Raw genomic sequence first — 57,671 nt, forward strand, 5'->3', positions numbered from 1 at the left:
GACCAAACTCACGATCGCAAGAAGAATAAGCGTCGAGCGGATAGGCACTGAACCAAAGGCATAGTTGAATCCCATTTTCAGTTCCTGAAAAACATTTTGCTGCGATCTTGCCGCCGAGCGGGGTGCTAACTTCATGGCTAAAAGCGCCGCGATCACCGCCAAGGAACTGACCGCGTTCAGAGTAAAGCAAAGACCCTCGCCCACCGCCGCGATGATCACACCCGCGATAGAAGGGCCGATCAGGCGCGCGCTATTGAACATCGCGGAATTAAGCGCGATAGCGTTGCCCAGATCCTTTTTATCTTCGACCATTTCCACGATGAACGACTGCCGCGCCGGAATATCGAAGGCGTTCACCAGCGCGAGCACGGCCGTCAGGGCCACGACCCACCAAACCGTGATCGTGTTCGTGAAGATCAGAGCCGCGAGCACCACTGCCTGAAGCATCGCCAAAACCTGGGCGATAACCATGATCTTATGGCGATCGAATTTATCCGCCATGACGCCGGCGAACGGCGCCAGCACGAATGTCGGGAACTGGCTGAAGAAACCGGCTAGCCCGAGCATGGCCGGCGATTGCGTCAACCGGTACACGAGCCAGCCGATCGCGATCCTCTGCATCCACGTCCCGATCAGCGATATGCCCTGGCCGCCGAAGAAAAGCCGGTAATTACGGTAGCGGAAAGCCCGGAACATCAGGCGCCATGGACGCTGCTCGGTGGACAAGGCCATTATTGCACCCTGGTCTTTTCTGTGTCGTTTTCAGGTGCATTCTGGTGCACGGTGCCGCGCGACAAGGACGCAAAGATGCCGGCAAAGCATAGCGCGGCAAAAATGCCGAACAGAATCCTGAAACTGCTCATGAACTGCTGGTAATATGGTGGCGTGATCTCGACGCGTCCGATGACCAGGGAAAATACGAGCATGGCGAATCCCATGCTCATCATCTGCCCGACGAGCCGCATCGTACCGAGCGTTCCCGATGCAACGCCGTAAAACCTTTTATCCACCGAGCTCATTACGGCGTTCGTGTTAGGTGATGAAAAGCACGCGAACCCCAATCCCATGAACAGCAAGCAGGCGAGCACAAAACCAAAAGGCGTACCGGTCCTTAGCATAGCCAGGGCAGCCAAGCCCAAAGTGCATATCGCCATGCCCAGCGACGATACGATGCGAGGCTCGATCCGGTCAGACAACCGGCCGGCCAACGGAGAAAATGCCGTCATGACCAGGGGCTGGGCAATAAGTATCAGCCCGGCGTTCTGCGGGCTAAGGTTCTTGATGAATTGCAGGTAAAGGCTTAAGAGAAAACTCACCGCGGACGTGGCGCTGTAATTTATCAGCGCCGCGATGTTGGAAAAAGCATAGACCCGGTTATTCTTGAACAAGTTTATATCGATCAGTGGAAAATCCGCGCGAGTCTCCCAGAACGCAAATAGAACGATGGCGGCAATTCCCGCTATGATCAGAACAATCCCCCCTGCCCCGGGCAATTTTGAAAGGCCGAACATGGTCGCGAACAGCGCCGCGCCGTAGATCATGGCGCCGGCGATATCCATTTTTTCACCACCGGCTCCTGTCCATTCGCCTTTCATCTTCCAGACAATGCCTGCAATGATGAAAAGGCACAACGGGACATTGAACCAATAGACGCTGCGCCATCCCAGGTACTGCGTCAAAAAGCCGCCTAGTACCGGCCCCATTGAAAGACCAAGGTAAACTCCAGAGACATTGATCCCCAGCGCCTTCCCCCGCTCAGCCGGAGGAAATACTGTTGTCAGGATCGCTACGCCCGTACCAAAGATCATGGCGCCACCGATCCCTTCGATGATCCGAAACCCGATAAGCATTGCGCCTGAAACCGACAGGGCGCACAATACCGACGCCGCCAGGTAGACCGCGATACCAGCAAGGAAAATCCTTTTTCTGCCCCAGATATCAGCGATGCGGCCGATCGGCACCAAAAATATCGCTGCTGCCAGCATGTACGCAGCGGGCACCCAGCCCAGAAGGACCGCGTTCATCCCGAATTCTTTGCCGATCGTGGGCAGCGCGATATTAACGGCCGACCCCATGAAAGGCGTCAGAAAAGACGCGATAGTCGTTATCGTCAATACTAAGTTCCGGGGAATTTGCTTGGACATCTCAGACCACATTGTAGCAAATTATCGAGGACTGTCAATCACGGGGTCAACCCCGCACTATTTTCTATGACACGAGGGTCAAGCGCGGCGTTTTTTCAGTAGTAAAATCGCATTTTCGCATGATCGTAAGCTTTCGACCGATAATAGCGCGGGGTTGACATAGGCTACTTTTTTGATATAATAAACACATGCGACTAACTACCAAAACACGGTACGCGGTGCGTGCTATCTGCGAGTTGGCTGAACAGTCGGCAGATACTCCAATTTCGCTGAAAAAGATCGCTAATAAGCAGGGCATAAAACTAAAATATCTGGAACAGATCTTCATAAATCTGCACAAAGCCGGACTGGTCAAGAGCCGTAAGGGACCCCATGGCGGATACGTGCTGGGGAAGAAACCGGCGAAGATCAAGCTGCTCGAGATCATGCAGGCGGTGGGCGAGACGACCGATCCGGTCTTCTGCGCCGACGAAAATACGCGCAAGTTCTGCCCCAGGATGAACACCTGCTCGGCCCGGCCATTTTGGCGCCGGATGAAGATAATGATCGACAAATTCCTTTCGTCACATTCGATCCGGGACCTTTGCGGGTGTCAGGGTCTGGAAGGACAAGAATAACCATGATCAAATTGCCTGATATCGGGAAGATCTCACCCGAGGTCTTCAATGAACTGATCTTTCCCCGGCTGGGCGCTAAGTCCAAAAGCATTCTGGTGGGACCGCAGCATGGCGTGGACGTTGGCATCGTGAATATTAACGGCAAGGCGGTCGCCATGACAAGCGATCCGGTCTTCATCGTTCCCGAATACGGATTCAAGCGCGCTGCCTGGTTCGCCACGCATATCCTGGCGTCCGATATTGTAACCTCGGGTTTGCCGCCGATGTATCTGACCATTGACCTGAACCTGCCGCTGAGCATGACCGAAGCCCAGTTGACCGAAGTCTGGCAGACGATCCATGAAGAATCCACGAAGATGGGGATGGCGATAATCGGCGGGCATACGGCGCGTTATGACAACTGCAACTATCCAATGGTCGGTGGAGCCACGGTCATCGCGGTCGGCGACCTTGATCAGTACGTATCTCCCCGCTTTGCCCGGCCCGGTGACGTCATCATCATCACCAAAGGACCGGCGATCGAAGCAAGCGGGATATTCGCCACCATGTTCCCCCGCTTCCTGGCGCGGAAATTCGGCAATGCGTTTAGCCGGGCGGCTCAAAAGATATTTTACAAAATGTCAGTGGTTGACGACGCCATGACCGCGGTCAAGGTCGGGGTACGCGACCGAGGCGTCACGTCAATGCACGATGCCACCGAATGCGGAATCTGGGGCGGAATATACGAAGTCGCTCAGGCCGCCGGTGTCGGTGCAAGAGTTGAAAAGGAAAAGATCGTCATGGAAGCAGGCGTGGAACGCATCTGCGAACTTTTCAACATCGATCCTTTCTCGTCGATCAGTGAGGGTACGCTGATCATAACCTGCCGCGAACGATATGCGGCTGCGGTCGTCGCCAAGTTGGCGGCCAGGAAGATCAAATCCTCGATCGTCGGTGAACTCACACCCAAAAAGTCAGGCCTGATCCTGGCTGAGAACGGACGCGAGAAAAAATTGGTGCATCCGATCGTCGATCCGTTCTGGAGCGCGTTCTATAACGCTCTGCAGCAATACCGCAACCTGGAAACCGTCTAGATCAGCCGGTTTTACTTACCAGTTGATATACCAGTTAAGACCGACCGTCGTCATTTCCACGCCGATGCCCTGGTTTGAGCTTAGATAACGGTAATTGCAGTCGATCGAGATCGCCTTTCCGAGGTATAAAGAGACGCCGGCGAAACCCGATCCGAAAGTGCGGGCGGTTGCCGTTTCAATGTATTCGATCATCCGGTTTGATTGCAGCGCAGTATTGACATCCAGGTCGTCGTTATATAGAACGAGCATGCCTTCCACGCCAAAAAAGGGCGCCAGAAAGAATCGTCCAATGCGCGGCTGGATGTTCAATCTCAGTCCCATGCCAATTCCCGGACCAGCATACTGCGGATTATTCAGACAAACCACAGCGGGCTCAATATAGCAATGCGGCAGTGCCTCGGCCTGAATGTGAAATTCGCCACCATAATAAATACCGGGCAGCTGCGCTATGGTCAATGTCTGGTAATCGCAGGACTGCTGTCCCGAAACACTAGCCCCGATGCCTAGTCTTCCGGCAAAAGCAACGGAGGCGATGACACCGACTACTATTATTATTTGTCTCATGATGATCTCCTGTCCTAATAATATGCAATTTCTATGCCTATATCTGCACACTTAAGTCTCGTAATAACATGGATAATCTGACCGCTTTATTTAATCGTATTGTACAAAAGTATAACATATGCTCTTTGTTAATAACAAATTTTGATTTAATTTCAGTGTTACTTTTCTATTGTTAGGGTATTTACATAATTTTGGATGTCATTATAAATTTTTCTTATTCTAATTTAATGACCTTTGCAATACTTCTTTTACCATTGCTGAATATTGTAATAAAATAGACTCCGCCTGGCAACTGTTTGCCAGTACCATCATCTCCGAGCCAAACAATGCTTTTATTACTTGGCTCAATTCTGAAATTCTTCACTTCTTTTCCCGTAATATCAAAAATTGCGATTTTGATGATTTCACCACCAGGTAAGGAATGCCAGTCAATCTTCAATTGCCGCGTAAATGGGTTAGGAATAGCAGAGATCCAAAACCTTTTTATTGCGCCCGGAATAATTTGTTCCTCAATCTTAGTCTCATTCTCGCCGCGTTTGTAAAAGATATCTTCAGCTCCAACCCGCTGGTCCATCCAGTCCAAATGCAGGCGGTTGCTCATGTCAGCCGCAATCCGCGGCTCAGCGGGATACAGCGCAGGAGGTTGGTATACAATGGGCATAGGCGGTATCACATAATTACCATTGGTATCAAGCTTAGTATACACAATACCCCAAGGATCCATTTGCCGAGTCCAAACCACATGCAAATATTGTAATGAATCCATTGCCATCCGGACGCCGATATTCCCCTGAAAAGGATTGAGGGTCAGCGGTCCCACTAAGATATTCCCATATTGGTCAAGTTTTAAATACTCGATCGTGATCCCCGGCTCGGTCGGATTACGGTAAACCATATGGATATTCTGGCTGTGATCCGCAATCATCGTAGGGCGACCCCCGTAACCAAAAAATTTATTGTCGATCAACACGTTACCAAACCAATCTAGCTTTGTATAGGCCAACCGGTCTGCCGGACCGCTGTCCGCACGATAAGCCAGATGAACATTGGCAAAACTGTCCACCCCGATACCAGGCCAGTAAGAAAAAACGTTCGCCGGCGACACCCGCATCCTGGCAATGATCGGATTACCCATTGAATCCAGCTTTGTGTAGCTTATTTGGTCGTAACCAGCCACATTATCGTTCCACGCCACATTGATCTCGTTGTAACGGTTCAAGACGATTTCAATGGGATAACCGCCGTTATTGCCGCTCACAGCCAGATGCGAAGGAACGATCACCGAACCGTCATGGGCCAGCCTTGCGTGCCATAGACCCCAGCCTAGTGGCGTATCATTAAGCCAGACAATCTGCAGATTATTGGATGCATCTACGGCGACGCGTGGGCCAAGCGAATACGAAGCATTGTTGGATACTGAAGTTTCCGCGAACAGGCATGCACCCAGGCTGTCACGCTTTGAAAACAATGCCTCACCGGTACCATTTACCCAGGTGGCGCTGTCCCAAACCGCCCAGACATAATGATGACCATCCACCGTAATATCCGGGTCTCCTCGATTCTTTACGTCCTCTGGTGTCAACAATATATCATCGGACCACCCGGCAGGATAAGCTGTCAATAGCATAATACTGCAAAATACCGCTAACAAACAAGAAATCATAGCATGTCGCATGAAAGCAACTCCTTTTTTTCTATGTCTATAAAGCACTTATAGGCTCCTTATATTCATAATTGTACTTAACCCATAAATAACCGGACATTTCTTGCTTAGATAATAACCTAAATGATATCATCGATACTTGATTAACCTGTTTACCACTAGACCGACTAACTGCTGCGGAATACGCGAAATTCGCATTGATGAATAATCGGGAAATGCTGATTATTAAAAAAGATCTTGTCTTGTAATTGTCTGAAATTATTTTAAGCATATAATGATTTATATACATAGTTTTATTATAATATTTTGTCGTTGTTTGTCAAGAGTCGGTGTGAATGAACTATTTCGCCCTGTTTAATCATAATAATTACGATGGAGGCTGTGCTCGTATGTCGTCTTTTTAACAAATATCCGTACAACTACAGACTTTGCATACATTAATATACTTGTTGACTTCTGTATTATTTTATATATAATTAACGTCTATGTTGACAAAAAAAAGGCTACAAATTGGTTAAATGGCAACTGGTTAAACGGTTAAAATATTTTATATATTAAACAGGAGATAAATGGATCCAATAGCTAATATGCTGACCATAATAAGAAATGGCTGCCGCACGAGCAAGATGGAAGTGACTGTCCCCTACTCGCGGATAAAGGCCGAGATCTTGAGGATCTTGCTGGAAGAGGGTTTTATTAATAATTTCAGCCTGGATTCCGAGAAGAAGCCGAAAAAAATATCGATCATGCTCAAGTATTCAAAAGACGGCGAGTCGGTCATCCGGAACTTGACCAGGATATCTAAGTGTTCCCGGCGAGTCTACGTGCCAAAGAATGAAGTTCCAAAAGTCCTTGGCGGGCTCGGCATCGCTATCCTGACGACGCCTAAAGGCATCCTCAGCGACCGCGAAGCACGCCAGCAGAAGGTCGGCGGCGAAGTGCTCGCTTACATATATTGACCGTACAGGAGGATAAATGGCAAAAAAACGTATGCGACCGATCATCGTTCCCAAGGACATAAAGGTCGCACGCTCAGGATCATCGCTTAAGATCACCGGCCCCCTTGGCACCAACGAAGTCATTATCAGTGCCAAGACCGAGGTCGAGATCAAAGATAACCAGATCATGGTCAAGAACGTCGACGAGAGCACGGAAGCCGCGGCACAGCAGGGTACAATCAGAACGCTCATCCTCAACGCGATCGACGGCGTTACCAAGGGATTCATGAAAACGCTTATTGTCCAGGGAACTGGATACCGCGCGCAGCTTGGCAGTGGCGGCGTGCAGCTTTTTCTCGGTTACACCAAGCCGGTGACGATCGTATTCCCGAAGGAAATCAAATGCGAACTGAGCACCGTGAAAAGCGCGGATAAAGGCGATCTGACTTATATTACGATCAAAGGCAGTAACAAACAACAGATCGGTGACCTGGCGGCAGAGATCAGGGCTACCCGCGTTCCCGACCCCTACAAGCACAAAGGCGTGAGGTATGCCGACGAAGTATTGAGGAAAAAAGTCGGTAAACGGGCCGTCGTGCAGGCATAACATGGGAACCGGACAAGGAGTAAAAGCATTATGAAGCTGATGGGCAGGTATAAAAGGCACAAACGGATCCGCAAATCGGTGATCGGCACTACCAAACGGCCGCGGCTTTGCGTTTTCCGAAGCAACCGCCATATATACGCGCAGATCGTGGATGACACCAGCGGCAAGGTGCTGTTTGGTTATTCTACCCAGAACGACAAGAATATAATAAAAATGAAAAAAATGGCCGCCGCGCTGGAGGTTGGCAAGGGTCTTGCCAAACTGGCGCTGGAAAAAGGCATCACTGATATCGCCTTTGACCGCGGCGGTTATAAATACCACGGCCGCGTGAAGGCGCTGGCCGATGGCGCCCGTAAAGCGGGTTTGAAATTCTAACTTCCCATGAGATCGCAAGGAGGTAAATTGCCAGACATCATGTCCGAATTTATTGAAAAACTTGTCGAATTGAAAAGGGTCTCGAAAGTCGTAAAAGGCGGTAAGCGGATGAAACTGTACGCCTGCGTTGTGGCGGGCGACGGCAACGGAAGCGTGGGTATCGGTCATGCTAAATCGGCAGAAGTGGCGCCGGCGATCAAAAGAGCGACGGAAATAGCCAAGAAGAGCATGGTCAAGGTCGCTGTCCACGAGGGAACTATCCTGCATCAGGTGCTGGGAAAATTCTCAGCCAGCAAAGTGATCTTGAAACCGGCATTGCCGGGCAGCGGGATCATCGCTTCGAATGCGGTCCGTGCGGTCTGCGAAGCTGCCGGCATAAGAAATATCCTGTCCAAGGCGCTGGGTTCCAGGAACTCGACCAATCTTGCGATGGCCACGATCATGGGATTGAAGTCGATAAGGACCGCTGCGGCCGTGGCGGAAATGCGAAACAAACCATTGGAATATTTTATCAGGAAAAGACATGAAAAAGATCAAAGTGACACTGAAAAAAAGCCCGATTGACAAGATCTTAAGGCATAAATTGACGCTCAAAGCCCTGGGATTGACACGGATCGGCAAGAGTCGTGTTTACACGGACAGCCCGGCGCTGCGCGGGATGCTTAACCAGGTAAGCTACATGCTGCTCATCGAAGAAAACGCGGATACGACACCTGAGGCCAAACCAAAAGCGCGCAAGGAGAAAGGCGACCATGAAGCTAAATGAAATTAAACCGCGAAAGGGTACGACGCATAAGAACAAACGCGTGGGATGCGGTCCGGGTTCTGGCCATGGAAAAACATCGACCCACGGACATAAGGGACACAAAGCCAGATCAGGTTACCGGGTGAAAATGGGATTTGAGGGCGGCCAGACGCCGTTGATCAGAAGACTCCCCAAACGGGGCTTTTTCAATATCTCAAAGATTGTTTATGAGGTCGTGAATCTATCCCGGCTCAACGGTTTTGACGCGAATGCCGAGGTCACGCCGGAAACCCTCAAACAAAAGGGCATTATCAAGGGTAAATCAAAGCTAAAGATATTGAGCCAGGGCGAGCTCTCCAAACCCCTTATCATCAAAGCTCACAGTTTCTCCAAGAAAGCGCTCGAGAAGATTGCCGGCGCGGGCGGACGGACCGAGAAAATCGCATGAACCAGGCGATCTCATCTTTCCAAAACATCTTCCGCGTTCCCGATCTCAAAAAGAAACTGGGATTCACGTTCCTGGCGGTCGCCATATACCGTCTGGGCGCACACCTCCCCCTGCCGGGCATTAATGCCCAGGCCCTGGGCATGCTGATGCAGCAGCTCAAACAGCAGGGTTCGGCTTTTGGCATGATGGATATCTTCGTGGGCGGCGCCCTGTCACGGGCAGCGATCCTGTTCCTCGGAGTCATGCCGTATATCTCGGCGTCCATTATTTTCCAGCTGCTCGGTTCGGTATTCCCCCAGGTTGAAAAATTACAGCGGGACCAGGCTGGACGCCGGAAAATAACCCAGTATACGCGGTACCTCACCGTCGCGCTCGCGCTGTTCCAGGCGTACGGCATTTCCTTTTATCTTGAAAGCCAGAAATTCACCGGCGCAGCCGGCATCATCCAGATCGTCTACACTCCGGGTTGGGCCTTCCGTTTAACCGCCATGCTCACGCTGACCTGCGGCGCCATCTTTGCCATGTGGATCGGCGAGCAGATCACGGAGAAAGGCATTGGCAATGGTATTTCGTTCATCATCTTCATCGGGTGTCTCGAGGAGTACCCGAGTTATTTCTTCAGGACCATTCAGATGGTCCTGACCCAGGGGCTGTCGATCATCAACCTAATACTGGTGCTCGTCATAATGGTATTTATCGTCGCCGCGGTCATTGTCATGACCCAGGCGGTGCGAAAGATCCCGGTCCAGTACCCAAAGCGCATTGTCGGCCGGCGCATGTATGGGGGCCAATCCACCTTCCTGCCGATACGCGTCAATACTGCTGGTGTGATCCCCATTATTTTCGCGCAATCGCTGGTCGTTTTTCCCAGTACTGTTGCCGCCTATGTTCCCGCCCTGAAACAGCTCACCACGTCGTTCCGGCCCGGATTCTGGGGTTATGACATCATATTCTTCGCCCTGATCGTGTTCTTTACGTACTTTTACACATCGATCGTTTTCAACCCTGTGGAACTGGCGGACAATATGAAGCGTTACGGCGGTTTCATCCCCGGCATCAGACCTGGGCCCAAGACTGCGGAATATGTCGACACCGTGCTCTCGCGGGTCACGATGCCCGGAGCCCTGTTCCTCGGTTTTATCGCCCTGGTGCCCTGGTATCTCATCAATTTCCTTAACATCCCGTTCTATTTCGGCGGCACCACCCTGCTGATCATCGTCGGCGTCGCCCTGGACACGCTGCAGCAGATCGAATCGCAGCTGATGATGTACCATTACGAAGGATTCATGAAGAAAGGAAAGATCCGGGGCCGTAGATGATGTTCGTGCTGTTCGGTCCCCCGGGTGTCGGTAAAGGAACCCAGGCCGACCTGCTGACCAAGAACTTCAATCTGATCCGTTTCTCCATGGGTGACACGCTGCGCGATGAAGTAAGCCTTAACACATCGATCGGTTCCCGCGTGAAACGCTATCTCGACCAGGGTACTCTCGCGCCCGACGACCTAATATTCGAGATCGTCGAGGACTTTCTGCGCGAACACCGCAACGAAGGCGTCCTGTTCGATGGTTATCCCCGAAATTTGAACCAAGCGCAGAACCTTGAGAAATCGCTGGCCCAGCTTGAACTGTCCATTACCGCCGCCATCGAACTGTCGCTCAATAACGACGAGATCATCAAGCGCATGACCAGTCGCCGCTTCTGCACGAACTGTGGTCGCATCTATAACCTGCTCACCAACCCACCCGCCCGGGAAGGAGTCTGTGATATCTGCCATGGCCAGCTCGTAAAAAGATCGGACGATGAAGTCGATATCATAAACCGGCGGTTCCAGATCTATGAAGAACAAACCAAACCCCTTGTTGACTACTATAAAACTTTAAGCGTGTACAAGCGCATCGAGGCCTCCGGGTCACCGCAGGACGTCAACGCCAAGATAGCAGCGGTCATCAATGCCGGTATTAAATGACACGGCGATCAAAAATATTACCGTTGCCGGTAGTATCATCTATGAGATCTTTTCGATCGTTGACGGTATGAACCTTAAGGGCACAACGACATTGGCCTTGAATGACCGTATTGACGAGATCATCCGCGAGCATAACGCCATTCCGACCTTTCTGAACTACCGCGGGTTCCCAAAAAGCTGCTGCATTTCCTTGAACAACGAGGTCGTGCACGGGATCCCGGATGAGCGGACGATCCGGGATGGCGACCTGGTAAAGGTCGATATCGGCGTCACCTACAAAGGGTACATCGCCGATGCAGCCAGGACTTTCCCCGTGGGTAAGGTGGATCCGGCAGCGCTCGCACTTATTCGGGTAACAAGACAAGCGCTCGCAAACGGCATCGCCTCGGCTCAGGCCGGTCACCGGATCGCGGACATATCACGGGCGGTCCAGAAGACGGCTGAGGCCGGCGGTTTCAGCGTGGTCCGTGAATTGACCGGGCATGGGGTCGGAGAAAATCTCCACGAGGAACCCATGATCCCTAACTATTTATGCGAGGGTTCTAGCCCGCCCATAAAAAAGGGAATGGCGCTGGCGATCGAACCAATGATAAATGCAGGCGGATACGATGTGGTTACGGCGGCGAACGGCTGGACGATCATCACGAAGGATAATTCTTTGTCCTGTCACTATGAAGATACCATCGTTGTTCTTGAGCACGGCAATCTCAACGTGACGCGGGTATTGGAGAACTAGCAATGGCAAGAAAAGACCTGATCCAGACGGAAGGCACGATTATCGAAACATTGCCCAATGCCATGTTCCGGGTCGAGCTTGATAATGGGCACAAAGTTCTGGCACACGTTTCCGGCAAGATGAGGATGAGCTACATCAAGATCTTACCCGGTGACCGCGTGCTCCTAGAATTGTCTCCCTATGACCTGTCACGTGGCAGGATCGTCTGGCGCTATAAATAGTATTATATTGGGCATGCAGAAAGGTCTTGATTTTTCGGTAATATTATGTATAATAAGTGTTTAAGGAGAAAAAGTGAAAGTTAAAGCTTCGATAAAAAAAAGATGCTCCGCATGTCGGATCATTAAAAGAAAAGGTGTCGTGATGGTCATCTGCAAGAACCCGCGGCACAAGCAGCGTCAGGGATAAAGGAGGTCTATGCCCAGGATTGCAGGTGTTGATCTGCCGATGAACAAACGCATTGAGCATGGTTTGACCGCGATTTATGGCATCGGTTTGCCGACGGCCAAGAAAATAGTCACCAATTGCGGTCTCGATCCTTTAAAGAAAATAAAGGACTTGACCGAAGAAGAAGTTACCAAGATCAGGAAGCTGATCGAATCCGATTACAAGGTTGAGGGAGCACGGCGAGCCGATATCGCCGCTGATATCAAAAGGCTTATCGATATTGGTTCTTACCGTGGTCACAGACATAAGATTGGATTGCCGGTTAGAGGACAGCGTACACGCACGAACGCCCGGACCAGGAAAGGCAAACGTAAGACTGTGGCTGTGATCAAGGCGACAACAACGGAGAAAAAATGATAAAAAAGAAGATCGTTAGACATAAGAAAGGCGTACGCGCCGAACAAATGGGGATCGCTAATATCTTCGCCAGTTTCAATAATACGATCGTGTCGCTCTGCGATTTTAAAGGGAACGTCCTGTGCTGGTCCAGCGCCGGCCGTCTGGGGTTCAAAGGTACGAAAAAAGGCACCGCGTATGCGGCACAGCAGTCAGCTACGACCGTGGGCAAAGAAGCGCTCGCGATGGGTGTCAAGAAGATCGAGGTCCGGGTTAAGGGTCCCGGTCCTGGTCGCGAGGCCGCGATCAGGACGCTTCAGACCGTCGGGTTGACGATAACGACGATCAAAGACGTCACGCCGCTACCTCACAATGGCTGCCGCCCACCCCGTCGAAGGAGAGTCTAACCGTGGCCCGCTACATTGGTCCTAAATGCAAGATCTGCCGCCGTGAGAGCGAGAAACTTTTTCTGCGCGGCAGCCGGTGTTATACGGATAAGTGTGCTTTTACGCGCCGTGGTTATCCTCCGGGCACTCATGGCAAGGTCGGCCGGAGAAAACTTACTTCCTATGCGATCCAGTTGCGGGAGAAACAAAAAGTGAAATCAATGTACGGTCTGCTGGAAGCCCAGTTCCGCAAGACGTTCGCGGAGGCGGTAAAACAGGCCGGTTCGCCGGGCGAGAACCTTCTGGTCGCCCTTGAGCGGAGGATCGACAATACGATCTACCAGGTCGGGATCGCATCGTCAAGGACCCAGGCACGCCAGCTTGTCAGGCATGGTCACATATTAGTCGATGGCAAGAAAACAAGCATTCCGTCGTACCAGGTGAAAGTGAACCAGACGATCTCGGTATCGGAGCCGCTGAAGAAAAATCCGTTCGTCAAAAGGTCCCTTGAGGAACGCGATCCGGAAAAGATCGTGGGCTGGCTGAAACTGAACAAAGAGAATATCACCGCGACCGTTGTACGATTGCCAAAACGCGAGGATATCACTTTCCCTATTCAGGAAAATTTGATCGTGGAGCTGTTCTCTAAGTAAGGAGCACTATGACACTCAAACCGCTGGTGATGCCAAAAGGCATAGAGATTGATAAAGAAGCAACTGTCGATACGTTCGGACGGTTCACATTAAGCCCGCTGGAGCGAGGCTATGGTGTGACGCTGGGCAATGCTCTTCGAAGATTCCTGCTGTCATCAATCCAGGGCGCGGCCATAACCAAGGTACGGATCGGCGATATCCTGCAAGAATTTTCCACGGTCACGGGCGTGTATGAAGACGTGGTCGAGATCGTCCTGAACCTGAAGCGGATCCGCGTCAAACTGCTCAGCGATGAACCGACGACGTTGACCTTGAAAATAAAAGGCAAAAAAGAATACTTGGCAGAGGATTTCGAAAAAAATCCGCTCGTCATCATTACCAACCCCAAGCAGAAGATCTTGACCGTAACCGACACCAAGGTGAACCTGACCATGGAAACCACGGTCGAATTGGGCCGCGGATTCGTTCCGGCCGAGATCCTGAAGCGAGGCGACGCACCGATCGGCACGATCTTCCTGGACGCCGTGTTCTCACCGGTCCTATCCGTGAATTTCGACGTGCAAAATACCCGCGTGGGCACCCGTACCGATTACGACAACCTTATGCTTGAGATCAAAACCGACGGCACGGTCACGCCGGTAGAAGCCCTGGTCGAGGCGGCCAGTTTGCTCAAGCAGCACCTGACATACATCACCGAGCTGGGCAAGGGTTTGATGACCCTGGAAGACCCGATCCAGAAAACGTACAACGATCTTAAAACGGCGTTGAGCGAAAAGGGTCTGAACCTGCTGATCGAACCTCAATACACGACCAAGGAACAGCTTGACGCAGAACACCGGCGCATTCGCGAGATCCTCAAGCGGAGCATCGACGAACTGGAGATCTCCGTGAGAACCTCCAACTGTCTGAAAGGCCGGAATATCCAGAGCATCGGCGACCTGGTGAAGAAAACGGGCAAGGAATTGCTCACCTATGATAATTTCGGACGCAAGTCGTTGAAGGAATTGGAAAAGATCCTCGGTAAAATGGGCCTGCATTTGGAAATGGACGTCGACCGCTATCTCAAGGAAGACATTTGATCCAACCGGATCTGAAGCGATCGCCAGCAAAGGAACGGTAACGGCATGAGACATGGAAATAAAGTAAAAAAATTGGGCAGGAAGGCGGCGCACCGTTTGGCACTGTTAAAGAACCTTTGCCGCGCGCTGTTCATCCACGAAAGGATCAGAACCACACTGCAAAAGGCCAAGGAAGCACGGCGTCTTGCAGAACGCCTTATCGAATTTGCCAAGCATAACGATCTCGCGGGCAAGCGTCATGTTTATCGCTATATTCCCGATCATAAACTAGTCAAGATCATCTGCGGCGAGATCGCACCCAAGTTCGCGGAAAGAAAGGGCGGTTATACGCGCATTTATAAACTCGGACCCAGGACCGGCGACGGCGCGGAAATGGTCCTCCTTGAACTTGTCGAGCGGAGCGATGATAACGTCCTGGACCTGCGCCGCAAGCTGATCGAACGCCGGCACGGTGCCGAGGAAAAAGTGAAAAAGGAAAAGGCGAAAAAAGACAAAGAACAGCCGAAGAAAAAAGAAGAAGGCATTAAAGAAAAATCAAAACCGGACAAACACCAGAAAGAACGCGCGGATATTGACCGTAACAAAGAAAAAGAGAAAAATAAGGAAAAGGACAAAAAGAACAAGAACGACAAGACCCAAAAACAGCAACCGTTAAAGAAAAAATAAGAACTTGCGCCGAAAAAATTCATACTTTCCCCCAAACCGCCGAGCGCGATAGAATACATATAAACCGCAGACCACAGGCGAAATCCGTGGTCTATGAATAAATCTAAATCAAGTACGAAATTCTAATATCGAAATTCCAACCCCCGTTAGACAATAAACGTCTAACGGGGCAGGCAAATCCAAAATTCAAATGTTCAAAAAGTTTTGGATTTCGAGAATTAGTGCTTTGATATTGTTTAGGATTTAATATTTTTTTCAAGGTATCTCTTCCAGATCTTCTCTCGCCACCGCGTCAATGTTAAGGTTTGAACCGCCGAACCTCTTGTAGCGCCGCGCGCCGGCCATGGCGATCATCGCGCCATTGTCAGTGCAGTATTCTCTGTCGGGGACGTGGATCTGGCAGCCGGTTTCTTGTCCGAGTTTTAGTAGCTTGTTCTGCAACGTCTGGTTTGCCGAAACACCACCAACAAGGCCCACATCCTTGACCCCCAGGTCTAAAACCGCTTTTTTCGTCACCTGCACGAGTTGCGACAGCGCGGATTCCTGAAAATTGGCTGCAATATCGGCCAGCCTACTGTTCCCATACTGTTGAACGTAATAGAGAACGGCTGTCTTCAAACCGGCGTAGCTGAAATCGTATCGACCCGCCTTCGGAACCGGAAATCGGATCGCACCGAGTTGACCTTTAAGCGCGTACTTTTCAATGTAGGGACCACCCGGATACGGCAGGCCGATCAACTTAGCCACCTTGTCGAACGCCTCGCCGCAGGCGTCATCCACGGTCCGGCCGATAGTTACATAATTGAATTCTTTTTTTACCAACACCAGCTCGGTATGCCCACCGGAGACGAGCAGCACCAGATATGGATACGCCGGTCCTTTACCCCCGACGTGAAGCGTATAGATATGGCCTTCAAGGTGGTTTGTGCCGATAAACGGCTTTTTCAACGCAACCGCGAGGGCTTTGGCATACGACAATCCCACCAGCAGGGAACCCATCAGACCTGGTCCCCTGGTCACGCTGATCAAGCCGATATCCCGCAGACCGCACCCGGCGATCTCGAGGGCGACATTGACCAGCGGCACGATGACCTTGATGTGGTTCCGTGCGGCAAGTTCCGGGACCACGCCGCCATATTTTGTATGAACGATCTGGCTTGAAACGACGTTCGAGCGCACCCTGCGGTCTTCGAGGATGCCGATGGCGGTTTCATCGCACGACGTTTCAATGCCGAGCGTTATCATATCATATATTGTATCTGGAAAATATGATAAATCAACCGTGACGGAATATGAATGCGCGCCTTGACACGGGCTTTATTTTGGTTAACCTAAATAATCCATGGCCCTGATACTCCTGCTAGTTGCACTGGCGCCCGGTTTCTTCCTTCTCTGGTATTTCTGGCACCGCGACCGGTACGAACCGGAACCAAAGAAAAAGATCATCCTCACTTTTATCCTGGGCGCGGTCATGGTGATCCCGGCGATATTGATCGAGGTCTTGCTGGAACGCGGCGCAAACGCCCTGGCTGCCGGAGTACTCAATATTTTTCTGGTTTCGTTCATTGTAGTTGCGCCGACCGAAGAACTGCTTAAATTTTTCGTCATCAAGCAATGGGTATACAATTCAGTAGAGTTCGATGAAGTGATGGACGGCATTGTCTACGCCGTATCGACATCTCTTGGTTTTGCCACACTGGAAAATATCTTTTACGTATTTCAACACGGTATCAGCACCGGCATAATCCGGGCGTTCCTGGCCGTCCCCGGACACGCGTTTTACGCCGCGATCATGGGATATTATCTTGGCCTTGCCAAGTTCGCGCCGTGCAAAAAAGGGCGGCTCATATTAACCGGCATCTTATTGGCAATATTTTTTCATGGCTTATACGATTTTCTGTTATTCACGAAGACCGCGCTGGCTGTGCTGGTCATACCTTTGATCATCGCGCTTGGTTTTATCGTAAGAAAGAACGTAAAAACCGCTGAAGTCCAGAGCAAGACGCGGCTGGATGAAGAAAATAAATGCTCATGACCAACTTTTATTAAAAAAGAGGAGAAATTGATGGCAAAATTATTGAACGGCAAGGAAACATCCGAAAAGATGCGCAGCGAAATGAAGGTGGAAGTCGCCAGGCTCAAGGAAAAATACAACCTCACCCCCGGGCTTGCGGTCATCCTGGTAGGTGATCATCCGCCTTCGGTCTCATACGTCAAATCAAAGGAACAGGCATGCGCCGATATCGGGGTGCTCTCCAAGAAATACAAGTTCGCTGCCGATTATCCCCAAACCGATCTGCTGAAGCTCATCGATGATCTCAACCGCGATCCTTCGGTCCACGGCATACTGGTGCAAGTCCCTTTGCCCGGTCACGTCGACGAGAAAAAAGTTCTTTACGCCATTGACCCGGCCAAGGATGTCGATGGTTTTCATCCCGTCAATATCGGGAAAATGATGATCGGCGGCGACTGTTTTCTGCCCTGCACGCCTTTCGGCATCCAGCAGCTGATGCTGCAGAACGGGATCGACGTTGGCGGTAAACATGTTGTCATCGTGGGCCGTAGCAATATCGTCGGCAAACCACTGGCGATGATGCTGATCCAGAAAAAAAGGGGAGCGAATGCTACGGTCACAATATGCCACACCGGCACGAAAGATCTGGCGCGGCATGTAGGGCAGGCGGATATCCTGGTGCTGGCGGCAGGTAAACCAAACACCGTGACCGCGGACATGATCAGCGATGGCGCCGTCGTTATCATCGTCGGCCAAAACTGGATCGAGGACAAGACCAAAAAAAGCGGTTTCCGGGTCATCGGCGACGTGGATTTCGAAGCAGCCAGTCACAAGGCCAGTGCGATCACCCCGGTGCTCGGCGGTGTCGGTCCGATGACGATCACCATGCTCATGCACAACACGATCCTGTCGGCAAAACGGCACGCCGGCATAGATTGAAAACTGCGGCGCGATGGGTCCTGGAATCAAGACCATCAGCTACAGCGCGACCCGGAATGAGATAATCGTTCTCGACCAGACCCGGCTTCCCGGCCGCGTATCGTTCGTCGCATTAAGAACTCCCGAAGATGTCTTCCAGGCCATCCGTAAACTCATGGTCAGGGGAGCGCCTTTGATCGGCGTGGCTGCCGCCTACGGCGTTGTCCTCGCGGCCAAAAAAGGAAACCTCAGGGAAATCCTGCATGCCGCCGACCTTATAAGATCGGCTCGGCCCACGGCGGTCAATCTGTCCTGGGCCATCGAAAGGATGAAGACCGCAGCCATGGCATCTCTCAGTCCTGGAAAAAATAGGGGATCGGTCTCCACCATGCTGCTGCAGGAAGCCCGAAACATTGAGAACGAGGATAAAACTGCCTGCCGGCGGATCGGCAGATTTGGAGCCCGGTTGATCAAGAACGGTATGAAGGTCATGGTTTACTGTAATGCCGGTGCCCTCGCGACATCCGGTATTGGCACGGCGCTGGGCGTGCTTTATACTGCGCGGAGGCAGCGCAAACGGTTTTCGGTCTATGCCTGCGAGACCAGGCCGCTGCTCCAGGGCGCCCGCTTAACGACATGGGAATTGAACCGCGCCGCGATCGAGGCGTTTTGCATCTGCGACAACATGGCGGCAGCATTCATGCCCCAGATCGGCTGTATTCTTGTCGGCGCTGACCGCGTCGCGGCCAACGGCGACACCGCCAACAAGATCGGGACCCGCGGACTTGCGATCATAGCGAAATACCACCGGGTGCCGATATACGTCGTCGCGCCGGTTTCGAGCTTCGATCTTCATACTGCTTGCGGCTGCGGCATTCCCATCGAACAGAGACCGGAGGAGGAGATCACGACCATTAATGATGCCCGGATCACAGCCGCAGGAACTCATATCCGCAACCCAGCGTTCGATATAACGCCCGCTTCGCTCATCACTGCCTTTGTATCGGACCGGGGAATTATATCGCCGCCTTTTAGAAAGAACATAAAACAGCGTCTGAGCCGCACCTGAGATGCCATGCTGATGTTCGCCGCGCTGCTGATCACGTTTATCCCGGATGACAACCTGCCGCCGCTGCCCGATCCGACGCAGGTCGTGTTCCCCGAACCACCCGTATTCATTGAACCGGAACCCGGCTATTTATGCCTGTTTGGATTGGCTGGCAACCGCTATACTGCCGGATGCACAGCCAGTGTGCGTGGTCTTGTAACCAGCATCTCTTTCGACCAGCATGATCTGTGGTCATTGTGCCGGACCGAAGCCGCGGCGGCGTCATACTCGTCATCGGTCACGCACTTTTACTTCAAGCCGGCAATCCGGTACTTCCGGGAAGCCCTTGTGGACACTACGAGTCTGACCCGGCCGATGCTTGATCTGTATCTTATGGCGCCACGGTTCGTGACATATGGAAACATCGCAGCCAGCCGCTGGAAGATCAATGGCAATAACTACAATGAAAACAACGGCAGGCTGGGCATGGTCTTTGACCGCACCATCTATTTACCATCACTAGACATCGCCATTTGGCAATCCGGCACGACCGTGAAATCAAGCTGGACAGGATCGATCAACATCAACCGTCTTCATGCTGGCGTTGAGTCTCCCCTGCCCTATGGTTTTCCGTCGCCGCGCCTGTTCATCGCCTACCGCCAGCCGGCCATGAAACTGCAGGCTTCAGTTAAGTCCGGGATCGATATTAGATCGCTCAATGATCTATATGAACCGGAGCGCCCTTTTCACCTGCCCTATCCGGTGCCGGACGAAAGCCTTAGGATACGTGCCGACCTTGAATGTACATTTGATTACATCCAACAACGTATGCAGCTCGGTATGACGTATCGGAACAACAAAACCCGGCTTGTGGTCCAAGGCGACATGTCCTACAGAACCATTTGTATGATCGAAGAAATCGCTGCCTTTGTCAAAACCGAGAACAAACTGACCGCTGGCATCTTCACTGGCCGGAACTTACTGACGGGACGCTATGCGTGGACTTCATTTCCGGTCCTCTACCAGCCGCGATTTGAGCTCAACGATCAGATAGAATTACGCTGCGGACCTGCTTTTGTGCGTACCGTGGTATCCCTGCTTCTGGCAAGAAGAGGCGTGAACGCGACACTTCCAGACCTGCTTTTGCTTGACCTGCGGCAGTGCGGTTTTACATACCATTGGATGACCGTATACGCAGCCGTGGATAACGTAACAGACATAAGTAAAAACCTCTATGATGGTTATGGGTTATCGCCGCGAAGCTATGCCGGCGGTATTGATATCAATTTTTGGTTCTAAGACCTTAACACGCGCATCATTTGCCGGTGGATCAGTCCGTTCGTTCCCAGTACTTCATTTCCATAGATATTGAAGGACCGGCCTTTGAAATCGGAGATGTGGCCGCCCGATTCCCTCAGGATCAGGCTGCCGGCGGCCTGGTCCCATGGTGACAACTTAAGCTCCCAATACCCATCGAACCTTCCGCAGGCCGTATAACAGAGGTCCAGGGCAGCCGAACCCAACCGGCGCACGGCCTGGGCTCGGACGGCAAAACGGGCGAAATGGTCCAGGTTATTGATCCGACTACGCCGCACGTCGTATGGAAAACCGGTCACCAACAGGCTTTGTTCCAGTCGCCGCGTCGACGAGACATGGATCCTTTTGCCGTTCAGATATGCACCGCCGTGACGGATCGCCGAAAACAGCTCATTCCTGGTTGGATCGTAAACAATACCGATCACGATCTCACTTTCTATCTCCAGCCCAACCGAAAGTGCCCAGATCGGCAGGTTATGGGCGAAATTGGTCGTGCCGTCCAAGGGATCGATTACCCACCGGATCGCGGATGAACCTTTAATGTCGATCGCTTCCTCGCTCAACACGCCGAAACCCGGAAATCGGTGCCTTAACTCTGTGAGCAGCATCGTTTGCGATCTACGGTCGAACTGGGTTACGAGATCGACTTCACTTTTATAACGGATCGTCTTTTGTTCGGACGATGCGCGCCGGATCAAATCACCGGTTCGGCGCACAATGAGGCATGCCGCTTCGCGGATCGGACGCAGAGAGCGTCTATCGGTCCTGAACCGGGTCATCGCGTTGGTTTTTCTTCAACAGGATCTCCGGTTTTATCAGAGGCCTTATCTTATCCGCTTCCTCTTTGGCCATCCTGCCGTATCTTGAGTTAATATCGATCTTCATACAATTTTCGAAATGCTGGACCGCCTTTTCGAATTCGTACCTTTTCATTTCCGTGCAACCCATATAGTAATGGGCTTCCTGTAGGTTCGACCCCAGCTTGAGCGCCTGTTCGAAGAAACGGACCGCGTCCGTGTACATGGTCCGCTCATAGTAAACCAACCCCAGGTAAAAATTGGCGTACAAGGACGCCATTTTGTCCTTTTTCTGCTTGGCGGCCTTGGTCAGGTGTTCGATCGCCTCGCCCCAGATGCCCTTTTTGTAGCATATGTATCCCAGGTTATTCAGGGCGAAAGCATTTTCCGGATCACCGGTAATGACCTGCTGAAAATACATCATCGCCTGGTCATATTTTTCTTTATTCATCAAAATAAGACCCATCAAGCCAAGCGCGCGGATATTCTTGGGATCGATCCCGAGGGCTTGCTGCAGGACCTTGCCTGCTTCCTCGTAATCCTCGATGCAGATAAGGTTCCAACCTCGGTCCAGCAGCGTCGCCATGTCCAATTCCGCCGATGTGCGTGATTTGACGAACGAATAGAATTTCGCCACATCACCGCTTGCCGACTTGCGGTTCTTAAACTCGGTGGCGATCTTTTTCAGCTGTTCCTGGCTAGCCGTAAGGCTCTTGATCGCGCTGGCAACATCGATGAAAAGCCTCTTTATCTCCTCACGAATAGCATTTTCCTGATCCGGACCGCCGGTTTTGATCAGCTGCTGCAGGGCTTCAATGCGCTTTTTCAGATCATCACTCATGATGGATCAGCTCCATGATCTTTTTAGGAATCAACTCCAGTGGCAGGATGAAATCAACCGTTCCCTGGTCGATCGCGGCTTGAGGCATGCTCTGGATCGCAGCCTGACGCGGGTCCTGAACGATCGTGATGCCGCCCTGATCTTTGATCTTTTTCAGCCCGGCGGCGCCATCGTGACCCATACCCGTGAGTACGATGCCGATCGCGCGTTTACCAAGAACGGCGGCCATAGAATCAAAAAGAATGTCGGCCGAAGGTTTGACGCCATGAATCGTCGGTTCATCGGTAAGCTGCACCGATTCCCCGTCGCGCGTAATCCTGAGATGCATGCCGCCTGGCGCGACCAGCACCTCATCGGGCAGCAAGGCATCTCCGCTGCTGGCTTCTTTGACCACAAAACTCGCCCGTTCGTTGAGGTGCGCGGCTAGCGTGGCGGTGAAAAATTTCGGCATGTGTTGAACAATAAGGATCCTCAGGCCGCTCTTCTCCGGTAATGACGGGATCAGATAATTCAAAGCACGCACGCCACCCGTTGACGCTGCCACGCCAACGATGTATCGGCTCTGTTTCTCGATGCGGACCACAGCGGCACGGTCGCCGAGAACGGGTACCTTCGCATCCGCTACGGTCCTGAGTTTCTGGACCAGGATATCGCGGTACTGATAGATGTCGATGGAGATCGGTCCGCTGGGTTTGGTGAAAAAATCGACCGCGCCCATAGCCAGCGACCTGATTGTCAATTCCGCTCCCTCCTTGGTGTGCGCGGACAGCATAAGGATGGGCACGGAATAGGACTGCATGATCTTCGTCAGCAAAACCAGCCCGTTTTCACCCGGTAACTCGTAGTCCAGCGTCACAATATCCGGTTTCGTTTTTATGAATTTTGCCCAGCCCTCGGTAACGTCGCGAGCGTAACCGCATACTTCAAAATCATCACATGTGTTTATGATGTCACCGATCACGCGCTGCATCAAGATCGAATCCTCGACGATGAGAACCTTCTTCTTCATAGGCTCCGAATGGTGCGAATGATAGCTAATACTACGAATGAAATATCATTCGGCCTATTCGCTGTCATTCGTCCGTATTCGTGTTTTTTCATAAGACCTTTTCCCCATGCCGGTACGATTTCACGGTCACGGTCCCAGTCCCGATATTGAACAGAACTGTCCTCCCCCAGCTGCCCAGAACATCTTCCGCGACGATCGGGATATTAGCTTTCTTGAGCTCATCGCGCGTCTCATTAACGTTCCGCTTTCCGATCGCTTGTTTTAGGAAATTCTCGAACATGGTCGCACCGCCCACGATCTTCGCAACCGCTTCACTGGCACTAACGCCGAACCGGCCGAATCCCCTGATTAATTCCATTACCGCTCCCCGCGGATATTTCCAGCTGTGATCATTGCCAGCCGGCAACAATACGTGTGCCAGGCCTCCCACGCGCTTTTGTTCATTGTAAAGGATGATCACGACGCACGATCCCACGCCGTACGCGGTCAGGACGATATCCCCCTGTTCGACCTTCACGTCTCCGATCCCTACCCTCTTCTCAATCATGGCTGTCAATGTTCTTTTTGTAGACATGCTCGGAGCGGCTGACCACCGTGAACAGCCGTACTTCGGGGACGCCTATCAACAGCTCGACTTTGCCGATAACGAGGTAACCGTCCTCCCGTAGCTGGTCATAGAAATTACGCATGACCGCGGACTGACCTTTGCGGTCAAGATAGATAAGGACGTTCCGACACATGATTATGTCACAGCGCCCGAAATCGGGTTTTTCAAAAAGGTCGAGGTGTTTGAAGTCGACCAGCGACCGCAGCGATCCGTCGATCGTATAAGATTGTTTCTCCTCCTGAAAATATTTCCGTCTGATATCGGGAGCCATATACTGGAACGCTGAGACAGAGAATTTCCCAAGCCTTGCTTTAGCCAGGACACCGTCGTCGATATCAGTACCGTGGATCCTTACGCGGTCCTGCATATGGACCTCGGTAGCAATGATCGCAAGAGAATAGGCTTCCTCACCCTGCGCGCACCCCGCGCTCCAGAAGGTAAGACCGTGCCGGCCACCGAACTCAGACACGATCAGCTGCCTTACGTATTCAAAGGTCTCGGGATTGCGGAAAAAATATGAAAGATTGATGGTCAGTGCGTCCTTGAGCAGCGCAAACTCGTTTTCATGGTTGATAAGATAACTGTGATAGTCACTGAATGATTCCAGCCCCAGTAATCTCATCCGTGCCTTCAGGCGGCGTGCCAGTGGTCGTTCTTTGTAGCTTTGAAGATGAAATGCGGTTTTTTTCTCAATAAATTTTATGAGCGCGTAGAAACTGTCTTCCACCGTTGGGATTAATTGCCCCCGGCCGTTTCTCGGGATTTTTTCAATATCTCGATGTTTTTTTGGATCACCGGCTGCTGAGGATTCAGATGCTGAGCCTGTTCCCATAAGCTGAGCGCTGAATCAGCATCGCCCTGTCGGAGAGCAATATTGCCCATTTTGAATAAGGCGTCCCAATCCCGTTTATCCGCGGGGATCCGCTCGTATAATTCCCGTGCCGCGCCGAGGATCTGCGCTTCATAATAGAAATCCGCCAGGTTCCGGACCAATTGAACGGCATCGGGATTTTCCTCCAGTGCCTGACGGTAAAGTTTTTCCGCTTCTTCCGGCTTGGCCATCGCCTCCAGGAACACGGCAAGGTTGTTCTTGAACGCTGCCGTGCGCGGGAATTTATCGATCGCCTCATGCAGCAGTATGGCCGCTTTCGGCATGTCATGCTGCTTCGCGCGGGTCAGGGATAGATAAATATACGGTGTTATATATTCCGGCGCTTTTTCCAGCACTTGCATAAATACCTGTTCTGCCTGCGCATAATTGCCTTTTCCGTAGTACGCGATGCCCAGGTTGCAGTTGACCTTGTTATTAGCGACCGCCATTTCCCTGGCCGCGCTCAGATGCGCGATCGCTTCGTCATAGAGCGCCAGCTTGCAGCAAACATAACCGAGGTTATTAAGGATCGACGGACGTTTATCGATCGCTACGGCTTTTTCCAGCAGATCCTTTGCTTGATCATAGTTGACCCGCCGGGCTTCAATTAGTCCGCGGTACAGCAGCGCTTCGGCGTTGGCCGGATCGATCTCCAGAATTTTATTGAACTCACGTTCGGCCTCGTCGTACATCTCCGTCTTGAAGAACGCAAATCCAAGGTTTTTGAACTCGGCGATGTCACCGGTGGTCTTCTGAGCGGTCAAAGGTTTTTCGGGCTTCTCCAGCAGGCCAGCCGAGATCAAACCATAGATCGTGCGGCAGGTCTCAAAGAAATCGTATTCGGACAGCTTCAAGATCTCATCTATGTTCCTCGCGCCGTTGATGAGCTGGACTATTTTCTGCTCCTGCTCGGTTAACGGAACCACGCTGCAGTCACCCTTTGAAACCAGCACCGTTTCGAACGGCGGCAGTTTGTTCTCGATCTTTCGCCACTCGTCGATCCGCCGTGCCCCCTCGAGCAAAACACCCTGGGGCGATAATTCAACGGTGAATTCCTCTTCGCCCGGCAGCAGGTCGGCTTCAAAGTTGAAATAACCCGTGTCCCAGGTCAGCATGGTGAAAATGGTTTCAATGATCTGTTCCTTGAGCTCTTCTTCCAGAATGGTGGTCGTGATGATACCGGTTTCGACGAGCACTTCACCGATCCTCTTTTTTCTTTCTTTCTGAAGTACCAGCGCTTTTTCGAGCTCCGCTGAGGTTATTTTCTGTTTCGCTACCAATATATCCCCGATGCGATCCTTGCGGTTCAACAGGGTGGCGAATATTACCTTGCCGTTCTTGATGAAGATGTTGCCGAAATTCCTTCCATCGGTAACCGACAAACACCCGGCTTTCTGCGAATAGCCGAGCAGCTGGATCACATCGGGTAGAGACGCTTCAGACAGGGAACCTTTGATCGCCATTTATTGCCTTTGGTTTTGGTCCTTTCAATAATTCTCTTCGATCAGCTCGCCGGGGATCTCGGGGATGATAAGACGTTCCTCTTTAACCGTCTTCAACTGCACGCTAGCCGCATCGGGCTGAATTTCCGCGACTATCGGTTTGGCCGGGACAACGGCTGGCGGTGTCGCTGCTGCCGCCGTACTGACTTCGGTCACCATGTCATGCACCATACCGGCTATTCCCCCTGGTTCCGGCAGTTCAGCAGCAGCCGGTACCGGTTCCTCACCGGGCAAACCGAGATTCACGAGCGAATCCGCCGAAGGCTCAGAAACCGACGGCTCGCTGACTGCAGCTGCCACTTCCTCCGTGGGTTGTGATCCCGCTTCGCCCTTTGTCGTTACCGATTCTGCCGGTCCGACTGGTTCCAAATCAGGGGCGGGCTTTTCCGGCGACAGCGATTTCACAAAATCGACAAGCGATGAAAATCTCTCGAAATCCGGCAAACCGGTCTTGATAACCTGTTCAGCCCAGGTACCCGGCAGGCTCTTTCTGATATAAACCTCGGCGATGTCGAGTCCGGGTGGATTCACCACCACTTCCATGCCCAGTTCAAACAGCATTCTTTCTTCGTCCGTAAATCGATCATCGTTCGTGGCCAGCTCCGAACTCATAATGATTTCTTTGTCCCCTTTGATACGATCGTTCAAGAGATCTAACCAATCTCTCCGCATAATGGGTTTGAAGTCCCAGAGTGCAGTTAGGTTGTCGATGATCAGGACTTCAGTATTACTTAATCCGCTGTCCATTATTGACGGCGCCTGTTCGAGGTCGACCAATACGGCTGCAATACGACGGGATAAAAGATCACTGCATATTGCCTCCAACAAATGGGTCTTGCCATTACCCTCGCCGCCGATGATAATAAACGGGTTGAATTTGGTGCCCGGGTTGGTGACGATGCTGTCATAGTAAAAATCACGGACTGCCTTGTTGCTCTTGCCGATTATATAAGTATCGAAAGTCCGCAGCGGCTTGGCTGCCTCAGCGATCGCCGGCGCTGCAGGCGGAGGAACGACGACTTTTCCCGGCACCGCAACTATCGGCGCTGTCGCGGTGACCGGTGGCGGGATCGGCGCTCCGCGTTTCATCTTTTCGATCAGCGTTTCGATCTCCGAGATCTTACCGGGCGAGAAGAGCATGGACTCGATCCTCATCGCGTCATCCGGATTTTCATTGGTGTCGACCGTACCGAATATTTTTTGTAGCTCGATCAGCCGTTCTACCTTTTTGATAAAATCGTTATAGGCCGAGGCGAGCGCCGTGACGTCACCATCCAGGAGCGGTTTTAGCAAGGAAGTGTCAAATCCTTTCATTTCCCATATGTAGATCCTTTCGCGGTATTCCTCGCGCATATCGATCTTTTCCGTGACTTCCTGGAGCACCTCGGTGGCATTCTTTTTCAATTCTTCAAGCAAGCTGGAAACAGGACTGTACAACCCCTTGGGATAGAAATCTTTGAGGATCATGCGAATACTGTTCAGGTCAACGTTTAAATTCCCCAATGAGGAATATGCCACCAGCCGGTTGACCATGCCTTCGATGGCGCGGAAAGAACCGGCTGAAAGCTGCGCTAGTTCCAGGGCGATTTCATCCGGCAGGATTATGCTCATTTCGGTGGACTTCTTTTTAATAATATCAACCAGCGCCATTTCTTTGGGCGGCTGGATATCGCATACCAAACCGCCCTCCAGTCTCGACACCAGTTTGTGATTGAAATTATTGAGATCGCGCGGCGCGATCGTACCGGAAAAACAGATTTGCTTTCCAGCCGTCAGATAGGAATCGATCACCTCGAGAAATATCGGTTGATACTTGTCCGCGATGGTGTAAATATCATCCACGACGAGCAGCGAGCTGTGATCGCGCGCCTCATCGAGATACCGTTCAAAATCTTTGCCCGTGAAAAATGTCGCGGGATACTTTTTGTTAAGCTCGGTATAAAGCGCCCATAAAAGGTGGGTCTTTCCCAAACCGGTACCGCTGTAAACATAGAGCGGGTTGAAGATCTCCCCCGGGAACTGCACGATCTTCTGGGCGGCGAGGTAGGCGACACGGTTACCGTCGTACACATAGAAGTTCTCAAAGGAAAAAACCTTTTTCATCAGGCCACTGCTTTAAGCACACTTTGCGCAGCCAGTGAGAATTCATCTGAAGCCACCTTGACCACGCCCGGGATAGTCCGGTCATCAAACAGCGAAACCAGCAGGTAATTTTCGCTGACGGTGCTGTAAAATATGCTCGCTGCTTTTCCTTCCTGAAGGAATTTATGGAAATTCTTCTCACCAATGATGTGTGCCAGCTCCATCGTGGAGTTGAAGACCCCGCTGGCCAAAGCGCTGATCGTCAGGACATCGAAAGAATAAACGAACCCCCGCTGGACCAGCAAGTGACCTGAGCTGCTGACCAGGATCGCCCAGACGGTCTTGGCCTGGCTGCAGAAAGTGCTCAAAAGCTCTTCCAGTTTGTTGATCTTATCCTCGGTCAGCCTGATCGTGCCGCTTTTGTTAAGCATAGTGAATTATAATAGAAAAATAAACTAAAGTCAAGCCGAATGCTAACTCGGCCTTGGCGATTATCGTTTTTTTCTTAAGCGCGCGCCGAACATGCCGTCAGTGTTATACTCGCCCGGCAGGACTTTAAGATATTGGTCGCCCACGGGCACGAATTCTTTGGCCGGTTCAATCTCGAATTCCGGATAATCCTTGATGAATTCCTCGATGACTTCCTCGTTCTCCCGAGGCAATATGCTGCACGTGGAATAAACCAGGATCCCCCCTGGCTTCAGAAAAGTACCCGCATTTACCAACAGGTCGTACTGGAGCCGGGCCAGCCGGGCAACGACCTTTTTGTTGACCCGGTCCTTTACTTCCGGTCTCTTTGCCACCACGCCGGAATTTGTGCAGGGCGCATCAACGAGGACTTTATCCATACCGTTGACCCGATACCGGCGTCCATCAGCCAGAACCGACGTGATGATCGAGATGCCGAGACGCTCCGCGTTTTCCCCAACGAGACGCAGCCGCGATGCCGATACTTCCCCGGCAATGATCCGACCTTGATTACGCATCATTTCCGCCATATAGGTGGATTTGCTGCCCGGCGCCGAACAGACGTCAACAATCCTGTCGCCGGGCTGGGGGTCAACGAGATGGCATACCAATCCCTGCGCTTCGTCATGGATCGATATCAACCCCCGTTTCATCAGGGGATTGTTGATCAATGTTCCCAACCTGCTGGCGGTCCGGAATTCTTTATACCAGTTGCCCGGTGCCAGGTCTAGTCCGACCTCCCTGAGTTTCTTCTCGACCGTTTCCACGTCGTATTTGTACATGTTTATCCGGATATATGGCGTGGGCCGGTTCTTGAACGATTCGATGATCTTTTCGCCCTCCACCGGGTAAGCCTCTAAGATCTTCCTGAAGACCCACACCTTGGGTTCTCTCAAGGATTGCACCTTCTTGTTGCGCATGATCGATCTCAGCACAGCGTTGATCAGTGCCTTTTCCTTGATAGTCCGGCCCATATTCACGGCTTCATTGACGATGGCATATACCGGGATCCGGTCTAAGAACAGGTACTGGTAAACCGCGACCCGTAGGATGTTCTTTATAACGATGTCAGAATTGACGAAATCGCCCACAAAGGTTTCCCTGATGATCAGGTCGATCTCCTCGCGATGCCTTAATGTGCCGAAGGCTATTTCGTTGGCAAGGGACCGGTCATCATCGGTCAGTTCATCTTTCTCGAATATTTTGCCCAGAGCATCCTTGAGGTTTATCCCCTCATCGACTTCGCATAATGCGCTGAGCGAGACCTCGCGTGCGTTCATCCCAGTTTTTCTCCTTCCTGGACTCGAAATCCATTAAGGAAATCCAATCCCGAGATCTTTTTCTTGTTCTCCGGTTTGATTTCGGTCAATATCACTGAGCCGTCCTGAGTTCCAACGTGGATATTTTTACCCACGATGTGACACGCAGCCGGCGCAAACCTTTTATCCGAAGGTTGGGCGTAGATCACGGTCAGGTCCTGATCCCGGAACCTTGTTTTGGCGCCCGGGCTTGGTGACAAAGACCGGATCAGATTGAAGACCGTCCTGGTGTTGTCGCTCCAGTTGATGACGGTCTCCTCTTTTTGGACCTTAGGCGCGTATATCTTGGACTGCTCGTCCTGCCGGATGCAGTGGCAGGTGCCCTGTTCGATCGACTTGATCACCGCGGGCAGCATGGAAACCGCCAGCAATGACAGCCGTTCGGACAATGAACCATAAGTGTCGGTCAGTTCAATGTGCAATGATTCCTGCGCAATGATCTCGCCATGGTCGATCTTTTCGTCCATGAAAAAGATCGTCACTCCCGTGATCTCCTCGCCCGCCATGATAGCACGCTGGATGGGCGCTGCCCCCCGGTACTTGGGAAGCAATGACGGGTGGATATTGATGCCGCCGTAGCGCGGCACTTTCAGCAGATCACCGTTCAGGATATGACCGTATGCCGATAATATGAACAGATCCGGCTTGAGCGCCTTCATCTCCTGGATGAAAGATTGGTCGTTCGGGTCCTCGGGATCAAATACCCGTATCGACTGCTTTGTTGCCCACTCCGCGACCGATGGCAGGGTCACCTTTAATCCCCTACCCTTTGGCTTCGGCTTGACGATCACGACGCCAGTGACATCGCAATGCCCCGCGACCCCCTGGAGAACGGGCTGCGAGAAGATGGTGGACCCGAAGAATATAGTTTTCATTTCAAATCAGTTCAAGATGCTTAGTTGTCCCGCACATAACCGGATAGCCTAAGGAGATGCCGGCGATACTCGCAAGTTATTAACATATTCAGAGACCTTGGCCGATTCCTCAGACTTGACGTGGTCAATGAACAAAACGCCATTGAGGTGTTCGATCTCGTGCAAAACCGCTCGCGCCAGGAAATCCTCAGCTTCGAAGACAAGCCGTTCATTATACAAATTTTGCATGCTGATCCGCACCTTCCTGGCTCTCGGGATGTGCAGGTACAATTTAGGGAAACTCAGACAGCCTTCTTCCTCGTCTACTATACCATCCGTATCGATCACCGCCGGATTGATCACGGTCATCGGCATTGATTTGTCTTCAAAGGGCGTAGTATTGATGATAAAAAGCCGGACTAAAACGCCGACTTGAGTAGCCGCCAGGCCTAAACCGTCATGTTCCAGCATTAGCGCGGTCATTTGATCGCTAAGTTCGAATATTTCCTCAGTGATCTTATCAACCGGTCGTGCGATTTTTCTCAAAATTTCATCCGGATAACGCACGATCTTTAGCGTTTCAGTCTTGATCATAGAGGTGTGTTGTGCATTCTACTTTGTCGGCTCGGCTTTTTGAGCTTCGATCTTGCCAGAAATGTGCCCCTTGTCAAAATCTACCTTTACGCCGTCAGCGATAACCACAGAAATAACATGATCCTTAACATTGGCTACCACTCCGTATATACCGCTTGATGTTATTACCCGATCGCCCTTTTGAAGTGAATTCATGAGCTTTTGATGCTGTTTCTGCTTTCTCTGCTGGGGCATGATCAATAAGAAATAAAATATGACGAAAATAACAACTAACGGTAGCAAGCTCACCAGTGGATTGCTACCCGTCTGCTGTCCCTGTCCCGCTGCTTGACCAAACAAAAATTCCATTACATCTCCTTTCAAAAATTTTTATCTAATCTATTATCTAATAATTAGTATCTATCTCCTAGCACCTTACGCCTGCTATATTATACATTGATTTAGACAAAAGTCAATACATTTAAGTTTACTTTGCTCCCGTCAGGGATAACAGAAACCCACGATTTTACGGCATAATTCAGGCTATATTTCCGATCTGCCTTCAAGCGCCCGAGCAACGGTTGTATCATCGGCCAGGTCAAGATCGCTTCCCATGGGCAAACCACGGGCGATCCGCGTCACCTTGATACCAAGGGATTTTAGAGTCTTGGCAATATACAAAGCTGTCACATCGCCTTCGGTCGTGGGGTTAGTTGCGATGATCACTTCCGATATGTGTTGTTTTTTGACGCGTTCGATCAGTGAATTGATCCTCAAATCCTCAGGAGCGACATCATTGATCGGCGAAACAACGCCGTGCAGGACATGGTAAACGCCCTTGTATTCGCTTAGCCTCTCCACGACCATCACATCTGATGGCTGCTCGACCACACAGATCTTATCGGTCTCACGGTTCGGGTTCACGCAGATATCACAGGGATCCTTCTCTGCCAGGTTGTGACAGATGCCGCACTCTTTTAGGCCGGTCCGGGCACGGATAATGGCGTCGGTGAGTTCCTGGACTTTTGCCTTTTCAAGTTTTTGCAGGTAAAAGGCTATCCGCTGGGCGGATTTACGACCGATCCCGGGCAGCCACTGGAGTTTTTCGATCAGGTCGGCAAGCAGGGGCATGGATAATATTATTCAAAACGTTAGTCAAGTCAATAAGTTATTCCTCTTGACTTTTCCAACGGTCGCTGAATGCTAACACGTGTAAATAAGGCGCGAGAGATCCAGCTTGAAAAATTTTCCGAGAAGGAAAAGGGTAAAAAGATCTACTGTAATGCCCACATGGAATCCAAGGCGATCCGGAAATACTGCCCGATCGACGATGAATCCCAGAATCTATTAAAGACCGCGATCGAGAAATTCGGGCTTTCGGCCCGGGCTTACGACAAGATCCTCAAAGTCGGCCGAACCATCGCGGACCTGGAGAACACAAGCAACATCAAGATCCAGCACATCGCCGAGGCGATACAGTACCGGAGTCTGGACATAGACGTCTGGCAGAAATTGTAAATATACAATTTCTTGGATGGATGACAGCTATAAACAATAGATAACAGTGATGAGTGTAATGATTACAGTTATGCAATCCTTATAATAACTTGAACAAAATCAAAAGTATTATCATTTTATAAAATACTTTAAACTAAAAAATAACTCCTGCAATTTCAGAAGAAAATAGGCATAAAAGTATAAAAAGTATGGCAGGTCAATTTTGTCCCACGCATACGGTAAAATCACTGTCCATCAAATACACACTGCCACAAACAGGAAAGGTGAGAATCTCGCTATATGACGTCTCGGGCAGGTTGGTGAAGAATCTGGTTGATGACGTTCAGAAACCGGGCGCATATACACGAAGCTGTGACACCGGTGATCTCGGCTTATCCAGGGGTGTATATTTTGTACGACTGGAGACAGATGACCGGGCGCTCGTTCAAAAGGCGATCGTGGTAAGGTAAAGTTTCAATACACGACGAATAAAGACCCTTATCCTCCCATCCTTCACGAAAAGGATGGGAGGATATTTTTTTATATTTGAAGACTCCATTCTAAACTAGAGAAGGATTCTGTCTTGATTTTTCGATTAATTTCATTATAATTATCAGCTTAAATTCAACAAGGAGCGCGTATGATAATCACTTTCCTGGGTCATGCCGCCTTCCTGATCACCTCGGAAAGCGGGGCAAAGATAGTAACCGATCCATACAAGTCTGGCTGTTTTAACGGAGGTATCCAATATACAGCGATCACGGAAACCGTCGACATCGTTACGATTTCGCATGAGCATGATGATCACAATGATACAACACTAAAAGGAAAACCCAAATACATCCGGGGACCGGGCAAGCATGAGGTCAAAGGTATCACTATAAACGGCACCGAAGTCTTCCACGATACAAGCTCCGGGAAAGAGCGCGGTAAGAACACGGTATTCAACATGCTGGTCGACAGCGTGCATGTCGTGCACCTGGGCGACCTCGGTCACAAGCTATCTCAGGCCGATGTTGACAAGATCGGCAAAGCCGATATTTTGCTGATCCCGGTGGGCGGTTACTTTACCATCGATGCCAAAACGGCCTGGGATGTCATCAATGCACTCAAACCAAAGATCGTCATTCCGATGCATTACAAAACCGATAAATGCGGATTCCCAATCGCACCGGTGGACGACTTTATCACTGGCAGGGACGTGGTTTCGATCGACAAGGAGTTGAAGATCGACCATTCAAGGCTTCCCGAGTCGATGACGGTCTATGTCCTTAAGCCAACCAAATAAGATCAGTTAAAGGATAAAAATTTAAAATGAAGGAGGACAAGTGAGAGAAATACAACCAAGCGCGATCACCGACACCGTCACCAGATTATGCAAGGACGCGAATTATTTCCTTGGTGATGATGTTTACAACGCGTTGAAACAGGGATTAAGCAAGGAAGAATCGCCGACCGGCAAGGATATTCTCAATCAGCTGCTCAAAAACGCGGACATCGCGAAAACCGAACAGATACCGATCTGCCAGGACTGCGGTTTCGCGGTCATCTTCCTTGAGATCGGTCAGGACGCCTGGGTTAAAGGCAATGTCATCGAAGCGATAAATGAAGGCGTGCGCCGCGGCTATACCGACGGATACCTTCGGAAATCGATCCTTGCCGATCCGATCCAGGGAAAAAACACCAATGACAACACGCCCGCCATCATCCACACGACTTTCGTCCCCGGCGACAAGATCAAGATCACGGTCGCACCCAAGGGCGGCGGCAGTGAAAATATGAGCGAGGTCAAGATGGGTGCGCCGGCCGACGGTATTGAGGGCGTGAAGAAATTCGTTATCGATAAGGTCGTTCGCTCCAGCGCAAACCCCTGTCCCCCGGTAGTAGTGGGCGTAGGCATCGGCGGCAACTTTGAATACTGCGCGTTCCTCGCCAAAAAAGCCCTCCTGCGCAACATCGGCGACCGTAACCCGAACCCGTTCTACGCCGATGTGGAAAAAGAACTGGTGGAAAAGATCAACAAAACCGGGATCGGCCCAATGGGGCTGGGCGGAAGGGTCACCGCGCTGGACGTGTTCATCGAGGTCTACCCGCGGCACATTGCATCGTTCCCGGCCGCCGTTAACATCAACTGCCACGCGGCACGGCACAAGACCGCGATCATATAAGGAGATAAAATGGCTGACGCAATAAAAATAAATACGCCTTTAACGGATGAAGTTGTCGCGAAGCTTAAGATCGGCGACAGCGTGCTGATAACCGGCAAGATCTTTACGGCGCGCGACGCCGCCCATAAACGGATGTTTGACGCGGCCAACAGCAACCAGCCGCTGCCCATCGATATCAAGGGACAGATCATCTATTACGCGGGACCGGCGCCGGCAAAACCGGGGTACGTCATCGGCCCGGTCGGCCCCACGACCGCGGGGAGATGCGATACCTACACGCCGAAACTCCTATCGCTCGGCCTCAAAGGCATGATCGGCAAAGGCCTTCGCTCAAAGGACGTCAAAGATGCGATGAAGAAAAATGTCGCAGTCTATTTCGCGGCCACGGGCGGAGCCGCCGCGCTCATTGCCAAGAACGTGAAAGCGGCCAAGGTCATCGCCTATGATGACCTCGGAGCCGAAGCGATAAGGGAACTGGAAGTGGAGAATTTCCCGGTAATCGTCGCGATCGATGCCAACGGCAATGACCTCTACGAAGAAGGCAGCAAGAAGTACAAGAAAGAATAGGGCAATTGAAGGTAAATCAGGACACTTGAAGGCTAGCTCTATTAGTGAGGAGGTAACTTGAAAATACTATCAGCGGTAGTTCTCGTGTTGCTTGTACTATCTTGCGCGCCGCAGGAGAATGTCATAAAGATCGGTCTCGTCGCGCCATTGACCGGTGATGTCAAAACGTTCGGGGAATCGACCAAGAACGGATTCCTACTGGCCATCAACGAGGCCAACGCTGCCGGCGGTATAAACGGCAAGATGATAAAATACTATATTCTTGATGACCGCAATGACCCGACCGAAGCGACCAACGCCGGCAGCAAGCTGATAAACCAGGACGGCGTGAAGTTCATCGTCGGCTCGGTTTCGTCAAAATGCTCGATCCCGCTGTCCGAAGTATGCCAGGCATCGACCGCGGTCATGATCACGCCGACCTCCACGAACCCCAAGGTTACGGTTAAAGACGACGGCACGAGAAAAGATTTCGTTTTCCGGGCGTGTTTCATCGATCCTTTCCAGGGCCGGGTGGCGGCAAAATTCGCGCTTGAAAACCTGAAGTGCAAGACCGCCGCGGTCCTGTACGATGTCGGCAACGATTATGTCAAGGGACTGGCCGAGTTTTACCGCGACAATTTCACAGTCGGCGGCGGCAAGATCATCGTGTACGAATCCTACCAGAAAGATGACGCCGATTTCTCGGCATTACTGACCAAGGTCAAGCAGGCCAATCCCGATATGCTCTATGTCCCCGATTACTACAACAAGGTCGGATTGATCGCCAAACAGGCGCGGCAGATAGGTATCAAAGCGGTGCTCATGGGCGGCGACGGCTGGGACTCGCCGGACATGATAAAGATCGCCGGCGACGCGATCGACGGCGGTTATTTTACGAACCACTATTCTCCCGATGACCCGCGCCCCGAAGTCCAGGAATGGGTTAAAAAATATACTGCGACCTACGGCTCAAAACCTGATGCGTTGGCGACACTGGCTTATGACGCGACCACGCTGCTGTTGAAAGCGATCCAGGCGGCGAATTCCGCTAAACCCGAGGATGTCCGCAAGGCGTTGCAGGGTTTCCAGGACGTCAGCTCGGTATCCGGCAATATATCGTACGACGAAATGGGCAACCCGATCAAGAACGCGGTCATCCTTAAATATACCAAGACCGGCCAGGAATACGTCGCGACCGTAGCACCATGAGAAAAATAAATTCTAAATCACAAATCCTAAATTCCGCTTCGTGTCGAATACTCAGCATGAGGCATAAACAAATTCGAATGTTCAAAATACAAAATGTCCCCCCTCCCTACCCTACCCCTCGAGGGCAACGTGGAAAAAGATCTTTTACAATTACTGGTGTCCCTGTGGGAGTGAGGATAAAGGCGGGGGTGGTCCGTAGTTTTGAGAATTTGAATTTTGATATTGTTTAGGATTTAGAAATTCGGATTTAACATCTTGCCATGAGTTACTTCCTCCAGCAGCTGATCAACGGCCTGCAACTGGGTTTTGTTTACGCCCTGATCGCGCTCGGCTACACCATGGTATACGGAATCGTGCGGTTGATCAATTTTGCCCACGGTGACGTCTTCATGGTGGGCGCTTATCTCGGGTATTTTGCCATTGTTTATTTCCATCTGCCCTTCCCCATCGCCATTATCTGCGCGATGATCGGCTGCGCGATCCTCGGCATCGCGATCGAACGGCTCGCGTACAAGCCCCTGCGGACCGCACCCCGGATCGCAGCGCTCATCACGGCCATGGGCGTATCGCTCTTTCTCGAATACTTCTGCAGCCTTAAATTCGTCTTCAGCCCCAATTACCTCGCGTATCCCCGTCCCTTCCAGGTCACGACCTACCAGATCGGCGGCCTGTGCATATCAACGATCCAGATCATCGTTTTCTCGGTCGCGATCCTGCTGCTTTTCATCCTTCAGTACTTCGTGCAGAAAACAAAGATGGGAATGGCCATGCGCGCCGTATCGTTCGACAAGGAAACGGCACGGCTTATGGGCATAAACATCGACCTTGTGATCTCGCTTACCTTCGGCATCGGTTCTGCCCTGGCCGCGGCCGGCGGCGTGCTCTTCGGCATCGCATATCCCCAGATCAATCCTTTCATGGGCATCATGCCGGGACTGAAGGCTTTCGTCGCGGCCGTGCTTGGCGGCATCGGCAGTATCCCCGGCGCTGTGCTCGGGGCCGTGATCATGGGAACGGTCGAGACCATGAGTTCCGCCTTCATATCATCCACTCTCCGCGACGCCATCGCGTTCTCGATCTTGATCCTCGTGCTTATCTTTAAACCGACCGGCCTGCTGGGCAGGAAGGGAACGGAGAAAGTGTGACCAAATGGTTTGACGTTGAACGGCATGGCTGCCCGTCTGGTTTTTCCGACGTGGTCAAGGGTAATTACGTACAACCATAAACGAATGACGATACGAGCAGCGATGCCGAAAAACCTCTGGCGATGACTAATATTTATCGAAAGCTTATACCTTATTTTGTCATTGTCTGCGCCTTCCTTATATTGCAACTGCTCATGTCGCTCCGCATCCTAAATCCCTACTGGCAGCAGATCATACAGTTTGCCGGCATCATAACGATCTCCGCTTTAGGCCTTAACCTGATCTATGGTTATACCGGTCAGTTTTCCCTGGGCCATGCCGCTTTTTACGGCATCGGTGCTTATACTTCGGCCCTGATCACGAAACTCATACCCCAGGGCGGTATCGCTTCGCTTTTGATCGCGATCGTGGCGGCTTCCGCGGTCGTTGCCCTGGTCGCGTTCCTCATCGGCATGCCCATTCTCCGCTTAAAGTCAGATTATCTGGGGATCGCGACGCTCGGCTTCGGGATCATCATCAAGGTCATTTTCGACAATGCCGATGCCGTCATCCCGTCCATGGGTGGATCGCGCGGCATGCTCGGGATCCCAAAGCTGACCAGTTTCCCGGTCGTTTATGCAGGCGTGATCGCGACCGTGCTCGTCATCCGGAACTTCGTATCCTCGAGCCTGGGCCGCGCCTGCATCTCGATCCGCGAAGACGAGATCGCCGCCGAATCAGTCGGCATAAACACGACAAAATACAAAACGCTGGGCTTTGTCCTGGGATCGGTCTTTGCCGGGGTCGCCGGTGCACTCTATGCGCATCTTTACACGTTCCTTCATCCGATGAATTTTGACTTTCTCAAATCGATCGACGTTTTGCTGATCGTGGTCCTGGGCGGTCTGGGAAGCATCTCTGGAACGATCATCGCAGCGGTTTCGTGGACATTCCTGCTCGAAGGCCTTCGCGTCATCCTGCCGCCGGACATTCTGGACTGGCGGCTGGTCATTTATCCGCTGCTGCTGATCATCGTCATGATCCTCAAACCGAAGGGACTGCTGGGCGGCCTGGAATTCGGCTTTTTAAAGCAAAAAGCCGAGCAAGGTGATTAGACAATGGGATCCGTGCTGCAGCTGAAAAACATTACCAAGTACTTTGGCGGTCTTAAAGCCGTATCCGGGTTTGACCTCGAGATCGAACCCCGCGCTCTGGTCGGCCTGATTGGGCCGAACGGTGCCGGTAAAACGACTATCTTCAACCTGATCACAAGCATATACCGCCCCGAACAGGGCGATATCCTGTTCAAACAAATGTCATTGCTGGACTCAAAGCCGTTCCAGATCGCCAGCCGCGGCATTGCCCGGACCTTTCAGAATATCAGGCTGTTCAACGACCTTTCCGTACTTGATAATGTCCGGATCGCATATCATATGCATGTGAAATATGGTTTTGCGTCGGCGATCTTGCGAAACCGGGTATTCCAGCATGAAGAGAAAAGCATCATTGACCGCGCCCGGGAAGTGCTTTCGATCTTTAATCTTGACAACCGCCGGCATGAAACCGCCCGCAACCTGCCGTACGGAGAACAACGCCGGCTTGAGATCGCACGCGCCCTTGCAACCGATCCCACGCTGCTGCTCCTGGATGAACCAGCGGCCGGCATGAATCCCCAGGAGATCGGAAAACTCATGGAGCTTATCCGGTTCATCAGGGAGCGGTACAAGCTGACGATCCTGCTGATCGAGCATCATATGCGTGTCGTCATGTCCATATGCGAGCGTATTGCAGTCATGGATTTCGGCGAAAAGATCGCCGAAGGAAAGCCGGCTGATGTTCAGTCCGATCCTAAAGTCATCGAAGCCTATCTGGGCGAGGAGTGCTGATCACGCCATGAAAACGAACCGCGGCCGAACGCTGCTTGAGATCAGGAATCTTGACGTGTACTATGACACGATCCATGCGCTCCATTCGATAAGTCTGGAAGTATGCCAGGGCGAGATCGTCGCCCTGATCGGCGCCAACGGGGCCGGTAAAAGTACCACTTTGAAAGCGATCTCGGGGCTGGTCCGTTCACGCGGCGGCGCGGTCGTGTTTGAAGGCAGGGACATTACCAATCTTGCCGGTCACAAGGTCGTAAACCTTGGTATCGCGCACGTACCCGAAGGCCGGAAACCGTTCGCCAACATGACGGTCTATGAAAACCTGAGGATGGGAGCTTACCGCATCAACGATAAGCAACAGATCAAAACATCCATGGAACGCGTGTTCAAATCCTTCCCGCGCATGCGCGAGCGTTTGTCACAACCGGCCGGCACGCTTTCAGGCGGCGAGCTCCAGATGCTGGCGATGGGAAGGGGCTTAATGTGCCAACCGCGGCTTCTAATGCTCGATGAGCCTTCAATGGGGCTCTCCCCGATCCTCGTGAACGAGATATTTTCAATAATCAAAGAGATCAACGCGCAAGGTACCAGTATCCTGCTGGTCGAACAAAATGCTAACAAAGCTCTATCCATCGCCAACTACGGATACGTCCTGGAAACCGGTAGTATTACACTATCCGGGACCGGCACGGAACTGCACGACGATCCCCAGGTAGTTGAAGCATATCTGGGAACATGATCATATTTCGTATCGCCCGGTTATCCTTGACTTTCAACAGATTTTGACTATAATTGAAGTCGGTGTCCTACCAAAGCGGGCCGCTGTAGGGCAAGGCTTTCCTTCAGAACCAGTGGTTTTTACGGAACCTAAGGTCAGCCTTGCAGTAAAAACATGCAAACCTAAAGGTTTGCCCGACATATGAAAAACAATAAAATATCAGCCATCAGGCATGTGCAATATTAAGGAGGTTTTATGCGGAAAGTTCTGATCATGGGTGCAGCCGGCAGGGATTTTCATAATTTCAACGTATTTTTCAGACAAAACCGATCATATAAAGTCGTTTGTTTTACGGCCACACAGATCCCCAATATTGAGGATCGCAGATATCCGAAAGAGCTGTCCGGACCTCTTTATCCGAATGGTATTTCGATATATCCTGAAAGTCAGTTGACGTATTTGATCAAGAGACATAAAATCAACGTTGTGGTATTTTCTTATTCGGATATTTCACATAATCTTGTGATGCACAAGGCATCGGAAGCCATTGCGGCCGGCGCCGATTTTTGGTTCCTGGGACCAGAATCATCAATGATCCGATCCAGGAAAAAAGTGATCTCAGTATGCGCATCGCGGACCGGTTCAGGGAAAAGCCAGACAACGCGCCGTATCTGCGAGATCTTAAAAGATAATAATATAAGTTTTTCAGTGATCCGGCATCCCATGCCGTACGGCGATCTCCGGAAGCAGATTGTTCAGAAATTCAAGACTTATTCCGATCTTGAAAAACATCATTGTACTATTGAAGAACGGGAAGAGTATGAACCTTACATAAAAATGGGGCATGCCATTTATGCCGGCGTTGACTACGGCCTAATTCTAAAAGAAGCCGAAAAGAATTCACAAGTAATTCTATGGGACGGCGGCAATAATGATCTGCCTTTTTATACACCGGACCTTCATATTGTCGTCGTTGATCCTCTGCGCACGGGGAATGAAAGCACATACCACCCGGGAGAAGCGAACGTACGCATGGCAGATATCGTAATAATCAATAAAGTTGATTCTGCACCGCGAAAAAATGTTGAAATATTGAGAGATAATGTAAAAAGATTAAACAAACACGCGATCATTATTGAAGCCGCATCTCCGACCATTGCAGACAAGCCTCAATTGATAAAGAATAAACGGGTGGTGGTGGTTGAAGACGGCCCTACCCTGACCCATGGCGAGATGTCGTTCGGCGCGGGCGTCGTCGCGTCAAAGCGCTACAAGGCAAAAACCATCGTCGATCCGAGAAAATATATTGTCGGCTCTATCCGGAAAGCGTTCGTCAAATATCCTCAGATCGGAGCGCTTATTCCGGCACTGGGGTATAGCCCAAAGCAGATCAGAGAGCTTGAAAAAAGCATTAATAGCACACCCGCGGATTCCATTGTAATGGCAACTCCGATCGACCTGCGGCGGTTCATGAAGTTTAACAAACCCGTCGCGAAAATTGAATATGCATTAAGGGAAAAAAACCGAGCCTTGTTCGAAAAAACCGTGTTGCATTGTTTGAAGTCTAGATAGCAGATCGAAAGAACGCAAAGGAGAAACATGAAAAAATTAGTCTATAATTTTGGCGGAAAAAAGGCTGACGGATCAGCGGCCATGAAAAGCCTGCTGGGCGGAAAAGGAGCCAACCTTGCCGAAATGACCAACATCGGCATACCCGTACCTCCCGGTTTCACGATCACCAGCGAAGTGTGCAATTATTTTTATGCCAATCGCCGAAAACTACCTAAGGAATTGAAGGCTCAAGTTAAAAAAGCGATGCTGCGGACCGAAACCATCATGAACAGAAAATTCGGCGACCCGGATAGCCCCTTGCTCATATCGGTCCGGTCGGGCGCCCGCGCCTCGATGCCGGGCATGATGGAAACCGTCTTGAATATCGGTCTGACCGAAAAGACCATACCCGGTCTCGTCCGGCAAAGCCAGGACAGCCGGTTCGTTTTCGATGCGTACCGCAGGCTCATCATGATGTACTCGGACGTGGTTATGGAAAAGGCAGCCGGTATAGAACCTCATGATGACGAATCGGGCATCCGCAAGCAGCTTGAAAAAATAATGTCTACCATGAAGCAGGAAAAGGGTTGCAAGAGCGATACCGACCTAACCGCCGAGGACCTGAAAAAATTGTGCGGCTTGTTCAAACAACGCATCCGTGATGTTCTAAAGAAAGAGTTCCCAGATGACACCGAGGAACAGCTTTGGGGAGGCATTGGCGCCGTATTTGCCTCATGGCAGGGCAAACGCGCGGTCAGCTACCGACGGATCGAAGGGATCCCTGACGAATGGGGAACGGCGTGCAGCGTGCAGACGATGGTCTTCGGCAACATGGGCAAATCGTCGGGCACAGGTGTTGCTTTCACGCGGAACCCGGGTAACGGCGAGAACCAGTTCTACGGCGAATACTTGATCAATGCCCAGGGTGAAGATGTCGTCGCCGGCATAAGGACGCCGGCGCCGCTCAATGAATATTCAAAATCAGAGCAGAACAAAGATCTGCTGACCATGGAAAAAGGCATGCCCGAACTTTACCAGGAACTGGTCGGTTACCGGAATAAACTAGAAAAACATTACCGCGACATGCAGGATGTCGAGTTCACGATTGAAAAAGGACTGCTTTGGATGCTTCAGTGCCGGGTTGGAAAAAGGAACGGACCAGCAGCCGTGCGAATGGCGATGGATATGTTGAAAGAAAGATTGATCGCGAAAACCGATGCGGTCATGCGCGTGAGCCCGCCTCAGCTGGATGAACTCCTTCACCCGATGATCGACCCGAAGGCGGAAATGGGACTGAAACCCCTGGCCAAAGGGCTGCCGGCTGGTCCGGGCGGCGCGACGGGTCAGATCGTGATGACGTCGGCCGATGCCGTGGCCTGGGCAAAGCTGGGTAAGAAGGTCATCCTGGTCCGCGAAGAGACAAATCCGGAAGACGTGGAAGGAATGAGAGCCGCCCGGGCCGTACTCACGGCGCGCGGCGGCATGACATCGCATGCCGCCCTTGTTGCCCGGGGCTGGGGCAAATGCTGCATCGTGGGTTGCAGCGGCGTCAAGATCGATTACGAGCATAAAAAAGCGTTCATCGGAGAAAAAACGTTCAACGAAGGTGACTGGATAACGCTCAATGGCACCAAAGGCAATGTTTACGAAGGCCAACTCAAGATGACGGAATCGGCCGAAGAGAACGTTTTGCTGCATGAATTCCTCAAAGTCTGCGATGCCGTGCGTAAACTCGGGGTAAGAACCAATGCTGATACGCCGGCGGATGCTAAGCGCGCGCGCAGTTTCGGCGCCGAGGGCATTGGGCTGCTCAGGACCGAACACATGTTCTATGGCAAAGGTGCGGACCAGCCGCTCTTCCTGCTGCGGAAGATGATAATTTCCAAAACTGTAGCTGAACGCCGGAAAGCCCTGGAAGAGCTCTTCCCTTATGTGAAGAACGACGTCAAAGGCACACTGGAAGCGATGGACGGCTACCCCGTGGTAATAAGACTGCTTGACCCGCCCCTGCATGAATTCGTTCCCCGGGAAAAGGAGAAACTGGAAAAGCTCGCTTTGGAACTCAATATTTCAATGCAGGAACTGGAAGACCGGGCGGAGAACCTGCACGAATCCAACCCCATGATGGGCCACCGCGGCGTGCGCCTGGGCATTACCTACCCTGAGATCAGCGAAATGCAGGTAAGGGCCATCTTCGAAGCCGCGGCCGAACTGATCAACGAAGGCAAACACCCTTATCCTGAGATCATGGTGCCGGTCGTGGGCGAGGTCAAGGAACTCGAAAACCAGGTTATTATTGTCCAGCGCGTGTACAAGGAAGTGCTGGCAAAATACGCGCTCAAAAAGATAAAGTACCTGTATGGTACGATGATCGAGATCCCGCGGGCATGTATCGTAGCCGACCAGATCGCTGAAGTTACCCAGTTTTTTTCTTACGGTACGAACGACCTTACCCAGATGGGATTCGGGTTCTCGAGGGATGATATCGGCGGATTCCTGCCTGACTATCTTAAAAAATCGATCCTGCCTGGCGATCCGTTCCAGTCGATCGATCAGCGCGGTATCGGCGAGCTCATCAAGATCGGTATTGAACGCGGCCGTAAAACCCGGCCGGAACTTGAAGTGGGGATCTGCGGCGAGCATGGCGGTGATCCGAGATCCATCCATTTCTGCCACCGGGTCGGCATGGACTACGTTTCCTGCTCGCCTTTCAGGGTCCCGATCGCGCGTCTGTCAGCAGCGCATGCCGCTCTGCTCTATCCAGCGGGGAAAAAGAAAACAAGCAAAAAAAGAAAGAGATAAGATTCGCATCGCTTTATTCAACAGCCATCGGCGTGCTTTTAAGGCACGCAGTGCCATGAGTCCAGCGCTGTATGACGACAGCGTCAGAGTGATCCTATCACCTCGGCTTCTCTTCATCTCTGCTCCTCCGCTTGATGGCTTCCCTTCATAAATCATAAATGAGATCATTCATCCCGCGCGGTTTTTCCCGCGACATCTGGGCGCTTTTTACAACCAATATCATCAGCTCGATCGGTTTTTCCGTAACCATGCCGTATATGAGCTTGTACCTCCACAATGTGCTTCATGTACCGATGACTATCGTAGGTGTTATTTTGATGACTACGCTTCTTATCGGGTCGACCCTTGGCTTGTATGGCGGTGAACTCAGCGACCGTCTGGGAAGAAAGTACATCATGGTCCGTTCCCTCTCCGTCCGGTTCTTTGTTTTTCTCCTGTTGGGCATCGCCATTATGCTTTTTCCCCACGTATTGATCATCGCCGGGCTCATGCTGTTGAATTCCATACTTTTCTCCTTCTATGGCCCGGCGTCGCAGGCATACATCGCCGACCTTACCAATGAAGAAAAGAGAATATCGGCGTACGGCCTGCTGCGCATGGGCGGCAATCTCGGCTGGGCATTGGGACCGGCATTGGGCGGACTGATCGCGGCATTCGATTATTCATATCTTTTTTTCTTCACTGCTTTCTGCATGGCGGTCGCGGTCTTTGTCCTCACCCGATACAGCCGCGAATCATTGGACCGGACGCATGTCGTGCGTCATGACGAGACAACGGTCCAAAGTATCTTTTCGGTCGTCAGGGACACCCAGTATTTTGTTTTCGCGCTCATCTGTCTTATCATCTTCACGGTCTGGGGGCAGCTGGTCTCTCCCATTTCGGTCTACAGCGTCAACTGCGTGGGCATTTCAAAAATTCAGGTGGGATTTCTCTTTTCCATTAACGGCTTCATGGTAGCGGCCCTTCAGTATTTCATCACGAGCATGATCCGGCGGAACCGGGAACTTGACGCGCTCTGGATCGGCTCATTGATCTACGCCGCTGGTTATCTCACGGTTGGCTTCGCGACTAATTTTTTCATGCTGGCGCTGTCAATGGTCGTTATTACGGTCGCGGAAATGGTGATAACACCGGCCACGCAAAGCTACGCTTCGATCATTGCCGACCCCCGTCACCGGGGACGCTATATGGGCGTTTTAAACCTGTCACAGACCATGGGCTGGGCGATTGGCCCGCTTCTGGGCGGCATCATGCTCGATATCTTCCCGGGCAGGAATTTCTATAGCTGGTCGATCATCGCCGGTATCGCGGTGTGCGCTTGTTTTGGGTTCATCTTCTTCAAGAACAAGTATCGGTCATCATGTCTCCAGGCACCGGCATCTTCGCGATAATCAACCCGCGGGCCGCATCGAACCGTGCCCGCCATCAATGGCAGCGCATCCAGCAGCGCATGATCGATCAGGGATTCAGCGTGACGCTCCGGTTCACGGAAAAAAAATCCCATGCGGTCGCACTGACCCAGGAAGCCGTGCAGGCGGGAGTGCGCTACATCGTGGGCATTGGCGGCGACGGAACATTCAACGAGATCATCAACGGATACATGAACACGGGCGTCTGCGCCGACCGGCTGCCTGAACTCGGTCTGATCGCAGCGGGCACCGGATCGGACCTCATCCGGACTTTCAATATCCCGGTCGATCCGTGCCGGGCGGTCGACACCATACTGAACGGCAGAACCCAAGCCATGGACATCGGCAAAGTGCTGTTCCATGATGGTCACCGGACCTGGACCCGTTACTTTGCCAATGTGTTCGATGTCGGCCTCGGCGGCATGGTCGTTCGCATCGCCAATTCCCTCCCCAAGTCGCTGGGCGGATTCCTGACATTTTTCCTCTCCAGCGTCGCCGGGCTCGTGCTTTTCAAACCTCAGCCCTTGCGTCTTCGCGCGGATGGGAGAACGATCGATACTGGGCCCATGAATATCGTGGGCGTCGCCAACTGCCGCTATTTCGGTGGCGGCATGGATATTGCGCCCATGGCGCGGTTCGATGATGGAGTGCTGGAACTGCTGTATGTCAAGAATACCAACTTGTTCAAATTCCTGAGCCGCGTATTGCTGCCGGTCTATGAAGCAAAACACCTCGCCTACGAACATCTTTATCATCGCGCCGTGCAAAAGATCGAAGTAAGCGGCGACCGGTTGTTTTTAGCGGATATTGACGGTGAGGAAGAAAAAGCGCTCAGCGCTGAAGTGTCAGTGATCCCCAACGCGATAAGGATCCGCACACCGCGTTAGTTCTCTTTAACAGCTTTTCTGGCAATAATACCCTCTCCATGTTTGAGCATGATAAAATAAACACCTGGGCTAAGTGTTCTTTGATCATTGTCTGGTGGCCACCAGGTCCATGCCTTCTGAACCATTTGGTTAAATACTGCCTGGTGGGCGATCGGACATTGACATATGCACAATTATCTATATACTACAATGATTGTATAAAAAATAAAAGGAGAAAAAATGAAAAAAATTCTACTCTGTCTATCCTTAATAATGCTGATCACCCTTTCGGCTCAAACTCAGGTCTTGAAAAAGATCAAAATCGACCGAAAAATAGAAACACAACTGGTTTCGTTGTTCGACAAAAAACCGCAGCATATAGAATTGTATGCTACCGAGGATAATGCCTACGTTGTTGAGGCTTCGTACGAGGACTTGAAACTCACCAAGCAACTGTCCGCCGAAGAATACAAGGCGATAATGGAAAGACAAGTGGACAAGCTCGCGATCCTGGAGAATGCCCGCGTGCCGCACCTGATCGGTCAGAGTTTTTCGGGAATAGCGATATACATGTGGTCCCTTCCCATTACAATTTTTGATAACACCACCGATAATAGCACTGCTGCGCTAGCGGTAGGCTTGTTCACTCCTTTTGTCTATACCGGTGCCCAGTTCTTGTTCACTAGCCACGCCAATATATCATCGGGAACGGCATATGGATCTTTTTTGGGTAGTATAGAAGGAGCCGCTCATGGTGTTGTCGGATTCCAATCTGTACGAACGATATTCCCCGTGAGCCTCGTGGAAAATATGACGGATTTCACGCTCGGCCAGACAATGGGTTTCACGCCCGCAATGTTCCACCGCAAATTCAACCACGTGGTATACGGCTACTATCATTATTTCGCCATAAAAGATCTTATCAATGGTGACCTTGGTATGGATAATAATATGGACGACATCGACGCGGGTCTCGCCACGCTTTCTTCAGTCTTAGAGGGCTATGGATCCTTGTTCCTGTCGCGCAACAGTGAATACCTTTCATTTGGTGATGCGCTCTTTGAAATGCGAACCGGCATTATCGGCGGGCAGACCATACCTCTTATTTTGTTAAGTTTCGATCTTTATAACGGCCGCGAGAGTTCATTCAATGATCGGATCTATGCTGCGACATCGCTTGCTGGATTTGCCGTCGGTTCTTACATCGGACTGCAGTCGTCTAAAGTGAACAACCTGTCAGCGGCTTCGGGAGTATTCACATATGTAATACCCTATCTTGCCCATGGTCTGACGGCAGGTATTGGAGTGCTGATGGAATCCGATCCCTCTTCCGAAGCCAACTGGTATTGGCGCGCCTACCCCATCACTTTCAGCGTCCTTGATATAGGCATGACGTATTATATTTATAAGGCGTTTGCGAAAAAAGAAATGACGGGTATGAAGCATGATCGCCACGATCAGGAAAAAATGGGATTGAATTTCTATCTAAATCCCGCGCCGCTTTTTTACAGGAACGAATTCATACGCAAAATGCCGGTCGCAGGACTATCCTGGAATTTCTAAAGATCCTGCGGATCTTCGATGACCCCGTTCTTCGTAACAGAATTCAAAAATGATGGAACGGGACGCACAAATCAGCGCAGTGATAATAGGATAGATCACAGCCGTTTGTCTTGACATATCAGCGTTCGTCATTATAATTAGGCAACAAGGAGCTGATATGATCCTTCGCGCTCTGGCGCTTTTCATCGTCATCATAAGTTTACTGTCGGCCGGTGTCATAACCGAGACCATAGAATTTACACCTGCTGATTTCCAGTTTTCCACTCAAAATGGATACGACGTCGTAACTTTGCAAGGACAGTTTTCTACAACCGAAAAGGGGCGTCCTTTTTTACCGGCGGTCACTTATTACTATCTCATCCCGCCTACGGCTGAGATCACTTCCGTAGAGATTATTTCTTCTTCCATACAGGATTTTACGGGTAAGTATACCCCATATCCCGTACAGACCATCAGGCCTTTCTCAACGAACCGCATCATTCCCTTTGTCGAACCTGACGCCGGCGTTTATGGATCGGCCAAACCTTATCCCCGCGAGATCGTCGAGGCAATTCCCAGCGGTTGTCTATCCGGATACCGCTTGGCTGGTGTGATGCTTTACCCGGTGCAGTTTATCCCGGCTGAAAAAAAGCTGCGCCTGTATAAAAGCATCACTCTTAAGATAAATTATACTGTAGGGCGCCATCCAACGATCCCGCTTACCAAAAGCCAGGCCGACCTTTTTGGCGCGGAAGTAAAGAGCCTGGTGCGTAATCCAGAGACTATTGAATACTGGCGCCCGAGCGAATACAACGCGCGTGCCGGCGAGATCGACATGGTTATCATTACCAGTACAGGCCAGGCAGCCAACTGGAACGCTTTGAAAACCTGGAAGACCAAGAAAGGCATCAACACCGCGGTCATAAGCACCGACTCGGTCTACGCACAGTACGCGGGCCGTGACAATCAGGAAAAGATTAGAAATTTTATCCGTGATTATTGGCAGACCAAAGGGCTGAAATACGTCATTCTCGGCGGCGACGACATGATAATACCCGACCGCAAGACGACTCTTTGGGTCGAAGAGAGCACGATCGTTGGCGACATCCCGACCGATATGTACTATGCAGACCTGCAATGGTCATGGGATGGCAATCACAATGACCTCTTCGGTGAAATGGAAGACACCGTGGATCTCTTCCACGATGTCTATATCGGCCGGGCGCCGGTCGACAACGCCACCAACATAGCGACGTTCACGCGCAAGGACACGGTGTTCGAAAAACATCCCGATACGACCTATATGAAAACTTTGTTGCTTCCTTCAGAAATGCTGTTCGACCCGTATCACGGCAAGTATCCCAACAATATCATTGCCAGCTATTTCCCGGGTACCTGGAAGATCTCGAGGCTCGAAGATCCGTCATACAATCAAACCCGTGATTCGCTCAATAAGGGTTTCCAGCTGTGTCATGTCGCAGACCATGGCAGCCCCTGGTCTCTTGGCGTCCTTGACATAGAACAGGTATCCACCCTGACCAACGGTATAAAATACGACATCTTAAACGGCATGAACTGCGATTGCGGCAGTTTTGACGGTATGGACTGCATCGCGGAAAGTTTGGTGAACATCCCCAACGGCGGCTGCGTCGCGACCATGCTCAATTCGCGTTACGGCCTGGGATATCCTCCCGGTCTTGGCCCATCCGAGATCCTCGATATTGAGATCTTTAAGAGTTTTATCGTCGCCGGAGCTCTGGAATTTGGAGCTGCACACGGGCGGGCAAAAAATTTCTGCCGGGCTATGGCCATGTCACAGTCACCGACCCGCTGGTGCGTGTACGAGAACACGCTGTTCGGCGATCCATCGCTCGCCGCGTACGCGACAAAACCGCAGCATATGACCGTCACGTACGCATCGTCAATACAGGCCGGGCCGCAGGCATTCCGCGTAATGGCAAGTATTACCGGTGTACCTATCAAGAGCGCGCTGATTTGCGCGATGAAGGGTACGGAAGTGTATGCAACGGGCCGCACGAATGCACTGGGCTGGGTCGACCTGTTCGTGAACCCCTCCACCGGCACCATGAACGTGACGGTCACGTCAGAGAACTGCCTGCCCTTTGAAGGCACCTGCACCGTGACCGCCGGCTCACCAAGACCATGTATTACCTACTGGGCCCATCACGTCAATGACGCATCAGGTAATAATAACGGACGCATGGATCCGGGCGAGACCGTTGATCTGGTCATAACGCTTAAAAATCAGGGCAATGCGACCGCGACGAATGTATCGGGAAAGCTCAGGACGACGTGTCCTTATATAACATTTATTGATTCGACGGCGATATACGGTACTGTTCCAGCCGGTGACACTTCGACCGGCGCCGGCGATATCTACCGGCTGCAGGTTTCGAGCACCGCGCCCCAGGGTACGGAAGCAGAATTCATCGTTTTTTCCCAGGCCGGTGAAGGCACCTGGGAGCCTTTCTTCATTGATATCATCGGTACTATTCCCCAACCGGGGCTGGTCTGGGCAGACCATGATACGGGTGCGTGCGTGCTTTCGGTCACGACCTTCGGCGGATTCGGGACAACCTATCCTCATGGCGAAGGTTCGGGCTTTAAATACTCAAAGATCGTTTCTAACGGTTCATTGTATTACGGAAGCATGGTCTGCGGAACCAGCTCTTCGTATATCGTTGACCGCTTCTACGGACCGCCATCTTCCTCCACGATCAACTATGATTTCAATATCCTCGATACGCTCAAGCCCGTCCTGCCGCCGCGCGCAGCATGCGAAGAGTATGAAGCGGTCTATAGCGATTCGGGCCATGCCAGCCCAAAGGGGCTGATCGTCACGCAGTGGAGCCTGATGAATTCACAGCCTGGTTATGATGACTGGGCTATCGTGTGCTTCGATTATTTCAATTCCGGATCAACGTCGATCACCAACTTCTATTCGGGCATGATGTTCGACTTTGATTTATATAATACCACGGACAATATCGTGAGGTCCGACACGGTCCGCAGGTTCACGTACATGATGCAGCCTTACTCCATGTACCCTACCTGCGGGGTCAGGCTCATTGAACCGATAACAGCGCGCAATCTGTCCGCGATCGACCACCTTTATTATGTCGAACCTGCGACCATGATGACCGAAGCGGTAAAAGACTCATTTTTAAAGGGTCTACTGCAACTGCGTAACAGCACCAGGACTGATAATTATTCGATCTGCGTCTCGGCTGGCCCCTATACTATCACTCCGGGCGGAAACGCGCGTGCCGTGTACGCGGTCGTTGGCGGCAATGATTCCACGCTCGCAAAGATCAACTCGGACAGCGCCCAGTCATGGTGGGACCAACACAGCGGCGCGGTCGAAAACCGTCAAGCCGCGCACATGCGGCGAGCCGTATTACAGCTGGTCCAAAACCCGGCCCGTCATCACATCGGGATCGCCTATCAACTGAACAAAAATGAAACGGTGGCGATCGATCTTTACGATGCTACCGGCCAGCGCCGTACGCGGATCTTTGAGGGCACGCTTACTGGAAAGGGTGTGCTTAACTGGACCCCCGCGCACCTTGCGCCGGGCGTCTATTTCGTCAGGCTGCAGCAGTCAACCGGCGATTCCATTGAAAAAGTCCTGTACTTGAGGTAAAAGAAAGGTATTCCTTCCCCGACCTCATGAAATTGGCAAGTAAGATCTATATCCTCGTGACCGGCACGGTAGCGGTATTCACGCTGCTGATCGCAGTCGGAGCCGGTTATGTGAGCATCAGGCAGGCGTATAATAGCGTGGAAAAAAGAGGCCAGATCATGAGTAAAAATCTGGCCCACAATAGCCAGTTCGGAGTTCTCTTCTCTGATCAGGAATCGCTCATTCCGTTGATCGAAGGCATGATGCTGGAAAGCGATCTTTTGTACGCACGCGTCATGGACCGAAAAGGATTCGTCATCGCCGAGAAATCGCGGGCCATGGGCGGCGAACCACTGAAGGAATTCATTGCACCCATTATCATCGACACGCTGTCACCGTACCAAGAAGAGCTGGAACTATTCAAACTGGCACCGAACGGCAAGGAAAACATCCCGATCGGCAAAGTTTATATCGCCATGTCGCTTAAGACCGTCATCAAGGAAACAAGGAATTTTATCCTGATCCTGTTGACCATTATCATTGTCACCGCTCTTATCAGCTACCTCGGGCTCGCCCTCATACTGAGATCGGTATTCGTGCAGCCGATTCAGCAGCTTGAAAACGCATCCCGGAAGATCGCTTCCGGCAACCTGAATTTCAAGATCTCAATGACTTCGAACGACGAGCTCGGTTCGCTCGCAGCGGCGATCAATAAAATGACCGAAGACCTCAGGGAAAAAACCGTGTCCAAAGAGTATATGGACAATATATTCATGTCCACTACGATCAGTCTGATCGTCACGGATACGCGCGGGAAAATGAGAACCGTGAACAAAGCCACCGAAGAGATGCTGGGCTATAAAACCGAGGAGCTTATCGGCAGCCCTATTTCCATGATCGTTGGCGATGAAGCCATTCACCGCTGGAGCGTGGTCAGTAATTTCAAAGGCGTCGACGTTATCAGGAACGTGGAAGGAATTTATCTTAACAAAAGCAAAACCGCGATCCCCGTTCTTTTTGCCAGCGCTTTGATGAAGGACGGCAATCAGCAGGTGATCGGTCTTGTCTGCTCAGCGCGCGATATCACCGAGCGAAAGCAGACCGAAGAGGAACTCAAGAGAAATTACGTGAAAATGCAGAAGATGATGTCGCAGACGGTCGTATCCCTGGCATCGGCCGTTGAGATGAGGGATCCCTATACGGCCGGTCATCAGCGCCGTGTCGGCCAGCTGGCGACCGCGCTGGCAAAAGAAATGAAGCTATCGGATGACGATGTTCAGGGTATTAACATGGCGGCGTTAATCCATGATATCGGGAAATTGCAGGTGCCGGCGGAGATATTGAGCCGTCCCAGTGCCCTGAGCGACCACGAATACAACCTTGTCAAGCTGCACAGCGTCATGGGATACGAAATCTTGAAATCGATCGATTTCCCCTGGCCGGTCGCGGAGATAATCTATCAGCACCATGAACGGCTGAACGGTTCGGGATATCCCCGCGGCCTCAAAGGAGATGTCATATTGCCGCAGGCCAAGGTACTTATCGTCGCCGATGTCGTGGAGGCGATGATCTCGCACCGTCCATACCGGCCCGCCAAGAGCATCAAGGACGCGCTGAACGAGATCACCAAATACAAGGGCATGCTGTATGAACCGGTCGTCGTCGATGCCTGTGTCGTGCTGTTCAAGGAAAAAGGACTGAAACTGGATTGATAAACCACCAGCGTTGCCGCCCTTGACAAATCCGACATTTATAGTATAATAATATAAGATTTCAGAATAACCCATAAAGGGGGTGTTATGAAGCTTAAACTACTTTGTGTTTTGGGTTTGGTCCTGGCATTCAACATGGTTTACGCTGCGACCAGGGTTGTGATGTGTGAAGAGTACTACATGGCGACTTGAGCAACCTGCCCTTATTCCAGCAGTCTGCTGGACACCGTCTGTATTCTACAGTATCCCACCGCGACTACGCTGATCGAGTTGCACTCAGTATCCGGTAATTTTGGTTATTTCGCTGAAGCCGCTGCACGCACGAGTTTCTACACTTTTTACGGCTACCCGTCGCTATTCAGAGACGGCAAGGACATCTGGAGCGGGTCGTCACCATCTGATTGGCGTGATTCGGTCGTTGCTCGCATGGCTAAGCCATCGCCCATGACCCTGACCATTACCGGGTCATATAACGCGGGGGCAAACACGGGCACCATCAGTGCTTCCTACCGCAATGATTCTTCAGCATCGGTGACCGCCCGGTTCTATTTCGTCGTCACCGAAGATAGCCTGTATAACGTTGATCCCAATGGCCATGCGTGGCATAACCACATGGGCCGCGATTTCCTGCCTGACCAAACCGGCGAGCAAGTAACGATCGCGGCGGGCGCGACCGCGACCAGAAGCCGGAATTTCACGATCAGCGGCTCCTGGAACGAGAACCGCTGCGCCATCGCGACCTGGCTTCAATACGACGCGCCTTCCCGTGATGTCCTGCAATCAGGGCACGTGAACATCATGAACCTGGTGGGCGTGGACGAAGGCAAATCGGTCGCCGCCGACTTACCTTTTGCCCGGCAGGTCAATAACCCATGTTCCCGATCCGCTAATTTCATCATCCATGTCCTGGAAAGATCAGAATACACGGTATCCTTCTTTGACATTACCGGACGCCGGCTGCGGATGCTGTCGGGGATCGCATTGCCCGGTAACAATGATGTGTCCTGGGATCTGCGGGATATGAACGGGAACCGTGTCAGCGCCGGGATCTACCTGTACCGGATAACGAACCCGAACATAAACAAAACCGGGAAATTGATCGTGCGATAATTAACTTATACGCGAATAGTAATAACGGGCAGTAAGCGAACTTACTGCCCGTTATTTTTGTACAAATTTTGAACTTTTCAGGTAAACAATGAGGGCTTTTTGTCCAACTCTTTAACCGTTTCCCAAAACCATTTTTGCGCTTTTTTTTGGGCTTTTTTGATCTCATCAATACTATCGAGCAGATATAGCGATCGCAGACGTTCCACCACTTCCCTCGGCAGTTCGTGATACAAGTATGCCGTGAAAAAATCAAAATGGATCGGGTTGTACTTCATCCTCAGGGCCATGACAAGCGGCCGGAAAGTATGCGCGATATAAAAACTGTAGGCATGGATGTCGTTGCCGCGATTCAGTTCCTTTTCCGTGAGGACCTGGAAGAGTTCGAACGTCGCCTTCATGGCTGCCAACCGGTTCTTTAGTTTCTTTTCGAATACGCTTTTATCCACCGGTTCGTTCTTGATCACGCCCGTCTTGTCAAAATGAACCACCGGTTCGCCATGGATCTCGTACTGCAGGAATTTATCTTTGCTCGATCGTTTCATTACTACCAGGTCAAAGAATAAAAAAGGGCTGGCGCTTTTCAGCCGCCAGAAGACCTGGGCATGGCCGTGCCATGTCGGTTCGGGCAGCCGGTATTTGATAGCCAACCCTGAAAGCGCGGTGAGGGACTTTTCGGCCGCCGTCAGCGTGTCTTCGACTTTGTCGTCACCGCATACCAGCATCAGGTCGATGTCCGACCACTGGTCCAGCCGGTTGAAGCTCGCCGACCCCATTTCCCACATGGCGTGTATGTATTCCAGCGGCTTAAGATCGGAGATCAAGGTCTCGATGATCTTTTTTCGATCAAGCAACATGGTTCTCTCCTTCATCCTTTCATCCCTGCTTCCTTGGGTTTTATTGTGTATCTGCTGCTCTCTCATTCTTCATAAATATGAATGTCATCAAAGTACGCCGTGCCGTCATTGCCCCATTGGGTTTCCAGGGCGAATATCTGAGTGGTATCCCGCGGCGCGGCCGTGAGATCGCTCGCGATCAACAATGTGTCTTCAAGCCAGACATCCATCAGCAGGCTGTCGTAATCCAGTTCTACCTTGACCGCGTACCACGTATCGTACGCCCACGTGTACCCGGTGCCCTGCCCGGCAATGCCTGTCGCGTAGATCTGAAAATCGCTCGTTGAAAAAGTGACGAAATTCACGTCCCGGCTTTCACTACTGGATATAAACATAAAAAATCCGGTATTGGCACCGCCCGCGCTGCCGCTGGGGATCATTATCGCGTACTCGTACACGAGCCGGCGTACGTCCCTTGCTACAAGTGGCAGATCTATGCCGTCGGCCCGCACCCAACTTGAAAATCCATTGATCACGAAACCCATTGACCCGCCGTGAGATATCCCGCTCTCCACCCATGCATAGTTGCCGCTCCATAATTCATACCACCCCCTGGCTGAGGGATATTCATAAAAAGCGTAGGATTCAAAATCATCATGGAAATCCAATGGTCCTATTGTCACGGTCACGGTTATGGTCTCGGACTTGCCCTGATGACCGTCATAATCGTACGCAATAGCGTAGATTTCATGCTGGGAGCTGTCAGGCAGCATCGTAGTATTCCACGTGTAGACGTATGGCGCGATCGTATCCTGACAGACCAGGAGGGAATCATCAATGAAAAGATCAACGCGCAATACCGCTTCAACGTCGGTCGCCTCGATCACGATATCAACAAAACCCGTGACCGTAGCCCCGTCGGTGGGGCTGGTTATCTCGGCCGTCGGAATGTTCTTTTCACAACCCGATCCGGTCAAGAAGACAATGCTCGCGGTCGCCAATACAATCAATTGAAGGTTTTTCATTTTTCCTCCGTAAAATTATTTATGCTTTATTTCAATTCAAAACTGACCGACACTCTGGCGTTGACCGTAATCTGGCCCGGCGCGATCGCGCTTTCATCTGACGCGGTACCACTGCCTCCACCGGCATTCTGTACGACGTTCTGCGACATGCCTCCGCCGTAAGAGCGACCCCAATAACCGCCGCCGTACCAGGACCACCAGTTAGAATACTCCTCTTTTATTGACTGAGGTTTGCCTATTTCCAAACCAAGTTCGCCAGCCAGTGCAGTCGCTTTCTCTTTTGCAGCTTTGATCGCCAGGGCGCGGGCCGTATCCCTGTGCTTGCGAAGCTCGGTCGTGCGGAACTGTATGCCGTGAACATAGGTTACGC

The 57,671-nt window shown here is 51.5% G+C and carries 60 protein-coding genes and 1 pseudogene (1 of these 61 running past the window's edge); 40 read left to right on the forward strand and 21 right to left on the reverse strand.

The features are described 5' to 3' along the window. Both VF399_00895 and VF399_00900 read right to left on the reverse strand, forming a co-directional pair. The coding region (locus VF399_00895) for an MFS transporter (protein HEX7318897.1) at positions 1-732 on the reverse strand (732 nt) is incomplete at its 3' end. Further along, complete coding sequence (locus VF399_00900; protein ID HEX7318898.1) at positions 732-2,144, reverse strand: MFS transporter; 1,413 nt, start codon at positions 2,142-2,144, stop codon at positions 732-734. The genes VF399_00895 and VF399_00900, both read right to left, overlap by 1 nt. Before the next feature lie 188 nt (positions 2,145-2,332). Here VF399_00900 and VF399_00905 point away from each other — a divergent pair, with 188 nt between their 5' ends. Beyond that, positions 2,333-2,761: an RrF2 family transcriptional regulator gene (locus VF399_00905; GenBank protein HEX7318899.1), complete on the forward strand. Its 429-nt coding sequence runs from the start codon at positions 2,333-2,335 to the stop codon at positions 2,759-2,761. Positions 2,762-2,763: 2 nt separating this feature from the next. Continuing rightward, on the forward strand, positions 2,764-3,834 hold the full coding sequence (locus VF399_00910) for an AIR synthase family protein (GenBank protein ID HEX7318900.1): 1,071 nt from the start codon (positions 2,764-2,766) through the stop codon (positions 3,832-3,834). Positions 3,835-3,849: 15 nt separating this feature from the next. On the opposite strand, the gene VF399_00915 is transcribed toward VF399_00910, so the two are convergent. Then, positions 3,850-4,398, reverse strand: coding sequence for a hypothetical protein (locus VF399_00915; protein HEX7318901.1), 549 nt, complete (start codon positions 4,396-4,398; stop codon positions 3,850-3,852). A gap of 214 nt (positions 4,399-4,612) precedes the next feature. Continuing rightward, entirely contained in the window at positions 4,613-6,109 is a 1,497-nt protein-coding gene (locus VF399_00920) for a T9SS type A sorting domain-containing protein (GenBank protein HEX7318902.1), read from the reverse strand. Positions 6,110-6,630: 521 nt separating this feature from the next. Between VF399_00920 and rpsH the strand changes: the two genes are divergently transcribed. The 16 genes and pseudogenes from rpsH to rplQ all read left to right on the forward strand — a co-directional run bounded on the left by rpsH (position 6,631) and on the right by rplQ (position 15,443). Continuing rightward, entirely contained in the window at positions 6,631-7,020 is a 390-nt protein-coding gene (gene rpsH / locus VF399_00925; protein ID HEX7318903.1) for a 30S ribosomal protein S8, read from the forward strand. Positions 7,021-7,036: 16 nt separating this feature from the next. Then, positions 7,037-7,606, forward strand: a complete 570-nt coding sequence (rplF, locus tag VF399_00930; protein ID HEX7318904.1) for a 50S ribosomal protein L6 — start codon at positions 7,037-7,039, stop codon at positions 7,604-7,606. Positions 7,607-7,636: 30 nt separating this feature from the next. Then, positions 7,637-7,981, forward strand: a complete 345-nt coding sequence (gene rplR / locus VF399_00935; GenBank protein HEX7318905.1) for a 50S ribosomal protein L18 — start codon at positions 7,637-7,639, stop codon at positions 7,979-7,981. Between the two features lie 27 nt (positions 7,982-8,008). Further along, entirely contained in the window at positions 8,009-8,545 is a 537-nt protein-coding gene (gene rpsE / locus VF399_00940; GenBank protein ID HEX7318906.1) for a 30S ribosomal protein S5, read from the forward strand. After that, positions 8,505-8,678, forward strand: a pseudogene (gene rpmD / locus VF399_00945) (50S ribosomal protein L30). Before rpsE ends, rpmD begins: the two are co-directional and overlap by 41 nt. 55 nt (positions 8,679-8,733) lie before the next feature. Further along, entirely contained in the window at positions 8,734-9,174 is a 441-nt protein-coding gene (gene rplO, locus VF399_00950) for a 50S ribosomal protein L15 (protein HEX7318907.1), read from the forward strand. Beyond that, positions 9,171-10,493 carry a preprotein translocase subunit SecY gene (gene secY / locus VF399_00955; protein ID HEX7318908.1) on the forward strand — a complete coding sequence of 441 codons (1,323 nt, stop codon included), beginning with the start codon at positions 9,171-9,173 and terminating at the stop codon, positions 10,491-10,493. The genes rplO and secY overlap by 4 nt, the downstream gene beginning before the upstream one ends. Continuing rightward, the gene (locus VF399_00960; protein HEX7318909.1) at positions 10,490-11,140 is read left to right on the forward strand and encodes an adenylate kinase; all 651 of its coding nucleotides are present in this window, start codon (positions 10,490-10,492) and stop codon (positions 11,138-11,140) included. The genes secY and VF399_00960 overlap by 4 nt, the downstream gene beginning before the upstream one ends. Next, positions 11,124-11,876: a type I methionyl aminopeptidase gene (gene map, locus VF399_00965; GenBank protein HEX7318910.1), complete on the forward strand. Its 753-nt coding sequence runs from the start codon at positions 11,124-11,126 to the stop codon at positions 11,874-11,876. The genes VF399_00960 and map overlap by 17 nt, the downstream gene beginning before the upstream one ends. 2 nt (positions 11,877-11,878) lie before the next feature. After that, positions 11,879-12,097 (forward strand): translation initiation factor IF-1, encoded by a 219-nt coding sequence (gene infA, locus VF399_00970; protein HEX7318911.1) that lies wholly within the window; start codon positions 11,879-11,881, stop codon positions 12,095-12,097. A gap of 73 nt (positions 12,098-12,170) precedes the next feature. After that, a complete protein-coding gene (rpmJ, locus tag VF399_00975; protein HEX7318912.1) occupies positions 12,171-12,284 on the forward strand; it encodes a 50S ribosomal protein L36 in 114 nt (37 codons plus the stop codon). Positions 12,285-12,293: 9 nt separating this feature from the next. After that, entirely contained in the window at positions 12,294-12,680 is a 387-nt protein-coding gene (gene rpsM, locus VF399_00980) for a 30S ribosomal protein S13 (GenBank protein ID HEX7318913.1), read from the forward strand. Next, positions 12,677-13,066: a 30S ribosomal protein S11 gene (gene rpsK, locus VF399_00985; protein ID HEX7318914.1), complete on the forward strand. Its 390-nt coding sequence runs from the start codon at positions 12,677-12,679 to the stop codon at positions 13,064-13,066. Before rpsM ends, rpsK begins: the two co-directional genes overlap by 4 nt. A 2-nt stretch (positions 13,067-13,068) precedes the next feature. Further along, positions 13,069-13,698, forward strand: a complete 630-nt coding sequence (rpsD, locus tag VF399_00990) for a 30S ribosomal protein S4 (GenBank protein ID HEX7318915.1) — start codon at positions 13,069-13,071, stop codon at positions 13,696-13,698. An 8-nt stretch (positions 13,699-13,706) separates the two neighbouring features. Next, a complete protein-coding gene (locus tag VF399_00995; protein HEX7318916.1) occupies positions 13,707-14,777 on the forward strand; it encodes a DNA-directed RNA polymerase subunit alpha in 1,071 nt (356 codons plus the stop codon). Between the two features lie 45 nt (positions 14,778-14,822). Beyond that, positions 14,823-15,443 (forward strand): 50S ribosomal protein L17, encoded by a 621-nt coding sequence (rplQ, locus tag VF399_01000; protein HEX7318917.1) that lies wholly within the window; start codon positions 14,823-14,825, stop codon positions 15,441-15,443. 255 nt (positions 15,444-15,698) lie between these two features. Here rplQ and tsaD read toward each other — a convergent pair whose 3' ends face one another. After that, a complete protein-coding gene (gene tsaD / locus VF399_01005) occupies positions 15,699-16,688 on the reverse strand; it encodes a tRNA (adenosine(37)-N6)-threonylcarbamoyltransferase complex transferase subunit TsaD (protein HEX7318918.1) in 990 nt (329 codons plus the stop codon). Between the two features lie 97 nt (positions 16,689-16,785). Between tsaD and VF399_01010 the strand changes: the two genes are divergently transcribed. Genes VF399_01010 through VF399_01025 form a run of 4 tightly spaced genes read left to right on the forward strand, consistent with a single transcriptional unit; the run spans position 16,786 to position 20,722 of the window. Next, positions 16,786-17,478, forward strand: a complete 693-nt coding sequence (locus VF399_01010) for a PrsW family glutamic-type intramembrane protease (GenBank protein ID HEX7318919.1) — start codon at positions 16,786-16,788, stop codon at positions 17,476-17,478. 30 nt (positions 17,479-17,508) lie between these two features. Beyond that, positions 17,509-18,396: a tetrahydrofolate dehydrogenase/cyclohydrolase catalytic domain-containing protein gene (locus tag VF399_01015; protein HEX7318920.1), complete on the forward strand. Its 888-nt coding sequence runs from the start codon at positions 17,509-17,511 to the stop codon at positions 18,394-18,396. A 13-nt stretch (positions 18,397-18,409) separates the two neighbouring features. Then, entirely contained in the window at positions 18,410-19,444 is a 1,035-nt protein-coding gene (mtnA, locus tag VF399_01020) for an S-methyl-5-thioribose-1-phosphate isomerase (GenBank protein ID HEX7318921.1), read from the forward strand. A 6-nt stretch (positions 19,445-19,450) separates the two neighbouring features. Further along, positions 19,451-20,722 (forward strand): hypothetical protein, encoded by a 1,272-nt coding sequence (locus tag VF399_01025; GenBank protein HEX7318922.1) that lies wholly within the window; start codon positions 19,451-19,453, stop codon positions 20,720-20,722. Here VF399_01025 and VF399_01030 read toward each other — a convergent pair. From VF399_01030 to recR, 13 genes are all read right to left on the reverse strand, one after another. Next, positions 20,719-21,519, reverse strand: a complete 801-nt coding sequence (locus tag VF399_01030; protein ID HEX7318923.1) for an inositol monophosphatase family protein — start codon at positions 21,517-21,519, stop codon at positions 20,719-20,721. The two genes, VF399_01025 and VF399_01030, sit on opposite strands and share 4 nt — an antisense overlap. Then, a complete protein-coding gene (locus VF399_01035) occupies positions 21,497-22,378 on the reverse strand; it encodes a tetratricopeptide repeat protein (GenBank protein HEX7318924.1) in 882 nt (293 codons plus the stop codon). The genes VF399_01030 and VF399_01035 overlap by 23 nt, the downstream gene beginning before the upstream one ends. Further along, entirely contained in the window at positions 22,371-23,387 is a 1,017-nt protein-coding gene (gene cheB / locus VF399_01040; protein HEX7318925.1) for a chemotaxis-specific protein-glutamate methyltransferase CheB, read from the reverse strand. Before cheB ends, VF399_01035 begins: the two co-directional genes overlap by 8 nt. 88 nt (positions 23,388-23,475) lie before the next feature. Then, positions 23,476-23,934 (reverse strand): chemotaxis protein CheD, encoded by a 459-nt coding sequence (locus VF399_01045; GenBank protein HEX7318926.1) that lies wholly within the window; start codon positions 23,932-23,934, stop codon positions 23,476-23,478. Beyond that, on the reverse strand, positions 23,927-24,826 hold the full coding sequence (locus VF399_01050) for a protein-glutamate O-methyltransferase CheR (protein ID HEX7318927.1): 900 nt from the start codon (positions 24,824-24,826) through the stop codon (positions 23,927-23,929). The genes VF399_01045 and VF399_01050 overlap by 8 nt, the downstream gene beginning before the upstream one ends. Then, entirely contained in the window at positions 24,730-26,328 is a 1,599-nt protein-coding gene (locus VF399_01055) for a DUF4388 domain-containing protein (GenBank protein HEX7318928.1), read from the reverse strand. Before VF399_01055 ends, VF399_01050 begins: the two co-directional genes overlap by 97 nt. 24 nt (positions 26,329-26,352) lie before the next feature. Then, positions 26,353-28,470, reverse strand: coding sequence for a DnaA/Hda family protein (locus tag VF399_01060; GenBank protein HEX7318929.1), 2,118 nt, complete (start codon positions 28,468-28,470; stop codon positions 26,353-26,355). Next, positions 28,470-28,880 (reverse strand): hypothetical protein, encoded by a 411-nt coding sequence (locus tag VF399_01065; GenBank protein ID HEX7318930.1) that lies wholly within the window; start codon positions 28,878-28,880, stop codon positions 28,470-28,472. The genes VF399_01060 and VF399_01065 overlap by 1 nt, the downstream gene beginning before the upstream one ends. Before the next feature lie 60 nt (positions 28,881-28,940). Further along, positions 28,941-30,197 (reverse strand): 16S rRNA (cytosine(967)-C(5))-methyltransferase RsmB, encoded by a 1,257-nt coding sequence (gene rsmB / locus VF399_01070; GenBank protein ID HEX7318931.1) that lies wholly within the window; start codon positions 30,195-30,197, stop codon positions 28,941-28,943. Beyond that, on the reverse strand, positions 30,194-31,111 hold the full coding sequence (gene fmt / locus VF399_01075; GenBank protein ID HEX7318932.1) for a methionyl-tRNA formyltransferase: 918 nt from the start codon (positions 31,109-31,111) through the stop codon (positions 30,194-30,196). The genes rsmB and fmt overlap by 4 nt, the downstream gene beginning before the upstream one ends. A 48-nt stretch (positions 31,112-31,159) precedes the next feature. Further along, entirely contained in the window at positions 31,160-31,684 is a 525-nt protein-coding gene (gene def / locus VF399_01080) for a peptide deformylase (GenBank protein ID HEX7318933.1), read from the reverse strand. A gap of 18 nt (positions 31,685-31,702) precedes the next feature. Then, entirely contained in the window at positions 31,703-32,032 is a 330-nt protein-coding gene (yajC, locus tag VF399_01085; protein ID HEX7318934.1) for a preprotein translocase subunit YajC, read from the reverse strand. Between the two features lie 174 nt (positions 32,033-32,206). Continuing rightward, entirely contained in the window at positions 32,207-32,803 is a 597-nt protein-coding gene (recR, locus tag VF399_01090; GenBank protein ID HEX7318935.1) for a recombination mediator RecR, read from the reverse strand. A 60-nt stretch (positions 32,804-32,863) separates the two neighbouring features. Here recR and VF399_01095 point away from each other — a divergent pair, with 60 nt between their 5' ends. The 18 genes from VF399_01095 (at position 32,864) to VF399_01180 (ending at position 55,443) form a co-directional block, all read left to right on the forward strand. Further along, entirely contained in the window at positions 32,864-33,181 is a 318-nt protein-coding gene (locus VF399_01095) for a hypothetical protein (protein HEX7318936.1), read from the forward strand. Positions 33,182-33,369: 188 nt separating this feature from the next. Further along, positions 33,370-33,630, forward strand: a complete 261-nt coding sequence (locus VF399_01100) for a T9SS type A sorting domain-containing protein (GenBank protein ID HEX7318937.1) — start codon at positions 33,370-33,372, stop codon at positions 33,628-33,630. 170 nt (positions 33,631-33,800) lie between these two features. Then, a complete protein-coding gene (locus VF399_01105; protein HEX7318938.1) occupies positions 33,801-34,448 on the forward strand; it encodes an MBL fold metallo-hydrolase in 648 nt (215 codons plus the stop codon). A gap of 40 nt (positions 34,449-34,488) precedes the next feature. Next, positions 34,489-35,328: a fumarate hydratase gene (locus VF399_01110; protein ID HEX7318939.1), complete on the forward strand. Its 840-nt coding sequence runs from the start codon at positions 34,489-34,491 to the stop codon at positions 35,326-35,328. A gap of 9 nt (positions 35,329-35,337) precedes the next feature. Beyond that, the gene (locus tag VF399_01115) at positions 35,338-35,895 is read left to right on the forward strand and encodes a Fe-S-containing hydro-lyase (GenBank protein ID HEX7318940.1); all 558 of its coding nucleotides are present in this window, start codon (positions 35,338-35,340) and stop codon (positions 35,893-35,895) included. A 57-nt stretch (positions 35,896-35,952) separates the two neighbouring features. Beyond that, positions 35,953-37,083: an ABC transporter substrate-binding protein gene (locus tag VF399_01120; protein ID HEX7318941.1), complete on the forward strand. Its 1,131-nt coding sequence runs from the start codon at positions 35,953-35,955 to the stop codon at positions 37,081-37,083. A gap of 260 nt (positions 37,084-37,343) precedes the next feature. Next, positions 37,344-38,228: a branched-chain amino acid ABC transporter permease gene (locus VF399_01125; protein ID HEX7318942.1), complete on the forward strand. Its 885-nt coding sequence runs from the start codon at positions 37,344-37,346 to the stop codon at positions 38,226-38,228. A 194-nt stretch (positions 38,229-38,422) separates the two neighbouring features. Further along, complete coding sequence (locus VF399_01130) at positions 38,423-39,322, forward strand: branched-chain amino acid ABC transporter permease (protein ID HEX7318943.1); 900 nt, start codon at positions 38,423-38,425, stop codon at positions 39,320-39,322. Between the two features lie 3 nt (positions 39,323-39,325). Continuing rightward, positions 39,326-40,093, forward strand: coding sequence for an ABC transporter ATP-binding protein (locus tag VF399_01135; GenBank protein ID HEX7318944.1), 768 nt, complete (start codon positions 39,326-39,328; stop codon positions 40,091-40,093). Between the two features lie 7 nt (positions 40,094-40,100). Next, the gene (locus VF399_01140) at positions 40,101-40,829 is read left to right on the forward strand and encodes an ABC transporter ATP-binding protein (protein HEX7318945.1); all 729 of its coding nucleotides are present in this window, start codon (positions 40,101-40,103) and stop codon (positions 40,827-40,829) included. A gap of 234 nt (positions 40,830-41,063) precedes the next feature. After that, the gene (locus VF399_01145; protein ID HEX7318946.1) at positions 41,064-42,380 is read left to right on the forward strand and encodes a cyclic 2,3-diphosphoglycerate synthase; all 1,317 of its coding nucleotides are present in this window, start codon (positions 41,064-41,066) and stop codon (positions 42,378-42,380) included. Between the two features lie 27 nt (positions 42,381-42,407). Continuing rightward, a complete protein-coding gene (ppdK, locus tag VF399_01150) occupies positions 42,408-45,161 on the forward strand; it encodes a pyruvate, phosphate dikinase (GenBank protein HEX7318947.1) in 2,754 nt (917 codons plus the stop codon). Between the two features lie 158 nt (positions 45,162-45,319). Then, positions 45,320-46,552 (forward strand): MFS transporter, encoded by a 1,233-nt coding sequence (locus VF399_01155; GenBank protein HEX7318948.1) that lies wholly within the window; start codon positions 45,320-45,322, stop codon positions 46,550-46,552. After that, entirely contained in the window at positions 46,522-47,457 is a 936-nt protein-coding gene (locus tag VF399_01160; protein HEX7318949.1) for a diacylglycerol kinase family protein, read from the forward strand. Before VF399_01155 ends, VF399_01160 begins: the two co-directional genes overlap by 31 nt. 219 nt (positions 47,458-47,676) lie before the next feature. Next, a complete protein-coding gene (locus VF399_01165) occupies positions 47,677-48,999 on the forward strand; it encodes a hypothetical protein (GenBank protein ID HEX7318950.1) in 1,323 nt (440 codons plus the stop codon). A gap of 157 nt (positions 49,000-49,156) precedes the next feature. Continuing rightward, positions 49,157-52,642 carry a C25 family cysteine peptidase gene (locus VF399_01170; protein HEX7318951.1) on the forward strand — a complete coding sequence of 1,162 codons (3,486 nt, stop codon included), beginning with the start codon at positions 49,157-49,159 and terminating at the stop codon, positions 52,640-52,642. Positions 52,643-52,668: 26 nt separating this feature from the next. Continuing rightward, positions 52,669-54,333, forward strand: coding sequence for an HD domain-containing phosphohydrolase (locus VF399_01175; protein HEX7318952.1), 1,665 nt, complete (start codon positions 52,669-52,671; stop codon positions 54,331-54,333). Between the two features lie 270 nt (positions 54,334-54,603). Next, positions 54,604-55,443, forward strand: coding sequence for an Omp28-related outer membrane protein (locus VF399_01180; protein ID HEX7318953.1), 840 nt, complete (start codon positions 54,604-54,606; stop codon positions 55,441-55,443). A 77-nt stretch (positions 55,444-55,520) separates the two neighbouring features. On the opposite strand, the gene VF399_01185 is transcribed toward VF399_01180, so the two are convergent. The 3 genes from VF399_01185 to VF399_01195 all read right to left on the reverse strand — a co-directional run. Continuing rightward, complete coding sequence (locus tag VF399_01185; protein HEX7318954.1) at positions 55,521-56,297, reverse strand: hypothetical protein; 777 nt, start codon at positions 56,295-56,297, stop codon at positions 55,521-55,523. A 62-nt stretch (positions 56,298-56,359) separates the two neighbouring features. Next, positions 56,360-57,301 carry an Ig-like domain-containing protein gene (locus VF399_01190; protein ID HEX7318955.1) on the reverse strand — a complete coding sequence of 314 codons (942 nt, stop codon included), beginning with the start codon at positions 57,299-57,301 and terminating at the stop codon, positions 56,360-56,362. A 26-nt stretch (positions 57,302-57,327) separates the two neighbouring features. Next, positions 57,328-57,671, reverse strand: partial view of an SIMPL domain-containing protein gene (locus VF399_01195; protein HEX7318956.1) — the 3' portion only. 433 nt of this gene lie beyond the right edge of the window; 344 of the gene's 777 nt are visible here — the last part of the coding sequence; its start codon lies off the right edge, out of view; its stop codon occupies positions 57,328-57,330.

The sequence above is a fragment of the bacterium genome, assembly GCA_036382775.1.
Taxonomy (GTDB): Bacteria; Hydrothermota; Tepidihabitantia; order SM23-42; family JAOAFX01; genus DASVHD01.

Excerpts from the sequence above, each read along its gene's own strand:
- VF399_00900 (HEX7318898.1), bottom strand. The coding sequence starts at position 2,144 with ATGTCCAAGCAAATTCCCCGGAACTTAGTATTGACGATAACGACTATC.
- VF399_00905 (HEX7318899.1), top strand. The coding sequence starts at position 2,333 with ATGCGACTAACTACCAAAACACGGTACGCGGTGCGTGCTATCTGCGAG.
- VF399_00910 (HEX7318900.1), top strand. The coding sequence starts at position 2,764 with ATGATCAAATTGCCTGATATCGGGAAGATCTCACCCGAGGTCTTCAAT.
- VF399_00915 (HEX7318901.1), bottom strand. The coding sequence starts at position 4,398 with ATGAGACAAATAATAATAGTAGTCGGTGTCATCGCCTCCGTTGCTTTT.
- rpsH (HEX7318903.1), top strand. The coding sequence starts at position 6,631 with ATGGATCCAATAGCTAATATGCTGACCATAATAAGAAATGGCTGCCGC.
- rplF (HEX7318904.1), top strand. The coding sequence starts at position 7,037 with ATGGCAAAAAAACGTATGCGACCGATCATCGTTCCCAAGGACATAAAG.
- rplR (HEX7318905.1), top strand. The coding sequence starts at position 7,637 with ATGAAGCTGATGGGCAGGTATAAAAGGCACAAACGGATCCGCAAATCG.
- rplO (HEX7318907.1), top strand. The coding sequence starts at position 8,734 with ATGAAGCTAAATGAAATTAAACCGCGAAAGGGTACGACGCATAAGAAC.
- secY (HEX7318908.1), top strand. The coding sequence starts at position 9,171 with ATGAACCAGGCGATCTCATCTTTCCAAAACATCTTCCGCGTTCCCGAT.
- VF399_00960 (HEX7318909.1), top strand. The coding sequence starts at position 10,490 with ATGATGTTCGTGCTGTTCGGTCCCCCGGGTGTCGGTAAAGGAACCCAG.
- map (HEX7318910.1), top strand. The coding sequence starts at position 11,124 with ATGCCGGTATTAAATGACACGGCGATCAAAAATATTACCGTTGCCGGT.
- infA (HEX7318911.1), top strand. The coding sequence starts at position 11,879 with ATGGCAAGAAAAGACCTGATCCAGACGGAAGGCACGATTATCGAAACA.
- rpsM (HEX7318913.1), top strand. The coding sequence starts at position 12,294 with ATGCCCAGGATTGCAGGTGTTGATCTGCCGATGAACAAACGCATTGAG.
- rpsK (HEX7318914.1), top strand. The coding sequence starts at position 12,677 with ATGATAAAAAAGAAGATCGTTAGACATAAGAAAGGCGTACGCGCCGAA.
- VF399_00995 (HEX7318916.1), top strand. The coding sequence starts at position 13,707 with ATGACACTCAAACCGCTGGTGATGCCAAAAGGCATAGAGATTGATAAA.
- rplQ (HEX7318917.1), top strand. The coding sequence starts at position 14,823 with ATGAGACATGGAAATAAAGTAAAAAAATTGGGCAGGAAGGCGGCGCAC.
- tsaD (HEX7318918.1), bottom strand. The coding sequence starts at position 16,688 with ATGATAACGCTCGGCATTGAAACGTCGTGCGATGAAACCGCCATCGGC.
- VF399_01010 (HEX7318919.1), top strand. The coding sequence starts at position 16,786 with ATGGCCCTGATACTCCTGCTAGTTGCACTGGCGCCCGGTTTCTTCCTT.
- VF399_01015 (HEX7318920.1), top strand. The coding sequence starts at position 17,509 with ATGGCAAAATTATTGAACGGCAAGGAAACATCCGAAAAGATGCGCAGC.
- mtnA (HEX7318921.1), top strand. The coding sequence starts at position 18,410 with ATGGGTCCTGGAATCAAGACCATCAGCTACAGCGCGACCCGGAATGAG.
- VF399_01025 (HEX7318922.1), top strand. The coding sequence starts at position 19,451 with ATGCTGATGTTCGCCGCGCTGCTGATCACGTTTATCCCGGATGACAAC.
- VF399_01030 (HEX7318923.1), bottom strand. The coding sequence starts at position 21,519 with ATGACCCGGTTCAGGACCGATAGACGCTCTCTGCGTCCGATCCGCGAA.
- VF399_01035 (HEX7318924.1), bottom strand. The coding sequence starts at position 22,378 with ATGAGTGATGATCTGAAAAAGCGCATTGAAGCCCTGCAGCAGCTGATC.
- cheB (HEX7318925.1), bottom strand. The coding sequence starts at position 23,387 with ATGAAGAAGAAGGTTCTCATCGTCGAGGATTCGATCTTGATGCAGCGC.
- VF399_01045 (HEX7318926.1), bottom strand. The coding sequence starts at position 23,934 with ATGATTGAGAAGAGGGTAGGGATCGGAGACGTGAAGGTCGAACAGGGG.
- VF399_01050 (HEX7318927.1), bottom strand. The coding sequence starts at position 24,826 with ATGGGAACAGGCTCAGCATCTGAATCCTCAGCAGCCGGTGATCCAAAA.
- VF399_01055 (HEX7318928.1), bottom strand. The coding sequence starts at position 26,328 with ATGGCGATCAAAGGTTCCCTGTCTGAAGCGTCTCTACCCGATGTGATC.
- VF399_01060 (HEX7318929.1), bottom strand. The coding sequence starts at position 28,470 with ATGAAAAAGGTTTTTTCCTTTGAGAACTTCTATGTGTACGACGGTAAC.
- VF399_01065 (HEX7318930.1), bottom strand. The coding sequence starts at position 28,880 with ATGCTTAACAAAAGCGGCACGATCAGGCTGACCGAGGATAAGATCAAC.
- rsmB (HEX7318931.1), bottom strand. The coding sequence starts at position 30,197 with ATGAACGCACGCGAGGTCTCGCTCAGCGCATTATGCGAAGTCGATGAG.
- fmt (HEX7318932.1), bottom strand. The coding sequence starts at position 31,111 with ATGAAAACTATATTCTTCGGGTCCACCATCTTCTCGCAGCCCGTTCTC.
- def (HEX7318933.1), bottom strand. The coding sequence starts at position 31,684 with ATGATCAAGACTGAAACGCTAAAGATCGTGCGTTATCCGGATGAAATT.
- yajC (HEX7318934.1), bottom strand. The coding sequence starts at position 32,032 with ATGGAATTTTTGTTTGGTCAAGCAGCGGGACAGGGACAGCAGACGGGT.
- VF399_01095 (HEX7318936.1), top strand. The coding sequence starts at position 32,864 with ATGCTAACACGTGTAAATAAGGCGCGAGAGATCCAGCTTGAAAAATTT.
- VF399_01100 (HEX7318937.1), top strand. The coding sequence starts at position 33,370 with ATGGCAGGTCAATTTTGTCCCACGCATACGGTAAAATCACTGTCCATC.
- VF399_01105 (HEX7318938.1), top strand. The coding sequence starts at position 33,801 with ATGATAATCACTTTCCTGGGTCATGCCGCCTTCCTGATCACCTCGGAA.
- VF399_01115 (HEX7318940.1), top strand. The coding sequence starts at position 35,338 with ATGGCTGACGCAATAAAAATAAATACGCCTTTAACGGATGAAGTTGTC.
- VF399_01125 (HEX7318942.1), top strand. The coding sequence starts at position 37,344 with ATGAGTTACTTCCTCCAGCAGCTGATCAACGGCCTGCAACTGGGTTTT.
- VF399_01130 (HEX7318943.1), top strand. The coding sequence starts at position 38,423 with ATGTCGCTCCGCATCCTAAATCCCTACTGGCAGCAGATCATACAGTTT.
- VF399_01135 (HEX7318944.1), top strand. The coding sequence starts at position 39,326 with ATGGGATCCGTGCTGCAGCTGAAAAACATTACCAAGTACTTTGGCGGT.
- VF399_01140 (HEX7318945.1), top strand. The coding sequence starts at position 40,101 with ATGAAAACGAACCGCGGCCGAACGCTGCTTGAGATCAGGAATCTTGAC.
- VF399_01145 (HEX7318946.1), top strand. The coding sequence starts at position 41,064 with ATGCGGAAAGTTCTGATCATGGGTGCAGCCGGCAGGGATTTTCATAAT.
- ppdK (HEX7318947.1), top strand. The coding sequence starts at position 42,408 with ATGAAAAAATTAGTCTATAATTTTGGCGGAAAAAAGGCTGACGGATCA.
- VF399_01155 (HEX7318948.1), top strand. The coding sequence starts at position 45,320 with ATGAGATCATTCATCCCGCGCGGTTTTTCCCGCGACATCTGGGCGCTT.
- VF399_01160 (HEX7318949.1), top strand. The coding sequence starts at position 46,522 with ATGTCTCCAGGCACCGGCATCTTCGCGATAATCAACCCGCGGGCCGCA.
- VF399_01165 (HEX7318950.1), top strand. The coding sequence starts at position 47,677 with ATGAAAAAAATTCTACTCTGTCTATCCTTAATAATGCTGATCACCCTT.
- VF399_01170 (HEX7318951.1), top strand. The coding sequence starts at position 49,157 with ATGATCCTTCGCGCTCTGGCGCTTTTCATCGTCATCATAAGTTTACTG.
- VF399_01175 (HEX7318952.1), top strand. The coding sequence starts at position 52,669 with ATGAAATTGGCAAGTAAGATCTATATCCTCGTGACCGGCACGGTAGCG.
- VF399_01185 (HEX7318954.1), bottom strand. The coding sequence starts at position 56,297 with ATGTTGCTTGATCGAAAAAAGATCATCGAGACCTTGATCTCCGATCTT.
- VF399_01190 (HEX7318955.1), bottom strand. The coding sequence starts at position 57,301 with ATGAAAAACCTTCAATTGATTGTATTGGCGACCGCGAGCATTGTCTTC.